50 protein-coding genes (1 of these 50 cut by a window edge) are annotated in these 49,076 nt (G+C 60.5%); 19 read left to right on the forward strand and 31 right to left on the reverse strand.

The window, feature by feature from the left end; genetic code table 11:
* Both rmuC and K0U62_04865 read left to right on the forward strand, forming a co-directional pair.
* Window positions 1-990: the 3' portion of a DNA recombination protein RmuC gene (gene rmuC, locus K0U62_04860; protein MCH9800854.1), read on the forward strand. The gene continues 279 nt to the left of window position 1, outside the view; only the last 990 of its 1,269 coding nucleotides appear in the window; its start codon lies off the left edge, out of view; its stop codon occupies window positions 988-990.
* A gap of 105 nt (window positions 991-1,095) precedes the next feature.
* The gene (locus K0U62_04865) at window positions 1,096-1,746 is read left to right on the forward strand and encodes a hypothetical protein (protein MCH9800855.1); all 651 of its coding nucleotides are present in this window, start codon (window positions 1,096-1,098) and stop codon (window positions 1,744-1,746) included.
* Window positions 1,747-1,871: 125 nt separating this feature from the next.
* Here K0U62_04865 and K0U62_04870 read toward each other — a convergent pair whose 3' ends face one another.
* Entirely contained in the window at window positions 1,872-2,822 is a 951-nt protein-coding gene (locus K0U62_04870; GenBank protein MCH9800856.1) for a 4-hydroxy-3-methylbut-2-enyl diphosphate reductase, read from the reverse strand.
* An 89-nt stretch (window positions 2,823-2,911) separates the two neighbouring features.
* Here K0U62_04870 and xseA point away from each other — a divergent pair, with 89 nt between their 5' ends.
* Entirely contained in the window at window positions 2,912-4,270 is a 1,359-nt protein-coding gene (gene xseA / locus K0U62_04875; GenBank protein ID MCH9800857.1) for an exodeoxyribonuclease VII large subunit, read from the forward strand.
* A complete protein-coding gene (locus K0U62_04880; protein ID MCH9800858.1) occupies window positions 4,270-4,557 on the forward strand; it encodes an exodeoxyribonuclease VII small subunit in 288 nt (95 codons plus the stop codon). The genes xseA and K0U62_04880 overlap by 1 nt, the downstream gene beginning before the upstream one ends.
* Before the next feature lie 25 nt (window positions 4,558-4,582).
* Here the strand turns inward: K0U62_04880 and K0U62_04885 are convergent, their stop codons facing one another.
* Entirely contained in the window at window positions 4,583-5,191 is a 609-nt protein-coding gene (locus K0U62_04885; GenBank protein ID MCH9800859.1) for a DUF4245 domain-containing protein, read from the reverse strand.
* A 142-nt stretch (window positions 5,192-5,333) separates the two neighbouring features.
* On the opposite strand from K0U62_04885, the gene K0U62_04890 reads away from it, so the two are divergent.
* Complete coding sequence (locus K0U62_04890) at window positions 5,334-6,998, forward strand: fumarate hydratase (GenBank protein ID MCH9800860.1); 1,665 nt, start codon at window positions 5,334-5,336, stop codon at window positions 6,996-6,998.
* A 35-nt stretch (window positions 6,999-7,033) separates the two neighbouring features.
* On the opposite strand, the gene K0U62_04895 is transcribed toward K0U62_04890, so the two are convergent.
* The 5 genes from K0U62_04895 to K0U62_04915 all read right to left on the reverse strand — a co-directional run bounded on the left by K0U62_04895 (window position 7,034) and on the right by K0U62_04915 (window position 10,755).
* Entirely contained in the window at window positions 7,034-8,347 is a 1,314-nt protein-coding gene (locus tag K0U62_04895; protein ID MCH9800861.1) for a PhoH family protein, read from the reverse strand.
* 95 nt (window positions 8,348-8,442) lie between these two features.
* Window positions 8,443-9,204: an isoprenyl transferase gene (locus K0U62_04900; GenBank protein MCH9800862.1), complete on the reverse strand. Its 762-nt coding sequence runs from the start codon at window positions 9,202-9,204 to the stop codon at window positions 8,443-8,445.
* Window positions 9,205-9,364: 160 nt separating this feature from the next.
* Window positions 9,365-9,727 carry a DUF3817 domain-containing protein gene (locus tag K0U62_04905; protein ID MCH9800863.1) on the reverse strand — a complete coding sequence of 121 codons (363 nt, stop codon included), beginning with the start codon at window positions 9,725-9,727 and terminating at the stop codon, window positions 9,365-9,367.
* A gap of 54 nt (window positions 9,728-9,781) precedes the next feature.
* Window positions 9,782-10,540, reverse strand: coding sequence for a hypothetical protein (locus K0U62_04910; protein MCH9800864.1), 759 nt, complete (start codon window positions 10,538-10,540; stop codon window positions 9,782-9,784).
* Window positions 10,540-10,755, reverse strand: a complete 216-nt coding sequence (locus K0U62_04915; protein ID MCH9800865.1) for a hypothetical protein — start codon at window positions 10,753-10,755, stop codon at window positions 10,540-10,542. Before K0U62_04915 ends, K0U62_04910 begins: the two co-directional genes overlap by 1 nt.
* A 121-nt stretch (window positions 10,756-10,876) precedes the next feature.
* On the opposite strand from K0U62_04915, the gene K0U62_04920 reads away from it, so the two are divergent.
* Window positions 10,877-11,305 carry a DUF4307 domain-containing protein gene (locus tag K0U62_04920; GenBank protein ID MCH9800866.1) on the forward strand — a complete coding sequence of 143 codons (429 nt, stop codon included), beginning with the start codon at window positions 10,877-10,879 and terminating at the stop codon, window positions 11,303-11,305.
* Window positions 11,306-11,309: 4 nt separating this feature from the next.
* On the opposite strand, the gene K0U62_04925 is transcribed toward K0U62_04920, so the two are convergent.
* Window positions 11,310-12,485, reverse strand: a complete 1,176-nt coding sequence (locus K0U62_04925; protein MCH9800867.1) for a C40 family peptidase — start codon at window positions 12,483-12,485, stop codon at window positions 11,310-11,312.
* On the opposite strand from K0U62_04925, the gene greA reads away from it, so the two are divergent.
* The 3 genes from greA to K0U62_04940 are packed head-to-tail and all read left to right on the forward strand — an operon-like array spanning window position 12,473 to window position 14,783.
* Window positions 12,473-12,955 carry a transcription elongation factor GreA gene (greA, locus tag K0U62_04930; protein MCH9800868.1) on the forward strand — a complete coding sequence of 161 codons (483 nt, stop codon included), beginning with the start codon at window positions 12,473-12,475 and terminating at the stop codon, window positions 12,953-12,955. The genes K0U62_04925 and greA overlap by 13 nt on opposite strands.
* A gap of 32 nt (window positions 12,956-12,987) precedes the next feature.
* Entirely contained in the window at window positions 12,988-13,953 is a 966-nt protein-coding gene (locus K0U62_04935; protein ID MCH9800869.1) for an ATP-binding cassette domain-containing protein, read from the forward strand.
* Window positions 13,950-14,783 carry an ABC transporter permease gene (locus K0U62_04940; protein ID MCH9800870.1) on the forward strand — a complete coding sequence of 278 codons (834 nt, stop codon included), beginning with the start codon at window positions 13,950-13,952 and terminating at the stop codon, window positions 14,781-14,783. The genes K0U62_04935 and K0U62_04940 overlap by 4 nt, the downstream gene beginning before the upstream one ends.
* Window positions 14,784-14,786: 3 nt before the next feature.
* Here the strand turns inward: K0U62_04940 and K0U62_04945 are convergent, their stop codons facing one another.
* Together K0U62_04945 and K0U62_04950 are read right to left on the reverse strand one after the other, a co-directional pair.
* On the reverse strand, window positions 14,787-15,029 hold the full coding sequence (locus tag K0U62_04945) for a glutaredoxin family protein (GenBank protein MCH9800871.1): 243 nt from the start codon (window positions 15,027-15,029) through the stop codon (window positions 14,787-14,789).
* Window positions 15,026-16,510, reverse strand: a complete 1,485-nt coding sequence (locus K0U62_04950; GenBank protein MCH9800872.1) for an AMP-binding protein — start codon at window positions 16,508-16,510, stop codon at window positions 15,026-15,028. The genes K0U62_04945 and K0U62_04950 overlap by 4 nt, the downstream gene beginning before the upstream one ends.
* A 200-nt stretch (window positions 16,511-16,710) precedes the next feature.
* Here K0U62_04950 and K0U62_04955 point away from each other — a divergent pair, with 200 nt between their 5' ends.
* Window positions 16,711-17,421: an HAD-IB family hydrolase gene (locus tag K0U62_04955; protein MCH9800873.1), complete on the forward strand. Its 711-nt coding sequence runs from the start codon at window positions 16,711-16,713 to the stop codon at window positions 17,419-17,421.
* Between the two features lie 13 nt (window positions 17,422-17,434).
* Here the strand turns inward: K0U62_04955 and K0U62_04960 are convergent, their stop codons facing one another.
* From K0U62_04960 to K0U62_05005, 10 genes are all read right to left on the reverse strand, one after another.
* Window positions 17,435-18,511: an acyltransferase family protein gene (locus tag K0U62_04960; GenBank protein ID MCH9800874.1), complete on the reverse strand. Its 1,077-nt coding sequence runs from the start codon at window positions 18,509-18,511 to the stop codon at window positions 17,435-17,437.
* Window positions 18,504-19,535: an NAD-dependent epimerase/dehydratase family protein gene (locus tag K0U62_04965; protein ID MCH9800875.1), complete on the reverse strand. Its 1,032-nt coding sequence runs from the start codon at window positions 19,533-19,535 to the stop codon at window positions 18,504-18,506. The genes K0U62_04960 and K0U62_04965 overlap by 8 nt, the downstream gene beginning before the upstream one ends.
* 36 nt (window positions 19,536-19,571) lie before the next feature.
* The gene (locus K0U62_04970) at window positions 19,572-19,670 is read right to left on the reverse strand and encodes an AURKAIP1/COX24 domain-containing protein (protein ID MCH9800876.1); all 99 of its coding nucleotides are present in this window, start codon (window positions 19,668-19,670) and stop codon (window positions 19,572-19,574) included.
* Between the two features lie 167 nt (window positions 19,671-19,837).
* A complete protein-coding gene (locus K0U62_04975; protein ID MCH9800877.1) occupies window positions 19,838-21,031 on the reverse strand; it encodes an acetoin utilization protein AcuC in 1,194 nt (397 codons plus the stop codon).
* Window position 21,032: 1 nt separating this feature from the next.
* Window positions 21,033-21,830 (reverse strand): pyrroline-5-carboxylate reductase, encoded by a 798-nt coding sequence (gene proC / locus K0U62_04980; protein MCH9800878.1) that lies wholly within the window; start codon window positions 21,828-21,830, stop codon window positions 21,033-21,035.
* Between the two features lie 27 nt (window positions 21,831-21,857).
* The gene (locus tag K0U62_04985; protein MCH9800879.1) at window positions 21,858-22,787 is read right to left on the reverse strand and encodes a proline dehydrogenase family protein; all 930 of its coding nucleotides are present in this window, start codon (window positions 22,785-22,787) and stop codon (window positions 21,858-21,860) included.
* Window positions 22,788-22,911: 124 nt separating this feature from the next.
* Window positions 22,912-23,484 carry a TetR family transcriptional regulator gene (locus tag K0U62_04990; protein MCH9800880.1) on the reverse strand — a complete coding sequence of 191 codons (573 nt, stop codon included), beginning with the start codon at window positions 23,482-23,484 and terminating at the stop codon, window positions 22,912-22,914.
* A 4-nt stretch (window positions 23,485-23,488) separates the two neighbouring features.
* The gene (locus K0U62_04995) at window positions 23,489-24,379 is read right to left on the reverse strand and encodes a sugar phosphate isomerase/epimerase (GenBank protein MCH9800881.1); all 891 of its coding nucleotides are present in this window, start codon (window positions 24,377-24,379) and stop codon (window positions 23,489-23,491) included.
* The gene (locus K0U62_05000) at window positions 24,376-26,637 is read right to left on the reverse strand and encodes an HAD-IC family P-type ATPase (GenBank protein ID MCH9800882.1); all 2,262 of its coding nucleotides are present in this window, start codon (window positions 26,635-26,637) and stop codon (window positions 24,376-24,378) included. The genes K0U62_04995 and K0U62_05000 overlap by 4 nt, the downstream gene beginning before the upstream one ends.
* A gap of 95 nt (window positions 26,638-26,732) precedes the next feature.
* Window positions 26,733-27,662, reverse strand: coding sequence for a Ppx/GppA family phosphatase (locus K0U62_05005; protein MCH9800883.1), 930 nt, complete (start codon window positions 27,660-27,662; stop codon window positions 26,733-26,735).
* A 31-nt stretch (window positions 27,663-27,693) separates the two neighbouring features.
* Here K0U62_05005 and K0U62_05010 point away from each other — a divergent pair, with 31 nt between their 5' ends.
* From K0U62_05010 to K0U62_05025, 4 genes are all read left to right on the forward strand, one after another.
* Window positions 27,694-28,470, forward strand: coding sequence for a hypothetical protein (locus K0U62_05010; GenBank protein MCH9800884.1), 777 nt, complete (start codon window positions 27,694-27,696; stop codon window positions 28,468-28,470).
* A 117-nt stretch (window positions 28,471-28,587) separates the two neighbouring features.
* On the forward strand, window positions 28,588-29,199 hold the full coding sequence (locus K0U62_05015; protein MCH9800885.1) for a hypothetical protein: 612 nt from the start codon (window positions 28,588-28,590) through the stop codon (window positions 29,197-29,199).
* 124 nt (window positions 29,200-29,323) lie between these two features.
* Window positions 29,324-30,763, forward strand: a complete 1,440-nt coding sequence (gene radA / locus K0U62_05020) for a DNA repair protein RadA (GenBank protein ID MCH9800886.1) — start codon at window positions 29,324-29,326, stop codon at window positions 30,761-30,763.
* Between the two features lie 169 nt (window positions 30,764-30,932).
* Window positions 30,933-31,712, forward strand: coding sequence for an A/G-specific adenine glycosylase (locus tag K0U62_05025; GenBank protein MCH9800887.1), 780 nt, complete (start codon window positions 30,933-30,935; stop codon window positions 31,710-31,712).
* Between the two features lie 31 nt (window positions 31,713-31,743).
* Here the strand turns inward: K0U62_05025 and K0U62_05030 are convergent, their stop codons facing one another.
* Complete coding sequence (locus K0U62_05030) at window positions 31,744-34,236, reverse strand: ATP-dependent Clp protease ATP-binding subunit (GenBank protein MCH9800888.1); 2,493 nt, start codon at window positions 34,234-34,236, stop codon at window positions 31,744-31,746.
* A 244-nt stretch (window positions 34,237-34,480) separates the two neighbouring features.
* Here K0U62_05030 and K0U62_05035 point away from each other — a divergent pair, with 244 nt between their 5' ends.
* Entirely contained in the window at window positions 34,481-34,765 is a 285-nt protein-coding gene (locus tag K0U62_05035; protein MCH9800889.1) for a hypothetical protein, read from the forward strand.
* Window positions 34,766-34,800: 35 nt separating this feature from the next.
* On the opposite strand, the gene K0U62_05040 is transcribed toward K0U62_05035, so the two are convergent.
* A complete protein-coding gene (locus K0U62_05040; protein MCH9800890.1) occupies window positions 34,801-35,361 on the reverse strand; it encodes a shikimate kinase in 561 nt (186 codons plus the stop codon).
* 78 nt (window positions 35,362-35,439) lie between these two features.
* On the opposite strand from K0U62_05040, the gene K0U62_05045 reads away from it, so the two are divergent.
* Window positions 35,440-35,949 (forward strand): nitroreductase family deazaflavin-dependent oxidoreductase, encoded by a 510-nt coding sequence (locus tag K0U62_05045; GenBank protein ID MCH9800891.1) that lies wholly within the window; start codon window positions 35,440-35,442, stop codon window positions 35,947-35,949.
* Here K0U62_05045 and hpt read toward each other — a convergent pair.
* The 4 genes from hpt to dacB are packed head-to-tail and all read right to left on the reverse strand — an operon-like array spanning window position 35,894 to window position 39,970.
* Window positions 35,894-36,478 (reverse strand): hypoxanthine phosphoribosyltransferase, encoded by a 585-nt coding sequence (gene hpt, locus K0U62_05050; protein ID MCH9800892.1) that lies wholly within the window; start codon window positions 36,476-36,478, stop codon window positions 35,894-35,896. The two genes, K0U62_05045 and hpt, sit on opposite strands and share 56 nt — an antisense overlap.
* On the reverse strand, window positions 36,475-37,449 hold the full coding sequence (gene tilS / locus K0U62_05055; GenBank protein ID MCH9800893.1) for a tRNA lysidine(34) synthetase TilS: 975 nt from the start codon (window positions 37,447-37,449) through the stop codon (window positions 36,475-36,477). Before tilS ends, hpt begins: the two co-directional genes overlap by 4 nt.
* A complete protein-coding gene (locus tag K0U62_05060; protein ID MCH9800894.1) occupies window positions 37,446-38,486 on the reverse strand; it encodes a zinc-dependent metalloprotease in 1,041 nt (346 codons plus the stop codon). Before K0U62_05060 ends, tilS begins: the two co-directional genes overlap by 4 nt.
* A gap of 41 nt (window positions 38,487-38,527) precedes the next feature.
* A complete protein-coding gene (gene dacB / locus K0U62_05065; GenBank protein MCH9800895.1) occupies window positions 38,528-39,970 on the reverse strand; it encodes a D-alanyl-D-alanine carboxypeptidase/D-alanyl-D-alanine-endopeptidase in 1,443 nt (480 codons plus the stop codon).
* 66 nt (window positions 39,971-40,036) lie between these two features.
* On the opposite strand from dacB, the gene K0U62_05070 reads away from it, so the two are divergent.
* Window positions 40,037-40,540, forward strand: a complete 504-nt coding sequence (locus K0U62_05070) for an inorganic diphosphatase (GenBank protein ID MCH9800896.1) — start codon at window positions 40,037-40,039, stop codon at window positions 40,538-40,540.
* A 45-nt stretch (window positions 40,541-40,585) separates the two neighbouring features.
* Window positions 40,586-41,362: a CPBP family intramembrane metalloprotease gene (locus K0U62_05075; GenBank protein ID MCH9800897.1), complete on the forward strand. Its 777-nt coding sequence runs from the start codon at window positions 40,586-40,588 to the stop codon at window positions 41,360-41,362.
* 16 nt (window positions 41,363-41,378) lie between these two features.
* On the opposite strand, the gene K0U62_05080 is transcribed toward K0U62_05075, so the two are convergent.
* Window positions 41,379-41,873, reverse strand: coding sequence for a DUF2505 domain-containing protein (locus K0U62_05080; GenBank protein ID MCH9800898.1), 495 nt, complete (start codon window positions 41,871-41,873; stop codon window positions 41,379-41,381).
* Between the two features lie 252 nt (window positions 41,874-42,125).
* Between K0U62_05080 and K0U62_05085 the strand changes: the two genes are divergently transcribed.
* Window positions 42,126-43,901 carry a M1 family metallopeptidase gene (locus tag K0U62_05085; protein ID MCH9800899.1) on the forward strand — a complete coding sequence of 592 codons (1,776 nt, stop codon included), beginning with the start codon at window positions 42,126-42,128 and terminating at the stop codon, window positions 43,899-43,901.
* Between the two features lie 3 nt (window positions 43,902-43,904).
* On the opposite strand, the gene K0U62_05090 is transcribed toward K0U62_05085, so the two are convergent.
* The 4 genes from K0U62_05090 to K0U62_05105 form a co-directional block, all read right to left on the reverse strand.
* Entirely contained in the window at window positions 43,905-44,798 is an 894-nt protein-coding gene (locus K0U62_05090; protein ID MCH9800900.1) for a hypothetical protein, read from the reverse strand.
* A 91-nt stretch (window positions 44,799-44,889) separates the two neighbouring features.
* Window positions 44,890-45,855, reverse strand: coding sequence for a sulfotransferase (locus K0U62_05095; GenBank protein ID MCH9800901.1), 966 nt, complete (start codon window positions 45,853-45,855; stop codon window positions 44,890-44,892).
* Between the two features lie 72 nt (window positions 45,856-45,927).
* Window positions 45,928-47,508 (reverse strand): glycoside hydrolase family 13 protein, encoded by a 1,581-nt coding sequence (locus tag K0U62_05100; protein ID MCH9800902.1) that lies wholly within the window; start codon window positions 47,506-47,508, stop codon window positions 45,928-45,930.
* Between the two features lie 73 nt (window positions 47,509-47,581).
* Entirely contained in the window at window positions 47,582-48,817 is a 1,236-nt protein-coding gene (locus K0U62_05105) for an extracellular solute-binding protein (GenBank protein ID MCH9800903.1), read from the reverse strand.
* Between the last annotated feature and the right edge of the window lie 259 nt (window positions 48,818-49,076).

Consider the following 49,076-nt stretch of genomic DNA (forward strand, 5'->3'; position numbering starts at 1 on the left):
CTGCTGACGGAGCGGGTGCATGAATCGGACAAGAGCCGAGTGACCAAGGAGACCGAAATCCTGACGAAACTCAGCAAGATGTCTGAGGATTTTGGCCAAGCATCGCAAAACGTCCGCGAAGAAGCTCGACGACTCAATAGCGCCCTATCCCGCTCCGAGAACCGCGGCAGTTGGGGAGAGATGCAGTTACGTCGACTGGTCGAGGCAGCGGGTATGTTGCGGCACGTCCACTTTGAGGAACAGCACACCACTAGGGCTGACGATCAGATACAGCGCCCCGATTTGCTGGTGCAGTTGGCTGGCGGTCGACACGCGGTCGTGGATGCCAAAGTCCCGCTGGACGCCTTCTTGAGCGCCGAAGATCCGAACGACGCTGCTGCCCTGGATCGTCACGCAGCAGCTGTGGCTGATCATCTCCAGAAACTGGGCAGCAAAGAGTACTGGCGTCAGTACGACTCCCCGGAGTTCGTCGTCATGTTTCTACCCGCAGAAGGTTTACTGGCGGCAGCATTGGGCGCTCAACCGGAATTGCTGCAAAAGGGCATCGACAAGCGAGTCTTGATTGCCACGCCGAATACTTTGCTCGCCATGTTGTTGACTATCGATCACAGTTGGCGGCAACTCGAGGCCGCTGCGCAGGCGCGTGAGATCCAACAGGCGGGCACCGACTTATATCAGCGGGTTCTCAAACTGGTGGACCTGCTGAGTTTGCTGGGCAAATCGATACATACGACGTCTGATCGGTACAACCAACTGGTTGGTTCGGTGGAAGCGAGACTGCTGCCAGCAGGTCGACGCATGGCAGAGCTCGCAATTTCGGATACCCCCATTCCAGTTCCGGAACGGACCGCAACCGAAATTCGCTCGCTTGATGCCGAAAGGTGGCCATCCCCGGCGGATGCCGTCGCGATCGGCCCAGAGATTCCGACCGGTGCAGCGAGCGAGGATGGGGAGCGTCCGGAAGTAGAACCCAATCAACAGTCCGCGTAACGACCGGCGGTCAGCTTCGGTAAACCACCCAGCAGACCAGCCAGGCACACGGACTAGCCAGCCCCGTTACCGAGTTATGGCAGGTACAGCATTTATTGTTAGGGAATGTTCCCACCAGCTCGTGAGCGCGCCCCTGAGGGTGAGGCGCCGTGGTGGGAGTCTGCGGATCATCTGCCGGAACTTAAGTCGGTCCCACCGCAGGTTGACCAGGAACCAACACCCGCGACGATCGACCTCACTGACAGCACCACTGCTACCCAGGCACAACCGGATGCGATCGACAACGAGAACGCTACGGCTGAGGTGGAGGCTGCGGCGGAACCAAAACAAATGGGCGAGCCGCTGTCCGATAGGCCAGACAGACGACCGGCATCTGGCGGTGGCGTGACGGCGCGTGGTGCATTCCTGGTGATTGTTGTCTGCTGCGCAGTCGGGTGCGGCATCGGCTTCCTCACTACCGGTACTACCTCGATTCCCAGCCAAGCTGGCTGGGGGCTCGTTGTCGGATCGGTGATTGCGGCCCTGCTGTCACCACCCAAACTGGGATGGGCCGTTGTGTGGCTGCCGCCGCTTGCTGCTGCCACCGTGGTGGCACTGCTGGGCCAAGTGACCCTTCTCGGCGCCGCCCCCACATTGGCCCGAGAGATCGCCATGATTGCCGCCGGACTCACCACCCTCGCGCCTGCCCAGGTCTTGAGCGTGGCCCTTGCCGCAGTGCTGCTGTTGTTGCGACGCAAATTGACGAAGTCCACCTAGATCAGTCCCGTCGCGGGCGCTACCCGGAGCGCCGGCACTCAGCGAGCACTGACCTGACCGTGGACTCCACCTCCACCGCCAGCCATTCCACGAGACCAACGGTTTGGCTGACTACTGCTCAGCGATTAAGACCGGCTCTTGCGCAGTTCCTTGGGCAGAGTGAAAGTAAGAGTTTCAGTCGTAGTTTCGACCGTTTCCACGTCGCCGTATCCCCGCTCTGCTAGCCACTGCAGGACCTCACGAACGAGAACCTCCGGCACCGAGGCACCGCTGGTCAACCCGACAGTCGCCGCCCCATCCAACACATTCTCATCAAGCTCGCCAGCGTTATCCACCCGAACAGCACGGTCTGCGCCGGCCTGCTCGGCGACCTCCGCAAGTCGCACGCTATTAGAGGAATTCAAGGAGCCCACCACGATCATCAGATCGCATTGCGGTGCAATCTCCTTGACGGCCTGCTGCCGATTCTGAGTGGCATAACAGATGTCGTCGCTCGGTGGATCCATCAGTTCCGGAAACCGCTCTCGCAGAACGTCTACCGTGGCCATCGTCTCGTCCACCGACAAGGTGGTCTGCGACAGCCACGCTACCTTTCCTTCGCCAATCTCAACGGTGCGGGCATGTTCTGGGTTGTCAACGATGGTGATGTGCTCCGGCGCTTCTCCGGCCGTACCTACTACTTCCTCATGTCCCTCGTGACCAATCAGCAGAATCTGGTAGTCCTCGCGGGCGTAGCGCTTGGCCTCGTTGTGAACCTTGGTAACCAGGGGACAGGTGGCATCGATGGCGAACAAGTTTCGCTCCTTGGCCTGCTGGTAGACCTCTGGCGCCACACCGTGAGCGGAAAACACCACGATCGAACCTTCGGGCACTTCCTCGTTCTCCTCGACGAAAATTGCGCCTTTCCCTTCAAGATTCTCCACTACATGCCGATTGTGAACGATCTGTTTGCGCACGTAGATCGGAGCACCGTGCTTCGCCAAAGCCTCTTCGACGCTATCCACCGCACGCTCAACACCGGCGCAGTAGCCCCGAGGAGACGCAAGCAGGACACGACGATTTTCAAGTTCAGCCATAGGACCATGCTACGGCCCGTTGCTGCCGACCGCCGCGCCACAACCGCCGCCGAGCCACAAAGCCGATAGTCCGGGCTAGCATGCTGGCCATGGCGGTATCGAGTTCGGCGGACAATCCGGTGCAGGTGCGGCAGGCCGCCCGGATGCTGACCGACTACCTGGGACGGCTCGGCGAACTGTGGATCGAAGGCCAGGTTGCCGAATTACGTCGCCGCCAAAAGATGGCCTTTCTGACTTTGCGTGACACCACCGCGCAAGTGTCTATCCCGGTGGTTGTCGGGCTTGAGCGCCTCACGGATAGCCAGGTCGACACCGGACAGCGAGTCATTGTGCAGGCAAAGCTGGAGTACTGGAGTGGTAACGGGCAGCTGCAGTGGCGCGCACGCCAGTTGCAACCGGTGGGTGAGGGCGCCTTGCTGCGCCAACTGGAAGCGTTGAAGAAGACGCTGGCCGCAGAGGGCCTCTTTGCCGCCGAACGAAAGCGGTCACTGCCGTTCCTACCGCAACGTGTCGGGCTGATCTGCGGACGGCGGGCCGCTGCCCATGACGATGTGATTGTTAACGCCCGCGACCGGTGGCCCGCGGTTGCTTTCGAGATTCGTGAGGTCGCAGTACAGGGGCCTAACTGTGTACCGGAGGTGGTCGCCGCGCTTGCAGAACTAGACGCTCAGCCCGACGTGGATGTCATTGTGATTGCTCGCGGCGGCGGCTCCTTCGAAGACCTGTTGGGATTCAGCAACGAGGCGCTTGTCCGCGCGGCTGCTAGGAGCGCCACGCCGGTGGTGTCAGCGATCGGTCACGAAGAGGACAACCCCATCCTCGATCACGTCGCCGACGTGCGCGCCTCGACACCGACTGCTGCAGGAAAGCTCATCGTCCCGGACGCAACAGCGGAAATCGAGAGCCTCAACGCAACCCGCCAGCGGCTGCGCCGAAGGCTAGCCACGCTCTTGGACTCCACTAGCAGCGAACTGCAGGCGCTGGCGACTCGCCTGGAACTGAACAGTCCGTCACGACTCTTGGCACAGCGGCGCCAGGAGATCCGCAACCTTCGCAGCCGCAACAACCTCGCGGTTATGGCGCAACTGACCGACGAACGCACCAGACTGACGGCACTGCAGCAGCGACCCGGGCTGGCGCGACCGGAGCAGTTGATCCAACCGCGTCGTACCGAGATCACGCAGCTGCGTGGGCAGCTGCAACGGTGCCAGATTTCGGCTCTACGAGATCGCCGCCAACACGTCACCAGCCAGCAGGCTCGACTGACCGCGCTGTCGCCACAGGGAACCTTGGACCGTGGCTACGCGGTTGTGCGCCGCCTGGATGACAGTTTGGTTCTAGATGCGGCTGACGTGGCCGTTGCCGAGCCCCTGACCGTACGGGTACGCACTGGGACTTTCCCCGTTGTTGTATCCGAAACCTTCGACCAAGCCGATGAGGAGAACTAATGGAAACCGACGAGGCCGTAGCCACCCTGCTGGCTACAGATGTCGCCGAACTCAGTTACGAACAAGCTCGTGACGGGCTAGCAGTCATTGTTCAGCGCCTGGAGGAAGGCAGCCCGACCCTGGAACAGTCCATGCAACTGTGGGAGAAGGGCGAGGAACTTGCGCGGCGCTGCAACAGTTGGCTGGATCAAGCACAAGCCCGGCTGGACAAGGCCACAGCAACAACCGACGATCCAACCGATTCGCCAGACTCGGAATCAGCGGCAAACGATCAGCCGCCGTACTGACTAAGGCTTGCCAACAGCGGCTCAGCTATTTGGTGCTGGATTTGGCACCTGGAGTTTCCACCGGCTGCAAGGTGGCGGCAAAGTCGGCGAGTTCCGACCATTCAAGAGTCCCTGTCACGATCGTGGTCACATCATCTTCCTGCAGTACGAATGAACGTTGAGTGCCGTCGGAACTGACGTAGGGCTGCCAGCCGTTAACTGCGGGATTCAGGCCCGAAGGCAACTCACTCGCTTCGGTGCCACCGACGGTCTGCTCAGCAATGAATCTGTCGTTTTCTGCTTCTGATTGCACAACCGCAACGAACTCCTCTTGCGGTGACACCCAACCGTTGAACCACACCGGATCGTCACCAGATTGCTCACTAGGCTCGAATCGAGCAGTCGTCGCACGCCAACCCTCGGGCAGTTCTGGGTAAAGCAAGATGAAGTCCACTGCCGCAGCTACCTGTTGTGCGACGGGAGCAGCAGCAACTTCTCGAACCGGATCCGGCCCCGGGCGCCAAGTGATGAGCAGGACTACCGCAATGATCGCCGCGACAACTCCCATGGATCGGATGATGTCACCGACGGTTTTCCGCAGCGGACTGTGCTTGTCGCTGGGGGCTGGCGCTTCGGCCACTGCGGGTTCCGACATGCTCTCCAGCCTAAAGTGTGCTGCCGCTACCTGCCGCCTGGGGCGATCAGCCAATCTCGCATGGTGACACCTTGACCCTCTTGCTGAGATCTTGCTGGGCACGGCAGCAACCGACTGATTCGGTACGCCGTAGGCTGGGCGCATGGCTGAATTCGTATACTCACCCATGCTGCCGCTCGGTCCGGACGAGACCGAGTACCGGTTGCTCTCCACCGACGGTGTCGAACAACTCGATCTCGGCGGCCAACCGTTCCTGCGGGTGTCACCAGAAGCGTTGCGACTCGTAGCCTTCCAAGCCATCGCTGACGTCCAGCACCTACTGCGTCCCGGCCACCTGCAGCAACTGAGCAACATTCTCGATGATCCAGATGCCAGCCCCAACGATCGCTTCGTCGCCCTGGACCTGCTGAAGAACGCCAACATCGCTGCTGGCGGGGTCTTGCCGATGTGTCAGGACACCGGTACCGCGATCATCATGGGTAAGCGTGGTCAACGGGTCATCACCGAGGGTCCGGACGAACTACCGCTGTCTCGCGGTGTGTACGACGCCTACCAGCAACTGAATTTGCGCTACTCGCAAATGGCACCGCTGACCTCGTGGGATGAGCGCAACACCGGTACCAACCTCCCAGCCCAGATCGATCTCTACGCCAGCACCGCGCCACAGGACGAACTGGCTTACAAGTTCTTGATCCTGGCCAAGGGTGGCGGCTCGGCCAATAAGTCCTTCCTCTATCAACAGACCAAGGCCGTACTCAACCCAAAATCACTGATGACATTTCTGGACGAGCGGCTGCGTGAACTTGGCACCGCCGCCTGCCCGCCGTATCACCTGGCGGTAGTGATTGGCGGCACGAGCGCCGAAGACAGCCTGCGGGTGGCCAAGTACGCGAGCACCCGCTACCTGGATTCGCTGCCCACCTCCGGGTCAATGGCCGGTCACGCCTTCCGCGACACGGAATTGGAGGGCGAGATCTTACAGTTGACCCGCGACTTCGACATCGGCGCTCAGTTCGGTGGCAAGTACTTCTGCCACGACGTCCGAGTCATTCGGATGCCCCGCCATGGTGCTTCAGTGCCGATCGCGGTGGCGGTGTCCTGCTCCGCCGACCGGCAGGCCAAGGCCAAAATCACCGCCGAGGGCATCTTCCTCGAGCAGTTGGAAACCAACCCCGCTCAGTTCCTCCCAGAACAGGAGCCGGCTGAGGAAGACATCATAGTTCCGATCGATTTGAACCAGCCGATGGAGCAGATCCGCGCGGAACTATCGAAACTGCCCGTGGCAACCCACGTCAGCCTGACCGGGCCGATCGTGGTGGCGCGCGATATCGCCCACGCGAAGATCAAAGAGATTCTTGACGAGGGCGGCGAGATGCCGCGCTACCTGCGCGACCACGCCGTCTACTACGCCGGGCCCGCCAAAACTCCTGAGGGCTACGCCTCCGGCTCGTTCGGCCCGACCACAGCGGGCCGGATGGACTCCTATGTGGATCAGTTCCAGCAGGCCGGTGGATCGTTCGTCATGCTCGCCAAAGGCAATCGATCCCGGCAGGTGACCGATGCCTGCAAGGAACACGGCGGGTTTTACTTGGGTTCGATTGGCGGTCCTGCTGCCCGATTAGCTCAAGACAACATCACCAAGGTCGAAGTCATCGACTTCCCCGAACTGGGTATGGAAGCGGTCTGGCGCATTGAGGTGCGCGACTTCCCGGCCTTCGTGATCGTCGACGACAAAGGCAACGACTTCTTCGCCGATCGAATGCGCCCGGTTGCCAACCGCATCCCCGTGGGTCCGCCAGCGGAGTAGCGCGCCGAGGTGCCCGTGATCCGAGCCAGCAGCGGTCAGCGAGCGTCAGACAGGACGTCGGTCACCAGTGCCGCAATGGCAGAGCGCTCGGAGCGATGCAGGGTCACGTGCGCAAACAGCGGATGGCCCTTCAGCTGCTCAATAATCGCGACCACACCGTCGTAGCGACCCACCCGCAGGTTGTCCCGCTGGCCGACGTCGTGCGTCAACACCACTTGAGCGTCCTTACCGATCCGGGACAGCACAGTCAGCAGCACATTGCGTTCCAGTGACTGCGCTTCATCCACGATGACGAAGGCATCGTGCAACGAGCGACCGCGTATGTGAGTCAGCGGCAGTACTTCCAACATGTCCCGGCGCTGCACTTCCTCGATCACCGACTGGGTAGTGATAGCCGACAGCGTGTCGAACACCGCCTGCCCCCACGGCGACATCTTTTCCTGCTCCGCCCCCGGCAAATAGCCGAGCTCCTGACCGCCGACCGCGTAGAGCGGACGGAACACCATGACTTTGCGATGCTGCCCTCGCTCCAGAACGGACTCCAAACCGGCCGCGAGTGCGAGTGCGCTCTTGCCGGTACCGGCCCGCCCACCCAGCGAGACAATGCCGATCTCGGGATCGAGTAAGGCATCCAAGGCCAACCGCTGTTCAGCGCTGCGGCCATGTAGCCCGAACGCCTCCTGGTCCCCACGCACCAAACGGATTCTTTTGTCGGCAGTCACCCGACCCAGCGCAGACGAACTCGTAGCTGACAGCACGACGCCAGAGTTGATCAACAGCTCCGCGTCCGGTGGCACCGGGATAGAACCGGTTTCGTACAACTCATCGATCTGGCCGGCATCCACCGACATCTCTTCGACCCCTGACCAACCGGAGGTAACCACGAGTTCAGCACGGTATTCCTCAGCCGGTATCCCGATGACTGCCGCTTTGACCCGCATGGGCAGATCCTTAGACACCAACACCACGTCGGCGCCTTCTTGTTGCAAACTGCTAGCCACCGACAGGATCCGGGTGTCATTGTCGTTCAGGCGAAAGCCCTGCGGCAGCACTGAACTGTCCGCGTGGTTCAACTCGACACGTAACGAACCGCCGTCATCCCCTACCGGCACTGCTTCATCCAGCCGACCGTGCTCCACTCGCAGGTCATCGAGCAGGCGCAGCGCCTGTCGCGCGAAGTAACCCAGTTCGGAATGAGTGCGCTTAGCCTCTAACTCAGTGACGACGACCAGCGGGAGCACCACATCGTGTTCAGCGAATCTGGCAATCGCCCGCGGATCACTCAGCAGCACCGAAGTGTCTAGGACGTACGTCCGGCGCTCACGACTTACAGAATCCGACTCAGCCATCAGGCCTCCACAACAGATCGCTACTTCGAAACTACGCCGAGCGACCTCAGGTGCAACGGCACCACGCCGGGGTGATCTGAGTTGAGAAAGACGACTTATCCGCCGAAGCGGCGCTGCCGTTGCGAATAGGCACGCAAGGCTCGCAGAAAGTCCACTCGGCGGAAGTCTGGCCACAGCGCTTCACAGAAGTAGAACTCCGAGTGCGCACTTTGCCAAAGCAGGAACCCAGACAGCCGTTGCTCACCAGAGGTCCGGATGACCAGATCGGGATCCGGCTGCCCGCGAGTGTAGAGGTGATCTGCGATGTGTTCGACGTCGACCACTTGGGCCAGGTCGTCGAGGCTGGTACCCCGCTCATGGTGCTCTTGCAACAGGCTGCGGACAGCGTCGACGAGTTCCCGCCGACCACCGTAGCCCACCGCAATATTGACCGTCAGACCGTCGACCTCGTGGGTGCGCTCCTCAGCTGCCTTCAGCGAGGCACCGAAGGAGGCTGGCAACAGATCTAGCGCACCCACTGGGTGGATGTGCCAACGACCCATCTCTGCCAAGTCATCAACCGTGTCCTCGATGATCTGCAGTAGCGACTCCAGTTCGGGCTCTGGCCGTTGCAGATTGTCCGTGGATAGCAGCCACAACGTGACTACCTCAACACCGACCTCTTCACACCAACCGATGAATTCCGCGATCCGGGCTGCCCCAGCTCGATGGCCATCGTCTGAGGACGAACCGTGATAGGTCGCCCAGCGGCGGTTGCCGTCCAGGATGACGCCGACATGCCGCGGCAGCTGTGCCTCTGGCAGCCTGCTGAGCACGCGGTTGGCATACAGGCCATACACCGCGTTTCGCAGCCCCATCCGGGCTCCTCTCAACTGAAAACAAGTCAGCGCCGTCCGGTGCAGTTGCGCAGGAACGACTGATCTCAGGCTAACTGAGATGAGCCCTAGGAGGTAGAACCAGGCGGGTGTTGCCGGTTTCGGGCACGGCCAACTCGTGCTGGGAACTTCGCGTAGAGGGCTACGTCGCGGCCAAGATCGGCCGGACCCGACGAGTAACCCATCGTTCGGCCACGAAACTCATGAAGGGAATGGTGCCAGCGAGGATAATCAGCAGCGCCCGACCGAGGTGCCACTTCATCCGGAACACCAAGTCCAACGAGACAATCACGTAGGCGATATACAGCCAGCCATGGGCCATCCAGCCCAGCGAATACCAAGCAGCGGTACCGTCCAGCAGGTACTTATACGGCAAACCGATCACCGTCATCACCGCGAGCAGGACTCCAGTGATGAACGCCATCACCTGGAAGCGCAGCAGCGCTCCGGACAATCCGATCACTCGCACATTCGTGGGGATCGCTGCGGGTTGTTCTGCCGTCACCCATCTAGCGTAACTGCCGATGCCGAACCGGCAACGCGCGCTCAGGTAGCGCCACTACTCATTCGTCGAGTTGGTTGTGGCCACTGGGTCATCGGCGACCTCGGCCCGAGCTATCGCCGCTCGCAGACCACGCACCCAGACGTAGATCACCAGCGCGACGAAAACTAGCCATTGCAGGCTGTACAAGGTGTTCTGCAACGGGAACGGAACATTCGGATCGCTACCAAACACTGGTCGTGACCGCTCGAAACCGGTCGTTTCCGACGTCGCCGTCACGTAACCGGGAGCCAAGTTGGTGTTCTCGCCCCATTGCTCGACGAGCCCAGCGGCGGTAATCGTCACCAACGGTTCCTTCGACGGAATCGGTGCATCGCGGTAGAAGTTCTCATCGGGTTGGACCCGACCTATCGCCTGCACCGGCTCACCCGGCCGGACTGGCCGCGGTGCCGACTCCGGATCAGGCACCCAGCCTTGTAGCAGTGGCACTACCCGGCCATCGGGAAGTGCCACACCGTCGACGACGAGAAAACCGGTGGCACCGGCTTCATTGGCGCGAGTCCGAACCAGGCTCCGAGAGTTGGCTACCCCGACCCCAACGAGATCCACTTCCCGGCCGAGTTCGTCAACTGACAGCGCTTCGGTAGTCACCACTTGCTGGTAGCTGGCCAGCGCCGCAGCGGCGGCGCGTTCAACGGCCAATTCGTCCTGCGCCCGTTGGTACTGCCACCGGGCCGCCACCGAACAGAGCACAATCGCTACCACCGCCAACAAGGTGAAGCCAATCCAGCGCGGCGTGGCCAGAACTCGCAACATTAGCCGGCGGAGGGATCGTCGCCCGGGCGCGGCGAGTTCGGATTGTCGGCCCCCGGAGTGTCCTCGTCGAAGTCAATCTTTTTCAGATGGCGGTTCATGGAAAGCACGAGCAGCACTACGGCAATCGCAAGCCCAGCGAACAGCAGAAAACCGACCAGCCCAGGTGACAGGTCAGCTGGATCGACTTCTTTGGCTGGCGCCGTCGGCTGGGGCACCGGCGTTTCAGCGTAGACTGCATCGACGGCAGCAGATGGGACCAGCACTGTTCCTCCCAGAGATCATCTCGCACACTAGTGTCTCAGGAAGCATCGCATCTGCACGGAGGGCCGCTGCCATATGACGACTCAGCAGGAGCTTGCGGCTCGCTACGGCGAAACCGCGCGAGCCAGCCGAACCCGCTGGCTGGCCGGGCTGCTGGTGCTGGGCTACGTCGCCTTGATCACCTGGGCTGCGATCGGCCTGGCGAGTACTGAGGTAGAGGGAAATCTCGTCGCCTGGCGCGCTGATGAGCGCGAGGTGGCGGTAGACCTCGAGGTACGGGGCAATACTCCCGCCGGCGCAGTTTGCGTCATTAAGGCAACCGACAACTACTCGGTCGATGTGGGCTACCGCGAAGTGAGGATTTCCGACCTACCCACTACGACAACCGTCAAGATCCCGACGGTGATCCGCGCTGGGTCGGTGACGGTGCTTGGCTGTGCTGCTGGTGATGACGAACTTCAGGTCCCGCCACCGGATTTCCCACCAGGAGTAGCGATTCCCTAATCGACTAGTCCAGGTAGCGGCGGGCACCAATCAACTCTCGCCACCGAATCGGCACGATCCGAACTCGCCCAGATGCGTCTGGCGCCTCCAGCATCTTGTCCCCACCGACGTACAGCGCAACATGATGCACATGCTTTTCAGTTCCCCAGAACAGCATGTCGCCCGGTTTGATTCGCTTGAGTTTCACTTGCTTTCCCGACCGATACTGCGGGTCAGCATCTCGTGGGATGGTCATTCCGTGGGTTCTAAACACATTCCAGATCAGCCCGGAACAGTCCATACCCCAATCTGACAGCCCGCCCCAGAGGTATCGCAGGCCGATAAACTTTTTACCGTCGGCCAGGATGCTGGCGACGCTGGGGATCTTCGGCCCTGCGACCGCCGACTCGGTGACACTACCTATGCCACGTGTCGTGTGGACGGCGATCCTGCCGGATGATGGTTCTTCGGCTGTGTGCGGTAACAACCGGGTGCCGTAGGACACTGCCACTCGACCCGTCGGGGTACGCAGCTGAACGCGTTGCGCAGTCACCACCAGATGCTCGGTACTGTCCGCTATCTCCGGTAGCTGTCCAGTGTCCGGGACCAGCTGCCTGGCAGGTAGCCAGCCCGGGTAGCCCGCCTTATCCTGCGGTTCCGGCTGATCGAGCACTGCCACTCTCACCCAGGACTTTTTTACCGCTCGAACCAAAACCTGTTGTCCGTACAGCGCCTGAGTCTGCACTTGTCCGGTCAGCCACCTGCGGTGATCCGCCGTACGGAGTCGTTTGTTCCAGCGACCCAAGCGAACAGGATTGCCTAGCGATGCACGATCTCGCTGCCGGTGAATTCTGGGCTCTCGCCACAAGGTGGCAACAGAAACGTCGATGAAGGCGGTGGCACCCACCGGAAATCGTTGATTCGCTCTAACGGTTTCCACCGCTTCGTTCAGCACGCCTTCGGCTGGCTCAACGGCCCCGGCTGCGGCGCTGACCGGAGCCACGAGAGTTCCCAGCAGCAGAGCAGACGCCAACGCTACCTTTGGGCCGAGGCTGATGCCTCGCCGACTACTTCCCCAACGACCCATCCCGACATCTTGACAGATGTTCGATTCGCCCGAGCCACCACGCCCCAGTCCGCTACGCGGTAGTCTTCCGGGATTACCGACTCTGACGGAGGCAGAAATCGATGTCTGAGGCATGGCTCACCCAAGAGGCCTACGACGCGCTGGAAGCGGAACTTGCTGAGCGCGAAGGGCCAATGAGAGCAGAGATTGTTCGACTGATTGAACTTGCTCGTGAAGAAGGCGATCTGAAGGAAAATAGCGGCTACCACGCTGCCAAGGATGATCAAGGCAAGAATGAAGCGCGCATCAAGCAGATCCAGCAGCTACTAGCCGGCGCCAAGATCGGCAAACCATCCGCCGAGGAGGACGAGGTGGCCCACGGCAAGGTGGTCACGGTTTCTTTCACCGCTCTTGATATGAAAGAGACGTTCCTGCTGGCCTCTCGTGAGGAAGCGGCCCACGCCTCTATCGAGGTGTATTCACCCACCTCACCTCTCGGTGAGGCCATTAACGGTCTCCGGGTAGGTGACAGCACCAGCTACACCTTGCCAAGCGGAAAATCGATGGATGTGAAAATTCTGTCAGTAGCGGAATACTCCGGCTAGCGAATCTCGACAAGCATCGGCACACTGAGGCTATGGCAGCAATCGAAGCCGAAGGGCTGGTTAAGGTCTTCCGGTCTCGAAGTGGCGAAGTTCGGGCTCTCGATGGAGTCACTCTTGCGGTTCCAGAGGGAACGGTCCTAGGGCTGCTCGGCCCCAACGGTGCCGGAAAGACCACTACTGTTCGCGTGCTCACCACGCTGCTCAAGCCTGATAGCGGCAGCGCCAAAGTCGCGGGCTGTGACGTGGTGGCTGACCCGGTGGCGGTTCGGCGACGGATCGGCCTGTCCGGCCAGTACGCCGCAGTGGACGAGTATCTCACTGGCCGCGAAAACTTAACCATGGTCGGCCGGCTCTACCACCTCGGGAGCAAACGATCAGCGGAGCGTGCCGACGAACTCCTGCATCGCTTCGATCTTGCTGACGCCGCTGATCGGCCAGCAAAGACCTACTCGGGTGGTATGCGGCGGCGACTCGATCTCGCCGGAGCCCTAGTCGCAAATCCGCCAGTGCTCTTTTTGGATGAACCGACAACGGGCCTGGATCCCCGGAGTCGATTGGGTCTGTGGGATGTGATTTCGGACCTGGTTCGTGATGGCACCACACTGCTATTGACCACGCAGTATTTGGAAGAAGCCGACCGATTGGCTGATCGGATCGCTGTTGTTGACCACGGCACAGTCATTGCCGAGGGCACGTCTGACGAACTGAAATCACAAGTCGGCGGTGAACGGCTTGAAGTTTCGGTCGCAGAAACACCACAAGTAGCAACTGCCGCTGAGGCACTCACCGGCTTGGGACCCGAACCGCCGCAGGTCGATGTCGGCGCCCGCAAGATCTCCCTACGCGTCGACGGTGGTGCAGCAGTCCTTGCTGAGGCAGTACGTCGACTAGATGGCAATGCCGACATAGTCGATATCGGGTTGTCCCGACCGAGCCTGGATGACGTCTTTCTGAGCCTCACTGGCCAGTCTGTCGCTAGCGATGAGGAGCAACAGTGAGCGCAACAACGACGGCGGAACGGCGTCGCTCCGAGACGCGTACTGCCTTTGGCGATACGGCGGCGATTACCCGCCGCAACCTGACTCGGTTAGCGCGAACTCCCGACAGCATCATCTTCGGGATTGCGCAGAGTGTGATGTTCGTCTTGTTATTCCGCTTCGTTTTCGGTGGCGCCATCGAGGTCCCCGGCGGCTCCTATGTGGAGTTCCTTATGGGCGGCATCTTCGCCCAAACCATTGCCTTCTCTTGCGCAACAACCACGGTGGCGATGGCCACCGACCTGCAGACTGGGATCATCGATCGCTTCCGGTCACTGCCGATGTGGCGGGGTGCAGTGCTGGCTGGTCGTACCACTTCAGATTTGGCGCTGGGAGCTATCACCGTCTTTGCGATGGCCATCACCGGTCTCCTGGTCGGGTGGCGGACCCACTCCAGCGTCTGGGAGATCGCGGCGGCCTTCCTCCTACTTGCGCTGTTTGCCTACTCGTTCCTGTGGATCGGGACCGTGATCGGCATGAGTGTGAAGAGCCCCGAGGTGGCTCAAACCGCCGGGCTGATTTGGCTCTTCCCGCTGACGTTCGTTTCCAACGTTTTCGTTCCGGTGGAGTCCATGCCGTCATGGCTGCAACCAATCGCTGAGTGGAATCCTGTCTCAGCGGTTGCCCTCTCGCTGCGTGAGTTATTCGGGAATCTTCCTGAGGGCTACAACCCCGGTGATTCCTTCCCTATGCAGCAACCGATTCTCTACTCGGTCCTCGCCTGCATTGTTGTATTGGTGATCTTCATCCCGTTGGGTATCTCCCGCTACCGGCAAGCAGCTTCCCGGTAGCGATCAGCCCGCAGTAATCGCAGCCCGCAGTTGCTGCGGGTCGACACGAAACCAGGCAATTTCCTCGTCGTTGACCAGGACGACGGGAACTCGGTCGGCGTAGCGGTCTGCGCTACCGGGGTCATCCCAAATATTGATCTCGGTGAAGTCCAAATCAGCTTCGGCACACACCAGTTCCACGACCTCCCGCGCCACATCGCACAGATGGCAGCCGGGTTTTCCGACGAGGACAACTCGTGCCGTCACGCGAGTTGGTTTCTAGCTAACTTGCCGCCAGTCAGTCGAGGCAATTCCGCAACGACTTCCACGATCGTTGGGCACTTGTAGCGAGCAAGACGTTGTTCACACCAGGTGAGGACTGCCTCAGTGGGAACCGACTCACCCGGTTCGATCACGAGCAGTGCCTTCACCGCCTGACCCGTGAGCGGGTGATCCACTCCGATAACGGCACAATCCGCTAGTCCCGGCATCTCCGACAACACCCGCTCGACTTCACGCGGATAGACATTGAACCCGCTCACCAAGATCAGATCAGTACGCCGATCCAGCACGAAGAGGTAGCCGTCATCGTTGAGGTAGCCGATATCGCCGGTTGCGAACCAGCCGTCATCATTGGGCCCGCCGGTACCGTCTGGCCAATAGCCACTAAACAACGATGGCCCGCGTACCCAAATCTGACCGGGTTGCCCCGGCTCTTCACCGATATCGCCGGGCGTATTTCCTTCGGTAACGATCTGCACTTCCACATTGGGCAATGCTTTGCCCACCGAACCCGGGACCGGTGTCCCCGCGACTAGCGACGTTGACACGACTGGGGAGCACTCGGTCAAGCCATAGCCCTCCCAAATAGGTCGACCATTGATGGTCGCGAACTGATCAAAGAGATCCGCTGGTAGCGGGGCCGCCCCACTCATCAACAGTCGTACGCTGGCGAGCGCCCGTCGCAGATCGGGTTCTGCGCTCCAGGACACATACATCGGCGGAGCGGCCGCTAACACCGAGACTCGATGTCGCTCGATCAGGGCCAGCGATTCCGGTGCTGAGAACCGCTCGCATAGCACTACTGTCGCCCCGGCCGTGAGACCGAGACTGAGAACCGTGGTTAGTGAGTAAACATGGAAAAGCGGCAAGACCGCCAGCGTGACATCACCTGGCTGCATTCTCCCCGGTTCGGGTAGTTCTTGTAGCGCCTGTAGGTTGGCCAACAACGCGCGATGGCTCAGCACCGCGGGCTGCGGCATCCCTTCGGTACCCGAAGTGAAAAGCAGGACGGCGGGGGTCTCCGGATCCAGCGGATCAGCGGGCCCTTCCGGCAGAGCTGAGTTCTCTAGTTGATCCCACCCACGACTGCCGATGGCGATCACCGCGCAGGAAACCTCATCGGTCTGCGATAGTTGCGCGGCGGCCTCATGATCGGAGATCAAGAGTCGAGCACCCACTTGTTGAAGTTGTCGCTGGGTCTCGGCAACAGGCGCAAGTGGATTCATCGGCACCGATACCGCACCGGCACGAAGGGTTGCGTAGAAAGCCACTACGAACTCCAAGCGATTGCCCAACATCAACGCAACCCGATCACCGGGCTTTACCCCGCAATTCAATAAACCGGCAGCGAAAGCTGAAATCCGATCGTCGAGGCCGGCGTAGGTCATCTTTAGGTCGCCGTCGACGATCGCGACCGCAGCTGGCCATTCTCGAGCCGACTCGTCGACTACATCCGCTAGGTTCATCACCACGCCAGAGAGTCTTGCACAGCCATGCTCGCTAGAGTGGCGCTGTGGCCAAGAGACTCTCCAAACTGCGGCAGCGTTACAAAAAGACCGGTGAGGCGGCGGCGGAACAAGCCACGCCAACTGAAGCCGCACCTTCGGGTGCGGACGGCGCGGCGGCTTTCTTCGATATCGACAACACTGTGATTCGCGGATCCAGCATGTTTTTCTTCGCCCGCGGCGCAGCGAGCCATGGACTGATCGACGCGGGTGACATTGCCAGATTCGCCATCGCGCAACTGCGATTCCAGCTCTTCGGTGGCGAGAATATGGACGACATGGCTGAGGCAGTCGAGGCCGGTCTGTCTTTCGTCGAGGGGCGCACGGTTCAGGAGATTGTTGAGCTCGGCGAAGATGTCTTCGAAGAAACGATGAGCGACAAGATGTGGACCGGCACCTTGTCATTGGCGCAACGACACATCGATGCCGGTGAACCGGTCTGGCTCGTGTCCGCCACGCCAGTCGAGATCGGCCAAATTCTTGCGGATCGGCTGGGCTTTACTGGTGCACTGGGAACAGTCGCCGAATCAATGGATGGCCGCTACACCGGGCACCTGGTGGGCTACCCGCTGCATGGCGAGGCAAAGGCGGAAGCTATTCGCGCGCTCTCGCGGCGAGAAGGCTACGCCCTCGACGAGTGCTGGGCCTACTCTGACTCCGCAAACGACCTACCAATGCTGACCACAGTCGGCCACCCAGTAGCGATCAACCCAGATTCTGACTTGAAAGAACAAGCACGGGACAACGGTTGGCCGATGTACAACTACCGCGGCAAACAGACCGCGAAACGGGCCGGTGTCTCCGCGGGCGTGGTTGCCGGACTAGTCGCGGCCGGGGCGGCAGTTGGCGTTGCTGCCAGCCGCCGCGGTTAGGTCGGCAACGCAACTACAGGAAGACTGAGCGGCGTTGCACCAACAACCGATACAACTGCTGCTGGATAGTTTCGCGAACCTGATCGGTTAGGTTGAAGACCAGCATCGGGTCTTCGGCCGCCTCCGGCCCAAACTCTTCAGTGTGGATCGGCTCCCCGAACATGATGATCCACTTGCTCGGCATCGGGACCAGACCCAGGGGGCCGAGCCAAGGGAACGTTGGGGTAATCGGCACATACGGCAGACCGAACAGTCGCGCTAACGCCTTTGCATCTCCCACTATTGGGTAGATCTCTTCCGCGCCCACAATGGCAGTCGGGATGATCGGCACCCTCGCCTCCAGCGCTGCTGCTACGAAGCCACCTCGACCGAACCGCTGCAGTTTGTAACGCTCACTAAATGGCTTGCCAATGCCCTTGAAGCCCTCCGGCCAGACACCGACCAACTCGCCCTGCTGCAACAGTCGCTTCGCGTCGGGTGCACAAGCCAGGGTGGAGCCGCTCTTACGAGCCAACTCGCCAATGAATGGGCTTTGGAATACCAGGTCAGCCCCCAGCATCCGCAAGTGCCGGTGCTCCGGGTGGTGATCCAGCAGCGCCAGCTGCGTCATCACCGCATCCAGCGGAATGGTCCCGGAGTGATTGGCGACCACCAAGGCGCCACCGACGTCAGGAACATTCTCTAGCCCGCGGGTTTCCACTCGGAACCACTTGTCGTACAACGGCCGGAATGGCGCCATCAAGATCTGATCCAACAGCTCCGGATCGAATCCGAAGTTGTCGACTGGATAGTCACCGGTCACCCGGCGCCGCAGGAAAGACAGCGCTCCGGCGACCTTGTCGTCCCAGGATGGCTTCTCATAGTCAGATCCGGGCAGTGGCGCTGGCTGAGGATCCGGCGCTTCGGTTTCCTCGGCCTTCGCGCGAGTGCGAGTGCGTGCACGAGGTCGAGCCGCAGCACCGCCTGCCACCCGACCCGAGTTGTTCTCGGAACCCGACGAAGCCGCTGTCTGGCCGCGACTAGTACCCGGCGAGCTAGTCGTGCTGGCGGGGGCTTCGCCAGAAATGGGAATGATACGGGCGTCAGTCATGACTTCCTCCACTAGTCAGTACCGAGGCGAGCACCTGCTCCGCGGCAGCTGCCCGCTGCGGGGAGAGGATTTTGTTGAGTCCTCGTGCCTCAACAAAGGACATGAAAGCTTCTTTGGTGGTGTACTCCGGCTCAAAGCCCAGCCGTTCCCGCATCCGCGTGGTGTCGATGCCGCGACCATAGGTGAGGAACCGCACCTGTTCTGGACTGAAGTCCGCCAAGCCGGTTTTGATCATGCCCCGACCCGTTAGCGGCACTAGTGGTAGCGGCAACGGCACCGGTGGTCGCCCAGCCAGTCGGATCGCCTGGGACAGCATCAGGATGCCGTCTCCTGCGATGTTGTAGAGGCCAGGTCGATCATTCACCGTTGCTTCGTGAATGGCACGCAGGCCGTCATCCTCGTGGATGAACTGCAAGCGCGCGTCGTAACCCATGACGAATGGAACCACCGGGAGGCTGAAGTACCCAGTCATCGCAGTCTCAACCTGCGGCCCTATGAAGTTTGCGAACCGCAAGGTTGTCACCGCAACGTCGGGACGGCGGCGCGCGAAACCGCGCACGTAGCCTTCCACCTCGCCAGAGTCCTTGGCCCAACCGGATATGGGCGCATGCCGGGGCTCAACTGCCTCAGTAAACATCGCCGGGTCACGGGGACCTGCACCGTAGACCGAGGACGTTGACTTCACAATGAGTCGCTCCAGCGTGGGGGCCTTCTGACAGGCCGCAAGCAACTGCATGGTGCCGATGACATTAATTTCCTTCATCGACATTCGGCCACCGGCCTGGATGGGGGTCGCGATGACTCCCATGTGCACAACTGTGTCAACGTCAGCGGCGTTGATGACCTTAGCGATTATCGGGTTGCGGATATCGGCGCGCACAAACTCTGCGCGACCGATGTCACCGCGCGGGGGAACTACATCCACCCCGATAACTCGATCTACCTGGGGATCGCGAGTGAGCATCTGGGCCATTCGGCCACCTAGATGCCGCGAAACTCCCGTGACGAGAACTACCTGCCCCATGGCCCCCTCCTCCCGGTCGCCGTCTAGGAACTAGTGCTATTTCTTGTTGCGTCGCTGCACCCTGGTGCGCTTCAACAGTTTGCGGTGCTTCTTTTTCGCCATCCGCTTGCGGCGCTTCTTAACTACGGAACCCATAAAGACCTCGACTTGCTCAATACCACCGTCGGCGGCGTTCGTGTGGGATGCCGTCGACATCCCCATGCGCTCTAGCCTACTGCCCGTTTGTGGATGCTTCGAACGGCCGCCACGCTGGTGCGCAATGTGACATTGGCGATAACTTGCCTGCAGACCGGCCCGTCGGGCTAATCTTCCCCGTCGCTGAGCGACAATCCCAGGTACGGAAATACGGATTTGCGCGTGGCGTGGACGGCGGCATCTAACGGATCTCGTGGGTTATAGCCCAGGCTCCAATGCTTGGGCCAAGGGTCGTAACCGTCCGTCATCGTCTCTGGCGCTTCGCGACCGATAATGCCTTCAGCATGGCGGCGCCACGCCTGCGGCACTTCGGTCTCCGGTTCGATGGGAACTCCAGCAGATTCCGCTACCAGGTGCGTCCAGGCCCGCGGGACTACCTCTAGCCACTCATAGCCACCACCACCGGTCGCCACCCAGTTACCCCCAGCGAGACTATGAGCCCAGCGGTGAATGGCACGTGCCGCCATCCGTTGGCCATCCACCGACACCGCCAAACTAGCCAGCGGATCTTGGAAATGACTGTCACAGCCATGCTGCGACACGATGAAATCCGGTCGAAATTCGCGCAGCACGTCCGGCACCACCGCGTGCAAGGCTCGCAACCACCCCTGATCACCGGTGCCCGCTGGGACCGGGATATTGACCGCCGTACCCAATGCCCGTGGCCCACCGATTTCAGTTGCCCAACCAGTGCCCGGATACAGCGTGTGCGGGCTCTCGTGAATAGAGATCGTCATCACTCGCGGTTCATCCCAGAAGGCACGCTGCACACCATCGCCGTGGTGGACGTCTACATCGATGTAGGCGATCCGTTCCACCCCTTGATCCAGCAGCCACTGAATCGCCACCGAAAGGTCGTTGTACACGCAGAATCCAGCAGCCGCGTCCGGCATTGCGTGGTGCAGACCGCCTGCGATGTTGACGGCATGTTCGCTTCGACCGTGATAGACCGACTGCGCTGCCAGCAGGGTGGCGCCACACAATCGGGCCGCTGCTAGGTGCATACCAGGGAAAACTGGCACGTCGAGCGTCCCCAACCCGTGACGTAAATCGCTGAAATCCGCATCGGTTGAGGCTTGTTTCACCGCCGCTAGGAACTCGGGAGTGTGGACCCGCAGCAAAACGTCATCTGTCGGCACCGGGATGTCCTCCACCACATCCAAGGTGTCGGATTCCAACAAACCGAGCGACTTGATCAACTCGAAGGTCAGCTGGACTCTGATTGGGCTCAGCGGGTGCTGTGGACCGAAGTCGTAATCCGACAACAGTTCGTTCCACGGCAGCACCGAGTTGTGGCTCATGTCAGGCTCCGAGTTCCTCAGAACGATCTCGGGCAGCGTTTAGGGCACCAAGAAACGCGGCACGCACCGCATGCTCTTCCAACTCCCGCAGCGCCGCGGCGGTGACGCCTGCCGGGCTGGTGACCCGCTCCCGCAATACCGTCGGGTGTTCGCCCGTCTGCCGCAACATCTCCGCTGATCCGTATGCGGTTTGTACAGCTAGTTCAGTGGCAGTCGCTCGCGGTAGCCCCAAATGCACACCCGCCTCGATCATGGCTTCGATTACATAAAAAATGTAGGCCGGACCACTACCTGAGACTGCAGTCACGGCGTCCTGCTGCTTCTCCGGCACCCTGACCACTCGACCTACGGCGCTAAGCAATTGTTCCGCTTCCGCCAGGTGCTGTTCATCGCACGATGATCCCGGCGAGATCGCCGACATCCCCTGATCCACCAGCGCCGGGGTATTTGGCATCACCCGAACCACTGCAACACCAGGGGACAGTCGTTCCTCCAGGAATGACGTGGTGATTCCTGCTGCTAGCGAGATCACCAGCGCACCCTGACGAATGCTGCTGCTCATTGGGTCCAGCACCGCCGCCATGTCCTGCGGCTTCACCACCAGCACCACGGTGTCTGCCGCCGCAGCAGCCTCCGTATTGTCCAGCACCTCAACGCCGTACCGCTCGATGAGTTCGGCGGCGCGGTCCTCGCGACGCTCGGCAATAACTAAGTCAGCGGGCTGACGCCCCGCTCGGATGAGTCCGGAAAGTAGCGTCTCCCCCATGACGCCTGCTCCGATAATGGCAAGTCTTCCCACCGAGTGCTCCCTCCCGGCCGGGGCCGATCAGTTCTTCGACGACAACGCTTTCAAGAACAGCGACATGTTCGCCGGCTTTTCAGCCATGCGGCGAATCATGTAGCCGTACCAATCTTCACCGTAGGGGATATAGACCCGCATCCGTTCGCCTTCGTCGGCGAGCCGCTGTTGCTCATCAGGACGCACGCCGAAAAGCATCTGGTGTTCGTAGCTGCCCCGAGGCCGATCATTGTGCACCGCCAACGCCTGGGCAATCTCCACCAGTCGGGGGTCGTGCGAAGCGATCATCGGATAACCCTGGCCAGCGAACAGGATCTTCATGCAGCGGACAAAGGACAGATCTACGTCGTGCCGAGACTGGTAGGCCACCGATTCCGGCTCCTTGTAGGCCCCTTTGCACAACCGGACTCGGGAACCTTCACCGGCGAGATCTCGACAGTCTCCCTCAGTTCGATACAGGTAGGACTGCAGCACCGCTCCGGTGGTCGGGAAGTCTTGGCGCAGTTCCCACAGAATGCCCAAGGTCGAGTCGATCGTGGTGTGATCCTCCATATCCAAAGTGACGGTGGTGCCGTAGCGGTGGGCACGTTCACAGATCTCTCGCGCCAACTCCAAAGCGATCTTTTCGCCATCACCTGGCAGCGCCTGCCCGACGGCGGACAATTTGACTGACACCTCAGCATCGCCGGTCAGACCGTTCGCGTTCAACGCTTCCAGCAGATTCAGGTAGTCATCCCGAGTTTGCAGCGCACCCGCCCGCTCAACGACGTCCTCCCCCAGTCGGTCTAGCGTTACCTGCCGTCCGGTGGCGGTGATATCGGCCGTTGCCGCGACGGCGTCGGCAGTGGCCTCACCGGCGACGAACCGCTGCACTACATCGCGGGTGACCGGCATCGACACTGACAGTTCGCGGATCTTTTCGTTGCGGGAAACGGACAACATAGCTCGCCTGATCACTTCAACTCCTCGCATCCTTGACACCCGTCGGCGTCAACTTTCTGACCGAAAACTTAGTTCCTGCCTTGCAGGCTAGTCGCTGGTCAGCCACGGTGCAGCGCTGCCTAGGCGGGAAAGCCGCCCACTAGTAAACCGGTTTGGTCGGATCCAGCAGATCCTGAATCATCGGTGCATATATCCGCACTACCTCGTCCTCGGAAGCCGAGGCCAGTGGCTCAAGTCGGATCACGTAGCGAGTCGCAGCCAGCCCGATCAAGTGACTAGAAATCAGCGACGCTCGCATGCGCGCGTCGGGAATCCCGACTACACCGGCGATTCGATCGACGACAGCTTCCTCCAGGAAGTCCTGCACTGACTGGGCTGCCCGACCCGCTGCCGCGCCCGCGGTGAAGAGTTCAATGATCTGCTCTCGGCTCTCATCGTCCTTCAGGACTTCGAATGTTCCTCGCACCAGCCGTTCGCCCATGCCGTCCAGACCGGGACTGATCAACTCTGGAACCGCGCTGGAGGGGTCAAACGGCAGTTTCATTGCGGCCGAAAACATTTGCTCTTTGTTGTCGTAGTACTTGCGTAGTACCGACGGCGCAATACCGGCGGCGGCAGCCACCCCCTTCATGGTGGTACGGGCATAGCCCTTGGAGTTGAACGCCACTCGAGCGGCATCTAGCACTGCATCAGAAACATCTTCGTTGGCCACAGCCCTAGCCTAGAGAAGAGTTGGGCTCAACGCGTCCTGTTCGCCGCTCAGCCACTGAAACCGCCATATGTAGTCGGGCATAGGCCAACGCTTCAGCGAGATCCGCCTCTCGTTCGGCGCGAGAGGATGCCTTGCGCGTCGATACTTCCACTACGACCACACCGTCGAAGTGTCGTCGGGCAAGCAGCTCCAGTAGCTGATCCGCTGGCTGACTTCCGCGACCCGGTATCAGGTGCTCATCCCGGGCGGACCCGGAACCATCCGCCAGATGAATGTGCGCTAACCGGTCACCAAGATCTTCGGCGACCCGAAGCGGGTCCGAGCCGGAAACGGCGGTGTGAGACAAATCGAGCGTGCAGTGCGGATAGTCCGCCAGCCGAACATCCCAACCCGGAGCATAGGCAGCTACTTCGCGCGAGCGAGCTCGCCAGGGATACATGTTCTCGACCGCGAACCGAATATCTGTCTCTTCACCCATTCGGTTGAGACCCACAACGAAGTCACGGGCGTAGTCGCGCTGCCACCTAAATGGCGGGTGGACTACCACTGTTTTGGCGCCCAGAGTTTCAGCCGCTCGTCGCGCGCGGACCAACTTTCCCCAAGGATCGGTGCCCCACACCCGCTGGGTAACCAAGAGACATGGGGCGTGGACAGCCAGGATGGGCATGGCGTAGTGATCAGAGAGTCGTCGTAGTGCATCTGGATCTTGGCTGACCTGATCGGTCATCACCATGACCTCGATACCGTCGTAGCCCAGTCGACTGGCGATCTCAAACGCAGCAGCCGTCGATTCCGGGTACACCGATGCAGTGGACAGCGCGACCTTGGCGTTCGGGATTCTGACAGCAGGTTCTGAACTCCCGGCCTGGGCCCCTCGGCGAGAACTGCGACTCATGAGGCTCTCACCCGGTCAATGATAGGAGAGACCAGCAAAATGACGGCAGCGCCGAGGCCACCGGCCATCAGAGCCAGCGACAAACCATGCGGGTCTTCGATCTCCATAGCAAAGAATTGTGACAGAGCCGGGACCACAAGCACAGCCAGGAACAGAGCTGCCATGCCAGCAACCACCGCCAGTCGCAATGAAGTCAGTGGCCGCGCTGACCGCAGCAGCACAGCGAGCGCCACTAAGAACAGCGTGATGGTGGTGTAGGTGCGTGCTTCCACCTCGTCGTAGCGATCACTGGCGATGAGGTAGGTCGTAAAGGCACATACTGCGGTGATCAACCCCGCTGGCACGGCAAACAGCAGCACTCGGCGAAAGAAGCCGGGGCGGAATCGATCACTGTTGGGCATCAGCGCCAAGAAGAACCCGGGGATACCAATGGTCAGCGCAGCTACGAGTGTCAGTTGTCGGGGAAGGAACGGGAAGGCGACCCCGAATAGCCCAGTCGCCAGCGATATCGACATCGCATAAATGGACTTGGTGAGGAATACGTCAGAGACGCGCTCGATGTTGCCGAGCACGCGGCGACCCTCGTAGACGATGTCCGGCAGCGTTGACCACTTGTTGTTCAACAGGACGATCTGCGCGACTGCGCGACTGGCCGGTGCACCTGATCCCATCGCAATGCCCAAGTCGGCACGTTTGAGCGCCAGCACGTCATTGACCCCGTCTCCGGTCATGGTGACGGTATGGCCGTTTTCTTGCAGTGCTCCGACCATCGACTGCTTCTGCTCTGGCGATACTCGCCCAAAGACCGAGTGTCGATCCATCGCTTCAGCGAGTTCATCGGGAGCGTCCGGCAAGGCGCGGGCGTCCGCCGGATCTTCAGCTCCGGCCACTCCAGCCCGTTCCGCGATTGCGCCGACGGTCGCTGCGTTATCACCGGAAATCACCTTCACCGCAACATCCTGCTCGTCGAAGAAGGCCACCGTCTCAGCTGCATCGGCGCGGAGGACTTGGTCGATAACGACAATCGCAGCCGCAGTCATCGCCGGCAGGTCACCATCCGCGGTCACTGGGGCGCTGAGTTCTGCGAGGAGAAGCACTCGCGAGCCAGCTGCGGCTTCTCGCTCTGCCGCTGACCACCAATCCGTTGTGGAGAGATCGGCAACCAGCACTTCTGGTGCCCCAATCACAAACTGACCATGCTCAGCGAACGAAGCGGCTGACCACTTGCGGGCAGAGGAGAATGGCACCGCATCCTGTACCTGCCAGCCAGGGTCAGGGCAGGCAGCACGCACCGCATCCATGGTCGGATTAGGTCGCGGGTCGCTTGCGGCGACGGCGCCCAAGACGGCTCGAATCGCATCCGGTGATTGGCCCATCAGCGGCGAAATCAACCGCAGCGCCATCCCAGGATCGGTGAGGGTACCGGTTTTGTCTACGCACACCACATCCGTTCGCGCCAGCGCCTCAACCGCTGGCATCTCCTGCACGAGCGCCTTGCGCTGTGCTAGCCGCACCACCGCCACCGCCATCGCGATACTGGTCAACAGCACCAGACCTTCCGGAATCATCGTGACCATGCCTGCGATGGAGCCTCGAATCGCATCGGGCAAATCCTGATCAGCCCGAAGCTGACTAATCACCAACAACACCCCGATCGGCACGATCAGGTAGGAAACAAACCGTACGAACTTTGCCACCGAGTCGCGCAATTCCGAGTTAGTCGGTGAAAATTGTTTCGCTGCGGCGGTGAGTCCGGCGGCGAAGGAATCAGGACCGACCCGGTGCGCCACCATGACACCAGCGCCAGCCACGACGAACGATCCGCTCATCGCCTCGTCGCCAACCGATTTATGAACGGGATCAGCTTCGCCAGTCAGCAAGCTCTCGTCAATCTCGAGCCCGGTGCTGGTGAGCACCTCGCCGTCCACCACAATCTGATCACCTGCCGATAGCACCACGACGTCGTCCCGCACCACCTCTTCGATGGCAATCGACTCGGTACTGCCGTTACGCACGACGGTGGGACGCACTGAACCCAGCACAGTTAACTTCGCCAGCTCCCGCGAGGCTCGGTACTCCTGAATGATGCCGATGCCGGTGTTGAACACGATTACCAAGCCGAAAAGTGCATCTTGGGGTGGCGCCACCCACATCATGATCAGCCACAACGTACCGATCAGCCCGTTGAACCACGTAAAGGTATTGGCCTTGACGATGTCACCCAGACTTCGGCTGCGAGCATCGGGCGCCACATTCATCAGCCCGGCCGCGACTCGCTCGGCGACCTGAGTATCGGTCAGCCCTTCGCTGGGATCCGTTCTGACAGAAGCGAGCAGATCCCCACCCGACAACTTCACTGGCTGATCCCGTCCAGCCGACGCAAGATCACGCCTTCGCGCAGCGCCCAGGGACAGATCTCTACCTGTTCAACCCCCAGCAGTTCCATAGCGGCTTCGGCAACGAGCGCGCCAGCCACGAGTTGTCCTGCTCTGCCGGCGGAGACTCCAGGCAGCTCAGAACGCTCAGCGGCGGACATCTCCGCCAGTTGGGGCAGCCACTTGGACAAATCCGCCAACCGCAGCGACCGAGGTATGAGCGGACCTTCACCGGAGGGCGGGGCACCGGCGATCCGGGCCAACTGCCGGAAAGTCTTGGAGGTGGCGACCGTACGCTCGGGGCTTCCGGAGCGCTGAACGAGAGCCAGTTGCTCCGCAATCTCAATGCGGATGTATTTGCGGAGTTCTCGAAGTTCTTTGGATTTCGGTGGATCGTGCGTCAACCATTTCCGAGTGAGCCGACCAGCACCGAGTGGCACCGATACCGCTTGATCAGGCTCTTCATCGGCACCCACCGCAATCTCCAGACTGCCACCACCGATATCCAAGACCAGTAGTCGCCCTGACGACCAACCAAACCACCGTCGTACCGCCAGGAAGGTCAGCCGCGCTTCGTCGGGACCGGAGAGTACCGCGATATCGATATCGGTCTGTTCTTGCACCCGTCGTAGCACTTCGTCCCCGTTGCCGGACTCCCTGATGGCCGAGGTTGCGAAGGCGAGTACCTCGGTGACCCCCAGGTCCTCAGCCACCTGGCGAGAATCGATCAGGAACTCTGCCAGCGTGCGTTCCGCTACCTCGTCGACGTTTCCATCAGCATCGATGTGCTCAGCCAGCCGAAGTTCGATCTTGTTGGAGTGCGCGGGGACCGGGGCCGCACCGTAATAGGCGTCCACCACGAGCAAATGCACGGTGTTAGAACCAATGTCGAGGACGCCCAAGCGCATAGCACGACGGTACGCCATCTAGGCTGGTGACGTGGATGAGGACCTAGAGCCGTTCCCCCGAGCTTGGATTGAGTTCGAAGACCCGGATAACTCTGACCAGATCGTTCGAGCCGATCTCACCTGGCTCACCTCTAGTTACACCTGTATCTACGGTCGCGGCTGTCAAAGCATCGACGCCAGTATCCCGTACGGCGGTTGCTGCACTCACGGGGCGCACTTTGCCGGCAAAGCAGACCGACGGCGGGTGACGAATGCAGTCGCGCAGCTGACGCCCGCAGAGTGGCAGCGGCATCCCGGTGGCGACAAAATCCGCAAACGCGATTGGCTCACCCAGGATGATGACGGCGAGCACAAAACCCAGGTAACAGGCGGGGCTTGCGTTTTCCTGAACGATCCCGAGTTTCCACGTGGCGCAGGCTGTGCACTGCATGTGCTGGCAGAGCGTCTGGGCGAATCCCATGTCACCACTAAGCCCGATGTGTGCTGGCAACTGCCGATCAGGCGTGACTATGAAAATCGGGAGACTGCCGACGGTGATCAGAAACTCGTGGTCGTGATCACGGAGTACACCCGCGCGATGTGGGGACCCGGTGGGCACGAATTTGATTGGTACTGCACGAATGAGCCCGCAGCCCATGTCGGCTCGGATCCGCTTTACCTCAGCAGTGCCGATGAGTTGCGGGAACTTCTCGGTGCTGCTGCCTATCAGGAGTTGTGCCGACATTGCGAGGCGTTTGACGCGGCTCGGGCTGCGTTGCGCATCGAGCCGGTGGGTCCACAACTAGCTGGGCACCCCGCAGATCAGTAACCATCACCGTATTGGCGGGCAGCCAGTGATCCGGCCCGCTGCAACTGCGACATTTCTGTAACCCGGCACGCCCAACCCGCGGCAGGGACCGGAACTCGCGAGGGTTACCGTTGTTGCGTGAGTTCAGTGATGAATCCGGTCGGGCCGGAGGAACCGAAGATTTACTGGCGGCGGCGGGCAGTTGTGGTGGGGGCGGTGCTGGTAATGCTGCTGCTGTTGTTCCTGATTTTCGGCGGTTGCGATAACGGCGAGGAAACAACGGATCCGGTGGCATCTGAGCAGCCGACTGCTGAACCGACACCGGATACGTCTGAATCGCCAGCAGCCGATGCTGGCAGCTGCCTCGATGAGGACATCAAGGTGACCGTGGAGCCGGATTCGGCCACTTACCCCGCTGGAACCATTCCGGAGATCACGCTCGCCATTCAAAATATTGGCACCGAAGCCTGCAGCCGAGATATCGGTGCGGATGCGAACAGCATCGAAATCTCGTCGGGTGGGGTCCGGGTATGGTCCAGTGATGACTGCGAGGACGTCGGCGGTCAAGATGTACAGGTGCTGGATTCACAAGCAGTCGCCTCGGTGACTATCCCCTGGCCACGCACGATCAGCGGCAAGGGCTGCCCCGTGCCGCCAGCAGAGCAACCTGCTGCCCAACCTGGCGCTTACGACGCGGTGGGCAAGAATCTCGACGTCAAGAGCAGCAAAGCATCCTTCACCCTCGAGTAGCAATACTGGGCTGGGCACACTCAGCTCGATCGCTGCGGCGACCAAGCTGATCTGGCTGCCGCTCACTCGCCCTGCCGGAGGGTGGCGGTAGATTCCTGCTACGAGGTGAGAGGAGGCTAGTCGAATGGCCCGGTCCAACGGCTATGAATGTAGCGAATGTGGCGTCTCTTTCCCACGCTGGCTGGGCCGTTGCACCAGTTGCGGCGAATACGGATCAGTGGGCGAATCAAAGCCGGCAGCCCGAGAGCGGCAACAATCGGGGCTCAGCGCATCACTACGACCGGTGAAGCCGGAGCGACCTGCTCAAACCGCTGCAGAGGTGTTGGCTAGTTCTCACGGCAATCCCGCTCGCATCGCTACGGGTTTACCGGAACTAGACCGCATCCTGGGCGGAGGGCTTGTTGTCGGCTCGGCCTCGCTTATCGCTGGCCAGCCCGGGGTCGGCAAGTCCACGTTATTGATCATGGTGGCGAACGCGATCGCCGCCAATCAGCAGCGTCCAGTGCTTTATGCCAGCGCTGAGGAGTCGGTCAGTCAACTGGCGCTGCGAGCTCGCCGGGTGGGCGCGAACAGCGAGTTTCTTCATCTCGCCGATGACACCGACCTAGCCGCCATCCTCGGGCAGATTGAAGTACTCGATGACCCCGCACTCGTCATCGTTGACTCGGTGCAGACCGTGGCGTCCGCCGAGGTCACCGGCAGAGCGGGTGGCGTTGCCCAAGTGAATGAGGTCTCGACAGCACTCACCAGGGTGGCGAAGCAGCAAAGCACTTGTCTGATTTTGGTCGGTCAAGTCATCAAGCAGAACGACGCGATCGGTGGCCCCCGGCAACTGGAACATCTGGTCGATACCGTGCTGATGTTTACCGGCGATTCGCGCAGCACACTGCGGCTGCTGCGAGTCCAGAAAAGCCGGTATGCCCCGGCGGATGAGCTGGCGGTTTACGAACATACCGAGTCAGGGCTACGTGAAGTGCCCGATCCCTCCGCGCTATTCCGGGCGCAACGTGACACCCCCGTACCGGGTGCGGCACTCACCGTGGCCGTCGAGGGCCGGCGAGCTCTCTTGGTGGAAGTCCAGGCGCTAGCGGCAGCATCCACCAGCCCGAATCCGCGACGGGGAACTACCGGTTTGGACTCTGCCCGGGTAGCAATGTTGGGTGCGGTCGTGGAGAGACACTGTGGTCTGCGGATCGGCGAACGCGACCTGTTCACCGGCACCGTGGGCGGAATCCGCTGCCCCGATCCTGCCGCTGATCTGGCTATCGCACTGGCAGTCGTTACTGCCATCACAGCTGAACCGCTGCCGCTCGATGTTGCTGTGATCGGCGAGGTCACCCTCAGCGGGGACATCCGATCCAGCCCGATGCTGGCCGCGAGGATCAGCGAAGCAGTCCGGCAAGGTTGTCGAGTGGTTGTTGCGCCGCGGGGAGCGAAAGAAGCCGCGGCGACCCTCCCCGAGGGCGTCCAGATTATCGAGGTGCAGACGGTACAGGAGGCGACTGCGGCACTTCCCGGACTGCATCGGCAAGCGAGTAGCTCGACAGACACTATTCGAATCTGAGAAGTCCGGCGCCCGGCTGCCACCAAGTCTGGCCACCTGATGCAGCAGAACTTCGACTACCGATAATGGCTAGGTGGAAATTCTGACCAGCTGGTTCGCCGAGTATCAGCGAGCTCTTCCCTGGCGCAACCCACCTCGAGATCCCTGGGCGGTCCTCGTCAGTGAAGTGATGCTGCAACAGACTCCAGTGAATCGGGTGCTGCCGGCCTGGCAGAAGTGGCTAGCGAGATGGCCTACTCCGAGTGATTTGGCGAGTGAACCCGCTGGGGAGGCCGTCGTGATGTGGGGTCGGTTGGGATACCCTCGCCGAGCCCTGCGCTTGCACGCGGCAGCTACGGAGATCCGGGACCGGCACCAAGGCGTGCTACCAACCGACCATGCAACGTTGCTGTCCTTACCCGGGGTCGGGGACTATACCGCGGCGGCGATCATCGCTTTCGCCTATCGGCGTCGAATAGCGGTGCTTGATACCAATGTTCGGCGAGTGCTTGCTCGCGTTTGGCACGGTCGCGCTTATCCCAAGACTGGATCAGCCACTCAAGCCGAGCGCGACGAACTTTCAGCCGCCCTGCCGCCGTCCGGGGAAGCAGCCGCCGTACTTAGTGAAGCAATCATGGAGTTGGGGGCACTTGTCTGCACCGCCCGCAACCCTGCTTGCGAGGAGTGCCCGCTGAACCGTTCGTGTGCCTGGTTCGCCGCCGGTCGCCCGGAGAACGCGGCGCCACCCACTCGGCAAGCACCCTTTGCCGGTAGCGATCGCGAAGTGCGCGGACGCATCTTGCAACTAGTCCGCAGCACTCCAGCAGGAGTCTTGCAGGCAGAGATCGACTTGGTGTGGCCGAACGCTACACAACTCAAGCGAGCACAAGCGTCGCTGCTGGCAGACGGCCTACTTGTCACCGACACTGCTGGGCGACACGCGCTCCCGGGGGCTGGATCAGCTCGCTGACAGCGCTCTGGCCGAGTTCGTCGCCCAAACCCTAGTCAGACTCAGCAGCCTCCACCGGCGGTACATCCGGCAGATCCGCTTTGGGCTGTGACGTGAAAGTGAAGTCCGCGTCTTTGCCTTCGCCCTCGACGTCCACCACGATGATGCTGTGCGGCGGGATTTCGCCAAACAGAATCTTCTCGCTTAGTACATCTTCGATCTCATTCTGGATCGTTCGCCGTAGCGGTCGGGCCCCCATGACCGGGTCGTAACCGTGCTCGGCAAGCAGTTCCTTGGCTGGAGTCGTGAACTCCACACTCAAGTCCCGCTCAGCAAGCCGCTCATCCAACCGAGCTGCCATCAGATCGACGATCGAAATGATCTCGGCCCGAGCGAGCTGATGGAAGACAATCACGTCGTCGATCCGATTAAGGAACTCCGGCCGGAAGTTCTGTTTCAACTCCGTCTGTACTTTGCTCTTCATCCGCTCGTAGGCATCCGCATCATCATCCACCGGAGCGAAGCCGAGCGTCTTGGAGACATCTCGACTGCCTAGGTTCGTGGTCATGATGATCACAGTGTTCTTGAAGTCAACCGCTCGGCCTTGCGCATCGGTTAGTCGGCCTTCTTCCAGCACCTGCAGCAACGAGTTAAAGATATCCGGGTGGGCCTTTTCGATCTCGTCAAAGAGGACTACTGAGAACGGCTTCCGACGTACCTTCTCAGTGAGCTGACCACCCTCTTCGTAGCCCACATAGCCAGGAGGGGAACCGAACAGCCGCGAAGCGGTGTGCTTCTCGGAGTATTCACTCATATCCAGCGCGATCAGCGAATCTTCATCACCAAACAGGAATTCAGCCAGCGTCTTACTCAGCTCAGTCTTGCCGACACCCGAGGGGCCAGCAAAGATAAAGGAACCTGACGGACGCTTCGGATCTTTCAAACCCGCTCGCGTTCGGCGCATGGACTTGGACAGCGCTTTGATTGCTTGCTCCTGACCAATGACGCGACGGTGCAGTTCTTCCTCCATCCGAAGCAGCCGCTGCGTGTCATCCTCAGATAGATCAGTGACCGGGATGCCGGTCATCAGCGCCAGCACCTCGGCAATCAGCTTCTCATCTACCTCAGCAACAACGTCCATGTCGCCGGCTTTCCACTCCCGTTCGCGAGTAGCTTTTTCGCCTATCAGCTGCTTCTCCCGATCGCGAAGGTTGGCGGCCTTCTCGAAGTCTTGGGCATCGATCGCTGATTCCTTCTCCTTGCGAACCTCCGCGATCCGATCGTCAAACTCCCGAAGGTCCGGCGGGGCGGTCATCCGGCGAATTCGCAGTCGCGAACCAGCTTCGTCAATGAGATCAATCGCCTTGTCCGGCAGCTGACGATCACTGATATAGCGGTCCGACAGCCGAGCGGCGGCCTTGAGCGCTTCATCGGTGATGGTCACCTTGTGGTGGCTCTCGTAGCGATCACGCAGCCCCTTGAGGATGGCGAAGGTCAAGTCGACGTCTGGTGCGGGCACCTGAATCGGGGCAAATCTGCGCTCTAGGGCCGCATCTTTCTCGACGTACTTGCGGTATTCGTCCAGTGTGGTCGCTCCGATGGTTTGCAGTTCCCCACGCGCGAGCATTGGCTTAAGAATGCTCGCGGCGTCGATAGCGCCCTCCGCGGCACCGGCACCTACCAGCGTGTGCATCTCGTCAATGAACAAGATGATGTCGCCTCGGGTCTTGATCTCCTTCAAAACTTTCTTGAGCCGCTCCTCGAAATCACCGCGGTAACGACTCCCGGCGACGAGTGCACCCAAATCGAGCGTGTATAGGTGCTTGTCGCGCAGCGTATCCGGGACTTCGCCGTCAATGATTTGCTGAGCCAGTGACTCCACCACAGCGGTCTTGCCGACTCCCGGCTCCCCGATCAGCACCGGATTGTTCTTGGTGCGACGGGATAGCACCTGCATGACCCGCTCAATTTCCTTTTCGCGGCCGATCACCGGGTCTAGCTCGCCTTCCCGCGCTGCCTGGGTCAAGTTTCGGCCGAACTGGTCAAGCACCAGCGAACCCGAAGGCGTTCCCTCCTGCGGGCCGCCGGAAGTAGCGGGTTCCTTACCTTGGTATCCGGACAGCAACTGGATCACTTGCTGACGCACTCGACCGAGGTCGGCGCCAAGTTTGACCAACACCTGGGCAGCGACGCCCTCCCCCTCACGAATCAGCCCCAGCAGTATGTGCTCCGTACCGATGTAGTTGTGCCCCAACTGCAGCGCTTCTCGCAACGACAGCTCGAGCACCTTCTTGGCTCTGGGGGTGAACGGTATGTGCCCACTAGGAGCCTGCTGCCCTTGGCCGATAATCTCCTCGACCTGGGACCGCACTGCCTCGAGCGAGATTCCCAGACTCTCCAGCGCTTTGGCTGCCACACCTTCGCCCTCATGGATCAGCCCGAGCAGAATGTGCTCGGTACCGATGTAGTTGTGGTTCAACATGCGAGCTTCTTCTTGCGCTAGCACCACAACTCGCCGCGCTCGGTCTGTAAACCGTTCGAACATCGTGCACTCTCCCGTCCACAGCTTTCGCCGACTCTTGGATGCTAACGCTGGTAGCTACTGCCGCGTTCCGCTCAGACCCGGAATTGACTACGCCCAGCGAGAACATCGACCGCCAACCGCACATCCACTCGCAGTCCCGTTGGCCCGATTGGAGGATTTTTCACACCACCACCGCTGGGCGCGGGGGTCTCGCCGAGCGTCGTTGTTCTCAACCGGCAACCATTCGTATGAGTCGGGAGGCACGTTGCCAAAGCAGCTACCAAGAAGCGCTGTCGCAAGCCAGGCCGCCTCCGACGTCGCGGCCAGTGAACTGGTCCGATCCGTGGTGCAGAAACTGTTGATCATGACTGCGATCGCGTCAGTGGTCTTTGCCATCTGGACCACTAGTTCTGGGCCGCACTCCGTGGATACGACGTTGGGACCTCCGCTGGTGGCACCACCAGCGGAAATTCAGCTGGCCGAGATCCCGGCCAATGAGTCAACGGGCGACGGTGCAGCGAGCCAAACCAAGAAAAGCAAGCAGAGGTAAGCCAGCCTCAGCACCGGTGCTTCGCTGACGCAGTACTAGTTACTGGGCACCTTTTCTGCCGCTGGATCCGACCAACCACCCAGTTGCTCGCTAGCAATCTTTTCGGCGATCGACTGCCGCTTCCTGCCCTCGATGTCGATGGTTACGTCCGCAATGCGCTCGTACCAGGGCAGCCGACGCTCCATGATCTCCCGGACGGAAACTTGATCGCTCAGGATCGGTCGTGCGCCCCGATTAGCCTTGGCCGCAAGCCGATCGAGATCACCAGCCAGAAACACGACTCTTCCCAACTGCGACAACAGTTCTGCTTTACGTTCGCTGAAGATCTCGCTGCCGGAGTCATCAAGTTCCACCATGATTCCGCCACCACAGTCGACGATCGCTGACTCCATCGCCAGTAGTTTTTGCAGCACCTGATATTCCACGTCTCGAAAGGCTGACCAGCCCTCCTGCTGGACAAAGTCCGGAATCGACTGCCCAGTCTCGTAGCGGACCAGATCATCGGTGGACAGTGCCGGGCGCTTGCTGATCAGCGCCAACCGGCGGGAGACGTTCGACTTGCCGGCGCCTCGCATGCCTACGATGACAAGATTCATCGACGATCCTCCACTGGCAGTTTCGTCGGCTAACTTCCCTCGATTGAGGAAGCGACCGATCCCGCTAGTGTGGCAGCCATGCTCTACCGCAACCTCATGCGGTCGCTCGGCCAGCAACGGTGGTTTGCCGCGGTGGCTGCTCGACTAGCGCCGTGGGACGCGCGGGTATTACGCCGCACGCACGGTCGATTCGGGTTGCTGGGAAACTACGGTCTACCGCAGTGCCTACTGACGACGACCGGCCGCAAGTCGGGGCAACCCCGAGCTGTAACGCTGCTTTATGGCCGACGAGGGGACGACTTCGTGCTGGTTGGATCCAACTTCGGGCAAAGCCATCACCCCGCTTGGGCGCTGAACTTGGTTGATCAACCTTCGGCGGTACTCACCATCGCGGGGCGCGAACTTCCGGTCACTGCTCGACTCGTGACCGACCCCACCGAGCGGGAAGAGATTTGGCAAGTCATGTACGAATTATGGCCAGCCTATTTGGCCTACCGCGGCAGAGCAGGCCGCGAGATCAAGCTCTTCCTGCTTACCCCGGCCGCGGACCAGCGCGATGTCCACCCGCACGAAGGGCCTCCTCGGTGAGGGTGCCCACGACGGTGAGATTGCGATAGCGCTCGGCGAAGTCCAATCCGTAGCCCACGACAAACTCGTTGGGAATATCGAAGCCCAGATATTCCGGATCGATATCCACTTCCAGCGCCTCTCGCTTTCGCAGCAACGCACAGACTTCCAGCGAGGCTGGTTTGCGCGCCGACAACGTACGTAGCAGCCATGACAGCGTCAACCCGGAATCGATGATGTCTTCGACGACTACGACCCGCCGACCAGCGATGTCGAGGTCGAGGTCTTTAAGGATTCGCACCACCCCAGAGGACTTGGTGCCATAGCCGTAGGTGGACACCACCATGAAGTCCAGTTCTACCGGGGCCGGCATCGCCCGCGACAAGTCGGCCATAAACATGAAGGCGCCCTTAAGTACGCCAACAAAAACCACATCACCCTCGGGATGCGCCGCATGAATTTCCGCTGCGAGTTCGCCTACTCGGCGATCGAGCGTTTCTTGATCGATGAGGACCTCTGCTAGATCCTCACCCGCATCACCCGGGTTCATTCGCTACCCCCATCCGGGTTGTAACCATCAGCAACGAGGGTGCCACATGAACGCCCTATGTTGACACTTCCAGGTAAATGCAGGGGACCCTGACCGTGCCAATGGGTGACTAATTCCGCAACGGAGCGGACATGATCCAGGGTCAGATCTTGCGCTGGACATCCCACCGCCAGCAACCATCGCCGCAGCACTCGCCACCTAATCGCCTCGGGGAGCTCCACTAGGTCTTCCACATTCATCCCAGCCGCAGCCACCCGAGCAAACTCGCTAGTTGCCCAGTCATCGAGGGCATCCGCATCAGCGCGAGCCAGGAGTGCCGTCCGTCGCAGTCCGGCACCGATCCCGGGACCAAGTTGCTCAGTCAGCATTGGCAGCACAGTGTTACGAACGCGCACTCGAGTGAACTGGAGGTCCTCGTTATGGGGATCCCGCCAGGGTTCGACATCGCATTCCGCCAACGCCAGTTCAATGATTTCCCGCTCGATATCCAAGAACGGGCGCCGGTAATGTCCCCTGCGAGCTGGCATGCCCGCCAGGCTGCGCACCCCCGACCCCCGTAGTAGCCCCAGTAGAACCGTCTCTGCCTGATCATCGGCAGTATGGCCCAGCAGCATTGCCGAGGAAGCAGACTCCGCCGCGATCGCGTCCAAGGCTGCATAGCGAGCGGTTCGCGCAGCTGCCTCGGGGCCGGCCCCGATATCCACAATCTGTACCACTTCGATCCGAGCCGGCACACCGATCTGCTGGCACTGCCCGGCTGCAGTCTGAGCTACCTGTGCTGAGTTGGACTGCAGTTGATGGTCGATGATCACCGCTTCCGCGTTGAGCCCAGCATCGGCCGCTGCTATCACGAGTGCCAGCGAATCTGGACCACCGGAGCAGGCAATCTGGATCAGCTGTTGCGACGTCACGTCGGCCAGCTCGCGTTGCAGCTGTCTGGCCAGTTGGAATCGATGAGGGGGCAGCTTCACTGTCCGGTCCGAGCCAACCAGCGAGCGGGGTCGGCTATCTCATCTGCGCTGGGCAACATCTGTGGTGACTCCCACACCCGGTTGAAGCCCGACATCCCGATGTCGGCGACCACCTCTGCAACAAACCGCCGACCATCGGAGTACTGCTTTAGCTTCGCATCCATTCCCAGCAGCCGCCGGATGAGACCCTCTCTTGCGGATGGACTCTGCCGACGATGATCAAATCTGGTGCGGATCTGCGGCAGGCTCGGAATGATTTCCGGACCCGCAGCGTCCATCACGAAATCAGCATGTCCCTCCAGTAGCGACATCAAGGCCGTGAGCCGCAGAAAAATCTCTCGCTGGGCGGGGGTCTGGATCGCATCGATAATGGTGGCGCCTGGGGCGCCACGCAACACCTTGATGACGGCAACTACCGCTGCGCCCAGCCGTTTCAGTGCATCAGTTCCTGCGGTATCCATCTCCAGCAGTAGCGACTCGACCTCGGTGCGAAAGTGAGCCTCCAGCCAGGGAACCGCGCCGAACTGAACCCGGTGAGTCTCCTCGTGCAACGCCACCCACATACGAAAGTCTCGAGGTGGTACATCCAGTTGGCGCTCGGTAGCGACGATGTTCGGTGCCACCAACAGCAGGCGGTTGCTACTGCCCGGCGCCACAACCGCCTCGTATTGGCCTAAGACCTTGGTCGCTACCCAGGACAGGGCCAACCCGAATTCAAGAGCAGAGACGCGGCCAGCGGCACTGGGCAACCAGGACGGGGCATCAGATTTATCGAGCCGATCTTCCAGCGGCAGCAGCAGTTCGCGCATACCCGTCACATTGGATCTGATCCACTCCGGACGGTCCACTATTGCGGCTCGATGCTCACCGACATCTGCCACCATGCCGGTTGTCTTGCGGACCGGTTGCACCGCTGCAGCCGCAAGTTCGGTGAGTTCAGCTACAGCTTGATTAGCTTCTGGCGCCGTCGTAGTTGGACCAGCGGGAACCATTCGCACCGCGATATCGGCAGCGGCATCCCAATCAACTACAGCCATGCCCCGAGCCTACGCGGCCTATGAACTTCCGCAGTGCCCCACTAGCGGTCGCTGCCCGGACAGCCACAATTTGCCAACTTGGCAACCAACTGATCGATTTTGGTTGAGGCGTCAAAGGAAGACTTTGCGTCGTTGGCGATGACCGCATACACCAGCACCCGGCCACTCTTAGATTGCACGAAACCACCGAGACTGGACACGTAGTTCAATGTTCCGGTCTTTCCACGGACCCAGCCGCCACCATCACTGGTCAGTTGATCGTCGAACCGATAGCGCAAGGTACCAGTAGCTCCGCCGACTGCTAGTCCACTCGCTAGCGACCACAGCCCATCTTGAGAGTTCACGGCTCGGCGCAGGATCTGCGTCAACAACTGCGCCGACATCCGGTTTTCGCGAGATAGTCCGCTGCCGTCGGCAAACTGCATGCCATCTGCACTGACGCCGATCTCGGCGAGAGCCGCACGAACCGCTTGGGCTCCCCCTGTAAAGGAACCGCCGTAGCCAGCCGCTACTCCGGCGAGCCGAAACAGCATCTCGGCGGTGTCGTTGTCAGAGGTGGTCAGCGTCTGATACACCATCTCGTGGATCGGTACCGACGCGACAGTAGCCACCTCGGTCGCTTCTGCAGGTGACTTGCCGGCGCTCACCTCCCCGACCGACACTCCCGCTTTCTTGAGCATCTGAGCGAAGCGCAATCCGGCCTCTTCGGCCGGATCGGCAACCTTGGCCCCCCAGCGACCACCAAGGCTGCCATCATCAACGATGAGCGCAGATACCGGCGACACGATGCCACTCGTTCGGAAGTACTGCGGCCAGTCCGGACCCCAATCCGGTCCGGTAAACAGCGAGTTGTCGTATTTGATGTCGAACTCACCCGCACCGGTCGCCGCAACCGCCGCGGCCGCATCACGCACCAGCGCTTTCATGGATGTCAGCGCCGGGTATTGCGGTTCAGTCGCACTGTTGGGTGGCTTGCGGGAAGCGAGCAGCGGATCACCCGCACCGATCAAGTAGAGAGTCTGACCCACCTGGGTCACTCGGGTGGTGATCCGCTCGTTGGCGCCGTAAGCAGAAAGCACTCCCACCGCTGTAGGAATTTTTTCATTCGATGCCGGAACCAGTGGTGCGGCGCCATTTTGGTCGAACAGCACCTCGCCGGTGCTCGCATCCATCACGAACAAACCCGATTTCTTCCCTAGCTGCTTTGCTTTCGCTTGGGAGGAAATCTGCTGGGCTACTTGGGCTGGATCCTGTTCGATACCGGCGTCGGCTGGCACCGGGGGAAGTACCGTGAGTGTGGCCCCTTCCGCCCCAGCACGCGGCGGAACCGAGCCGACGAGTAAAAGCACGACAACACAGGATCCGATGATCCGCGGCAAAAAACTGCGAAACAGTCGCCGCAGCAGGAAGTCTCCGGATCCGGGCGCCGGTGACCCAGCGAACTTTGGACCGCCAAATTTCCCATTCAGGTAGCGACCGATCATGCCTTGCCACCAAGATGTTGAGCGACGCCCGAGCGACAGGAGCAAAAAGTGTCAGACAACACACCGCTGGTTTTCGCGGTCACGGTTGAGATACCCGGCGGCAGCAAAAACAAGTACGAAATCGACCACGTCACAGGGCGCCTGAAGCTTGACCGCCTTTTGTTCACTTCGACAAGGTACCCCCACGACTACGGTTTCGTAGACGACACCCTGGGCCTCGACGGCGATCCCCTCGACTGTCTGGTGCTGCTGCAGGAACCGACCTTTCCCGGCTGCATGATCGAATGCCGAGTACTTGGCATGTATCAGATGACCGATGAAGCCGGCTCCGACGACAAGTTGTTGTGCGTTCCAGCCGGGGATCCCCGCATGGAGCATCTGCGTGACATCCACCATGTGCCCGAGTTCGATCGTCGAGAGATTGAGCATTTCTTCCTTATCTACAAGGACTTGGAGCCGGGCAAGTCCGTCGAAGGCGCAACCTGGGCAGGCCGTACTGAGGCGGAGAAAGAAATCCTTGAGTCCTACGAGCGGGAGAAGGAGCGTCTCGCCGAGGAAGCTGACGAGTAGTTTCCCGTTCGTCGGCGCATCCGCTGACGAACGGCCGGTCAGACAATGACTGGGGTTGCCAACGACACCGGCCCTGATACTCCGAAGCCCGCCCTTCGCTGGGAAATAGTCCTCGTCCTATGGCTCTCCCTAGGCGCGGCAGCGGTCCGTGCGATGCTCAACCTGTGGAATCGGTTGACTTCGGGGCAGCCGCTTAACGATCAGACCGCGAGCATTATCGCTCCAGTCACTCCGGACCGACCCTGGCTCGATGCCGCCTATCAACTGTCTTTCCTGCTGCTACCGCTTGGGGCAGTAGCGCTCGTCGGCTATCTGCTCTACCGATCCGGAGAGTCGCTGACCACTATCGGCTTTGACCTGCGTCGGCCCGCCAGTGATCTGGGTCGAGGCGCTGCGCTGGCGGGCCTGGTCGGTGGCACTGGATTGGTGCTCTATCTGGCGGCCTATTCGGCCGGTTTGAGTGTCCAGATCGCAGCCGCCGCAATTACCGGCTGGTGGGACTGGCTCTTTCTCGTGCTGCGAGCAGCAGAAAACGCAGTTTTGGAAGAGGTGGTCATTCTAGGTTTTCTGCTGCACCGGCTGGACCAGATCGGGATGCGGCCGCTACCCGCCGTACTGCTCAGTTCATTGCTACGCGGCGCCTACCACCTCTACCAAGGCTTTGGTGGTTTCGTCGGGAACTTCGCCATGGGGCTACTTTTCGGCTGGCTATTTCGCCGTTGGGGGCGCGTGGGCCCGATGGTGGTGGCGCACTTCTTGATCGACGTCGCCGCCTTTGTCGGCTACGCGCTACTGTCCGATCGAATCAGTTGGTTGCCCTAGACCGAACTCGCTACGTCTAAGCAGAGTTACTAGCCAACCACTGCTGATTGAACTGGTACTCCAAACCGAACTGCTTCATCGATTCCTCGGCAATGACCTTTTCAACTTTTCCACCAACCAACGGAACTCCGACCTTGATTTCCATTTCCACAGTCCAATCGGATTCACCATCACCTACTGGCTTGATGACCTGCTTTCCGGTCATCTTGGCCGGTGAGGCATCGATGGTCATAGTGGCCGACCAACCATCACCATCTGCAGTCCAACTCTCGGTTTGGCTCATGGCGTTGGTCTCTTTGAACTTCTTCACGAAGTCGGGGAGATTCGCTTCCACTTCACGGTCTATCCGCAGCACATAGCTACCATCCGCCGCGGTCTGCTCCACAACATCGAACTGGATGTCACCAAGCGCGGTGTACTTCTCCGTCAAATAGTCCGTGTTCTGCAGCATGGCCATGATCTGTGCCGGAGTGTGCTGGTAGCGGTCGGTGTTTGAGATCTTCTTGGTCACGGGGCCTCCTCATTGCGGCCCCCGGATAGGGCCGCTGCTGGGAGTATTGCGCTATCGGATAGGCATTTCCTGTCCAGAGCCAGATTGCCGAACAAGACCAGCGCGGGCCCAGCAACGCGGCGCGACTGCGTTGGCTAGCCGGTTGCGAATCGGCCTCGATCTAGCGCAACTATTCCCTCGACTGCGATCCCGGGTTACGTTGTATTACCCACCTCACTATGCGTGGCACATTTCTCTGACGAACGGGGGCCAATGTCTTCCCCGCTCGCTCGGATCTGCTTTCGTTCCGCCACCGTAGTCACCTTCGCTGCCTTAGTGTCGCTAAACGTGACTACACCGGTAATGGCCCAACCCGTTACCGCCGAAGACCCCTATCTCGCACCCAGCGGCAATCCCGATATTGATGTAGAGCACTATGACGTCTCGCTGCACTATCAACGATCCACCGGCGGGATCAAGCGTGCTAGCGCGACACTGCGAATCCTCGCCGAGAGCGACCTGAGTTCCTTCAGTCTGGATGCGCGTCGGGGGCTGAACATTCGTCAAGTGAAGGTTGCCGGGAAATCTGCCGAGTTTCGGCATACCGGCCGCAAAATCTACGTCAACAAGTTCACACCGGTTGCCGCAGGTCAATCCTTCACCACCACCATCCGCTACGCGGGAAAGCCCCGCCCGATCAAGGATGAGTCCGGCCGTGGCGTGTACGGCTGGTTACGCACCCCCGGCGGTTCGGTCACCTTTACTGAACCCACCGGGACCTCCGCCTGGATTCCCTGCAACGACGTCTTCTTCGACAAGGCAACCTGGCGAACCCGGATCACCACCCCTGCCGGTCTGCTGGGGGTGTCCACGGGCCGGCTGCAGGGCATCCGCAGCAAGGCTGGCAAGACAACCAGCCGCTGGCATATGAGCACTCCGATTCAGCCCTATATCCAAACTGTCGCGGTCGATCGCTTCCGGTATAGCGATCAATCTGTCGCTGGGCTGCCGGCCTTTACTGCCGTTGCAAAAGGCTCCGGCAGTTCGGTGGCAGAGATGCGTCGCAAGACCGCAGCCGCGATTCGCTGGCTGCGGCCCAAACTTGGGCCCTACCCCTTCGAAAGCACCGGCGCGATTGTTGTTTCTGGTCTCGAGTCCGCCATGGAAACGGCCGGGAGACCTACCTACAGCCCCGGCACCTACTTCACCTCCCGCGCCACTGTGCTGCACGAACAAGCGCACATGTGGTTTGGCAACCTGCTTACGGCACGGCAAGCCCGCGACATGTGGCTACACGAGGGGTTCGCTACCTACCTAGAAAACGTCGAGGTGGCAGAGCGGCGAGGTCGCCTACTCGCCAATATTGTGCATGAACAATACGTTCAGGACGGCTGGTACCGAGGCTTCCATGGTCAGTTCCAGCGAGTTCCCCTGGCCGATCCCACCCCTCGCTACCTGTTGAACTCCACGCCGTACTTCCGGGGACAAGCTGCAGTCCACACGTTGCGCCATAAACTCGGCGACGAAATGTTCTGGCGAGTGTTGCGTGAGTTGGTCGATCTTCCGCCAGGCACCTCCACCAGCACCGCAGCAGTCATCAAGCAGGCTGAAGAAATCAGCAGTCAGGATCTGTCGGACTGGGCCAAGACCTGGGTGTATTCCACCGGTTACCAGCAGCTACCTGAGCGCCCCCGCCATCAACAAGTACTGCGGGAACTCGGGCCAAGTCTGTTGGATGCTGCGGCTGAGTTCGTCTGGCGTGACTCCGACCAACCTGCTGCGAAATATCTGGCCAAAGCCCGCCGCAGTTTTTCTCCGACCAACCAACTGCAATTGGACTCGATTCGCCAAGAGGGAACTGGTCGCAAGGCCACGTACTACGTCGACTTCCAGACACAGCCCGGGCCGCTCTATCCAGATTCCTACGCCAGTTGTTTTGTTTTCAGCCCGAGAAATCTCGATATCGTGCTTGGCTCCTACTTGGGAGTTCAGATCTCAGGGCAACCACGGGTAAATCATTTCAGCCTCGGCAACTGCTCAGTCGACTAGCAGTCACGATCGAACGTGCACTGAACGCTGCAACTGGTCAGCAGCATACGGACCGACTGCCTCACCGTCCTCGGCGTAATGAAAAAGCGCCACCGAGAAAACTGCTCGCAGGGTGCTAATGAGCACCTGGCTAGCTGTGATCACGATCAGGCCCAGCGCAGTGACGGGTATTCCCAAGCCAACTTGCTCGTTGAACAGCAGCAGTACCCCGCCGACAGTTGCGGCGATACCGGGGAGCAATCCCAAAAAAACGACGAAGAAACCTAGCCGTACCCCGCCAGCGATCTGCATACCCCAGGTGATCCGAATCATGGCGTAGGACTCCCGCAGCGCCCTGATCGTGCCGTTACCTCGCAGCACAATCGACGGCAGCACGAAGAAGGAAACAACCGACCAAGCTACTTGCGCCACACCCGCCAACCCGATCCTTACCGCCTGCTGGATCGACGATCCCCCTTGACCGCCGTTTCGTAAAGCCGCCAACAACCAACCCACGAGGGCCTGGATCGCGGCCCAACCCAGCAGTGCTGGCAGATGCCGCAGGGCAGCGCTGATACCAGCCCCGAACGAGGAGTCTTCGCCACGTAGTTCTTTGTCCGCCGCCGAGACTAGTCCCGCCATACAAATCTGGGTGACGAGCGTTCCCAAGTACCCAGCAGCAATCAGTACGAGCAGCCCAATAAAAAGTGCCGGGCTTTCGTCGACCTGACCCGACTCGAGGTAGTCCTCAGCAGTCGTGGTGAGCCCAAGTAACCCTAAGCCAACGCCGGCTACGGCGACTACGAGCACCGCTGCTACGACCCCTGCCACTACCGGAAACAGCAACATGTACAGGTTGCCTTTGACAATGCCCCAGGTGAGTCCAGTCAGTGTCCGGCTCTCACTCCACGCTCCCATGCGCACCTCCCGCTGAGGCGACCCTAGAGCGGGGACACCGGCTGTTGCCACCTATCGGCGATTTCTTTCCTCGTTCGTTCATGGCGATCTACTACTCCGGTGAAACGGGCACCGTCATGCCCATTTCACCGAGTTCCACCAGCATCTCTCGATAGGCGTCATCGATCTGCCGTTGCTGTCTCGATGTCAGGTCACTGCGCCAACGGCCCACGTGCCCTTTCGTGTGGTTGACCTTGCGTCGATAAAATCGCCGCATTTTCTTGTTGCTGTGCACACCCAGAAATTGCCGCAGTGACCGGTAGATGGGTCTGCCCTCCGGGCTGGCCAACTCCTCCAGCCTGACGTCAAGCACCTGCTCGGACGGAATTCGCTGAATGGCTTGGTGATTGGCGATCATGAGTTCCCGCCATTGTTGCAGTGCAGCCATCAGGTCATCGGTGCCCCATCCCCGACTGACGATGGAAGCGGCAACGTCGCGACCGTCCCGGATCATGTTCACCAATCGCAGGTCCGGAAAAATCCGGTAAAGATCATCAATGCGCTTAGCGTTGGCCGGGGTGGTGTCTACCCAGCGAGACTTGCCACGGGCACGGACACTCGGGTCGATGATATCCGCAGCCAACAGCCGGGCAGCCTGAACTGGATCCTGGTCGTAACGTTCGTGAAACACGGTCAACGCAGCCGCAAGATCCGCTCGCGAGATACTTTCACACAGCCCCTTATCCCGGCCGTCTTTCCACCACGGTCGGGCGTACCAGAAGCCCTGCATTCGGTCTTCAAATGCCTTCAGCGGTGACAACGATCCTCGGCGTAACGCGTTGACCTGGGCACGGCGATAGCCGCTGGAATCGCTGCCACGCGCAGCGACGTCACATAGACCACCGGTGTCTGTAAAGAACCACATCTCTGCGGGTTTGGTACAAGCAATACGACGCTGCCGACCGAGGAGTTTCTTACCAACTACTGTGGTGCCGCTGCGAGGGACACCACCGACAAAGATGGGTTCGACTAGCACCGGAAGTCCACTGCGGGTGGTCCAGCTAGCTGCCTCTGCCATGACTGTCCAAACCTCCCATCACTAGCCGACCTAATGATAGAGGTCGGCCGACAGGTGTCTCACATGCGGCGGTTAGTCGCGGACCAGACAGCAGGCGGTATTCGGTGGCAATACACGATCCGCAAGGACCTCACCGGAGGAGATGAGGACGGTGCCGCTGGGTAGTGCCACTGGCTTAGTAGATCCGTTGACGACAACTTCGATCCGATCGTCGCCCTGCTGTCGCTCCAGATGAAGCACCCCAGGAACGGTAGGCAACCAGGCGAGACTGCCGTGCCGCAGCGCTGCACTCTCACGACGAAGCCGCAGCAAGGCCAGGAAAAACTGCAATGTTGACTCTGGCTGCTGACGTTGCTCTTCCACGGCCAACTCAGCGTAAGTAGTCGGCTGCGGTAGCCAAGGATCCACCAGCGGGTCATCCGCGAAGCCCAACGAGGAGCCTGCCGTCGACCAGGGCAGCGGGACTCGGCAGCCGTCGCGACCTCGATCGGTGTGCTCAGACCGCTCCCAAATCGGATCCTGCAGCACCTCGTCGGGTAGGTCGTCTACATTCGGCAGCCCTAGCTCCTGGCCTTGGTAAAGGTAAACCGTCCCGGGCAAACACAACATCAACAGCGAAAGCGCCCGTGACCGAGCTAGCCCATCTTGCGGATCGTCCGCCAACCTTGTGGCACTTCGCACCATGTCGTGGTTGTCGAGGACCCACACCGGCGTGGCACCTGCGGAGCCCCGGCGCAGCAGCGCCTCATCGACAGCGGCCCGCAGTTCCGGCATGTCCCAGCCCGCCTTGAGGAATCGAAAGTTGAACATGAGCGGAAACTCGTCCGGACGCCCGTAAAGGGCTTGATCGTCACCGACTGCCCAGATTTCTCCCACTGCAGTTCGATCGGGGATGTACTCGTTCAATATCTGACGAAATCGTCGCCACACCTGATGGGTTCGGGCATCAGGTTCGTGCTCCAGAAGCTGGTTGCCCTCCGCCTTATCGGTTCGGGAGATGTCCTTGGTCAGGTGATCGGCCACGTCCACCCGAAACCCATCCACGCCACGGTCCAGCCAGAACCGCCATACTCGCTCAAACTCTGCAAGGACTTCGGGATTCTGCCAGTTCAAGTCTGGCTGCTCGCTGGCGAATAGGTGGAAATACCACTGCCCCGGCGAACCATCCGGCTCAGTTATCCGAGTCCAGGCAGGCCCGCTGAAACTGCTCACTACATCCGTGGGCTGCTCGTCTCCCGATGGGCCGCGACCATCTCGAAATAAGTATCGAGATCTCTCCGGACTGCCCGGACCCGCGGCGACAGCAGCTTGAAACCATTCGTGCTGGTCAGAAGTGTGGTTGGGAACGAGATCCACCGTCACCCGCACATCCAACTCGTGTGCCCGCTCCACGAGTTCATCAAAGTCCGCCAGGGTGCCGAACAGCGGATCAATATCGTAGTAGTCGGCGACGTCGTAGCCGTGGTCCTTTTGTGGACTGACAAATATCGGTGACAGCCAAATTGCGTCAGCACCTAGGTCAGCGATGTACGGCAAGCGGCTGATAACTCCGCGCAAGTTACCGACTCCACTCGGGCTATTCGTTGCCGCAAACGAGCGCGGGTAGATCTGGTAGAACACGGCATCCCGCCACCATTCATCATGTGCCCACATCGCTATGACAACCTCCACAGCAGAAGAGCCCGCCTCCGATTTTCACCGGCGGCGGGCTCCATCTGATCGTCAACTACTGGCTACGCTTTTCGACGTTCGCCTGAGCTTCTTCCATGGTCTTGGTCGGATCTGCTCCATCGAGAATCTTCTTCTCGGCTAGACCGAACTCTTCGTACATGACTCCCATGACCTTCTTCGGCAGGTTCGGAAAACCACCTTCGCCGAACTCAGCCACAGCCTTGATGATCGGATCATCGTCAGCAGCCTTCAGCGACTCTTTCCAGGCCGGGGGGCGCGGATCGGCAGCGTAGAGGCTGTCCATGAAGGCAGTGGTCATCGTGGCATCCAAGAAGGCCTGGGCCGTGGTCTTGTTGTCCGAACCCTGGTTCATGAAGAAGCCTTGCGCACCCACGATCGGCACAGCCTTGCTATCCGAGCCGTCCCAGGTGGGCAGACCCTCCGCGCTGAACTTCACGTTGTTCTTCTTCTCAGCATCCTCAACGGTCTCCTTGTTCCAAGGTCCGGTGATCCAATAGGCCAGTTTGCCCTGCGACCAGGCGTTGGTGAGGTCGTCACCAACGAAGGTGGACTTCACCACGCCTTCTTTGCCCCACTTGGAGAAGGCATCGGCCCAAGCAAGGCCGCCTTCACTGGTGAGTCCGAGATCCGAGGTGTCGTAGTTCCCCTCGGAGTCAGGACCAGCAAAGTAGTAGCCACCAGCAGCCGAGAAGAATGGGAAAGCGTGATAAGCATCGCCTTCGTCACCAACTTGCAGCCCTACCGGGTACTGGGTCTTACCGTCCTTTTTCAGTTGCAGCCCGACTTCTCCCATTTTGTTCATGCTGGCCGGCGCATCGGGCGCAAGATCAGTGTTGCGGAACAAGAGAATGTTCTCGGTGGCAACCGGCACACCGTAGTTGGAACTGTCGATCGTGAAAGCGTTAACGGCGGTCTCGGAGAAGTTTGACTTGTTAGAGCCCAACTCAATCGGGGATACCAACCCGCTACCGACGAACTCGCCAGCCCAGTCGTTGGCACCCAGCAAGATGTCAGGGCCCTGCCCCTGCGGCGCCTGCTGCAGGAACTGGTCTTTCATGGAGTCGAAGTTGACTTGCTCAACTGAAACATCGACGCCGTTTTCTTCACCCCAGGATTTCGCCAAATCTCCAATCGGACCGGCACGTTTTTCATCAGCCCAAATCGTCAGCGAAGTTCCCGACTCCGCGTTCGATCCGCTGTCACTGCTGCAGGCAGCCAGGCCGAGCATGACCGCTCCGGCAATGGCTACGCCTTTGGTGATGCGACGCATCTGTTCTCCATTCATTTGCATTGGTGGCAAGACTCACGAACTGCCCACCGGTCTCGAACTTATCGAAAAATCTGGCGTTAAGCCCTCGTTGACAGATTGTCGTTACTCAGTTGCGAACTGCGCCGCCAGTTTCGGGGTCAAACCAATGGGCTCTGCTGATGTCAGCCAAGATCTGGATACTGTCGCCGCGCCGGACTTGAGACCGCGGCGCAAAGGAAGCAACCCACTTGACACCCTCAACGCCGGTGGTATCGATCGC

This window comes from Actinomycetes bacterium (assembly GCA_022599915.1).
Lineage (GTDB): Bacteria > Actinomycetota > Actinomycetes > S36-B12.

Bases quoted from the DNA above. Each gene is read 5' to 3' on its own strand.
- K0U62_04865 (MCH9800855.1), top strand. From the start codon at position 1,096: ATGTTCCCACCAGCTCGTGAGCGCGCCCCTGAGGGTGAGGCGCCGTGG.
- K0U62_04870 (MCH9800856.1), bottom strand. From the start codon at position 2,822: ATGGCTGAACTTGAAAATCGTCGTGTCCTGCTTGCGTCTCCTCGGGGC.
- xseA (MCH9800857.1), top strand. From the start codon at position 2,912: ATGGCGGTATCGAGTTCGGCGGACAATCCGGTGCAGGTGCGGCAGGCC.
- K0U62_04880 (MCH9800858.1), top strand. From the start codon at position 4,270: ATGGAAACCGACGAGGCCGTAGCCACCCTGCTGGCTACAGATGTCGCC.
- K0U62_04885 (MCH9800859.1), bottom strand. From the start codon at position 5,191: ATGTCGGAACCCGCAGTGGCCGAAGCGCCAGCCCCCAGCGACAAGCAC.
- K0U62_04890 (MCH9800860.1), top strand. From the start codon at position 5,334: ATGGCTGAATTCGTATACTCACCCATGCTGCCGCTCGGTCCGGACGAG.
- K0U62_04895 (MCH9800861.1), bottom strand. From the start codon at position 8,347: ATGGCTGAGTCGGATTCTGTAAGTCGTGAGCGCCGGACGTACGTCCTA.
- K0U62_04900 (MCH9800862.1), bottom strand. From the start codon at position 9,204: ATGGGGCTGCGAAACGCGGTGTATGGCCTGTATGCCAACCGCGTGCTC.
- K0U62_04910 (MCH9800864.1), bottom strand. From the start codon at position 10,540: ATGTTGCGAGTTCTGGCCACGCCGCGCTGGATTGGCTTCACCTTGTTG.
- K0U62_04920 (MCH9800866.1), top strand. From the start codon at position 10,877: ATGACGACTCAGCAGGAGCTTGCGGCTCGCTACGGCGAAACCGCGCGA.
- greA (MCH9800868.1), top strand. From the start codon at position 12,473: ATGTCTGAGGCATGGCTCACCCAAGAGGCCTACGACGCGCTGGAAGCG.
- K0U62_04925 (MCH9800867.1), bottom strand. From the start codon at position 12,485: ATGCCTCAGACATCGATTTCTGCCTCCGTCAGAGTCGGTAATCCCGGA.
- K0U62_04935 (MCH9800869.1), top strand. From the start codon at position 12,988: ATGGCAGCAATCGAAGCCGAAGGGCTGGTTAAGGTCTTCCGGTCTCGA.
- K0U62_04950 (MCH9800872.1), bottom strand. From the start codon at position 16,510: ATGAACCTAGCGGATGTAGTCGACGAGTCGGCTCGAGAATGGCCAGCT.
- K0U62_04955 (MCH9800873.1), top strand. From the start codon at position 16,711: ATGTTTTTCTTCGCCCGCGGCGCAGCGAGCCATGGACTGATCGACGCG.
- K0U62_04960 (MCH9800874.1), bottom strand. From the start codon at position 18,511: ATGACTGACGCCCGTATCATTCCCATTTCTGGCGAAGCCCCCGCCAGC.
- K0U62_04965 (MCH9800875.1), bottom strand. From the start codon at position 19,535: ATGGGGCAGGTAGTTCTCGTCACGGGAGTTTCGCGGCATCTAGGTGGC.
- K0U62_04970 (MCH9800876.1), bottom strand. From the start codon at position 19,670: ATGGGTTCCGTAGTTAAGAAGCGCCGCAAGCGGATGGCGAAAAAGAAG.
- K0U62_04975 (MCH9800877.1), bottom strand. From the start codon at position 21,031: ATGAGCCACAACTCGGTGCTGCCGTGGAACGAACTGTTGTCGGATTAC.
- K0U62_04995 (MCH9800881.1), bottom strand. From the start codon at position 24,379: ATGAGTCGCAGTTCTCGCCGAGGGGCCCAGGCCGGGAGTTCAGAACCT.
- K0U62_05000 (MCH9800882.1), bottom strand. From the start codon at position 26,637: ATGAATGTGGCGCCCGATGCTCGCAGCCGAAGTCTGGGTGACATCGTC.
- K0U62_05005 (MCH9800883.1), bottom strand. From the start codon at position 27,662: ATGCGCTTGGGCGTCCTCGACATTGGTTCTAACACCGTGCATTTGCTC.
- radA (MCH9800886.1), top strand. From the start codon at position 29,324: ATGGCCCGGTCCAACGGCTATGAATGTAGCGAATGTGGCGTCTCTTTC.
- K0U62_05025 (MCH9800887.1), top strand. From the start codon at position 30,933: ATGCTGCAACAGACTCCAGTGAATCGGGTGCTGCCGGCCTGGCAGAAG.
- K0U62_05030 (MCH9800888.1), bottom strand. From the start codon at position 34,236: ATGTTCGAACGGTTTACAGACCGAGCGCGGCGAGTTGTGGTGCTAGCG.
- K0U62_05040 (MCH9800890.1), bottom strand. From the start codon at position 35,361: ATGAATCTTGTCATCGTAGGCATGCGAGGCGCCGGCAAGTCGAACGTC.
- K0U62_05045 (MCH9800891.1), top strand. From the start codon at position 35,440: ATGCTCTACCGCAACCTCATGCGGTCGCTCGGCCAGCAACGGTGGTTT.
- hpt (MCH9800892.1), bottom strand. From the start codon at position 36,478: ATGAACCCGGGTGATGCGGGTGAGGATCTAGCAGAGGTCCTCATCGAT.
- K0U62_05060 (MCH9800894.1), bottom strand. From the start codon at position 38,486: ATGGCTGTAGTTGATTGGGATGCCGCTGCCGATATCGCGGTGCGAATG.
- dacB (MCH9800895.1), bottom strand. From the start codon at position 39,970: ATGATCGGTCGCTACCTGAATGGGAAATTTGGCGGTCCAAAGTTCGCT.
- K0U62_05075 (MCH9800897.1), top strand. From the start codon at position 40,586: ATGACTGGGGTTGCCAACGACACCGGCCCTGATACTCCGAAGCCCGCC.
- K0U62_05085 (MCH9800899.1), top strand. From the start codon at position 42,126: ATGTCTTCCCCGCTCGCTCGGATCTGCTTTCGTTCCGCCACCGTAGTC.
- K0U62_05090 (MCH9800900.1), bottom strand. From the start codon at position 44,798: ATGGGAGCGTGGAGTGAGAGCCGGACACTGACTGGACTCACCTGGGGC.
- K0U62_05095 (MCH9800901.1), bottom strand. From the start codon at position 45,855: ATGGCAGAGGCAGCTAGCTGGACCACCCGCAGTGGACTTCCGGTGCTA.
- K0U62_05100 (MCH9800902.1), bottom strand. From the start codon at position 47,508: ATGTGGGCACATGATGAATGGTGGCGGGATGCCGTGTTCTACCAGATC.
- K0U62_05105 (MCH9800903.1), bottom strand. From the start codon at position 48,817: ATGCGTCGCATCACCAAAGGCGTAGCCATTGCCGGAGCGGTCATGCTC.